56 protein-coding genes (2 of these 56 running past the window's edge) are annotated in these 55,072 nt (G+C 70.2%); 37 read left to right on the top strand and 19 right to left on the bottom strand.

Annotated features, from left to right (window positions below; all coding sequences use genetic code 11):
- A protein-coding gene (locus ABD927_RS08015) for a thiolase family protein (RefSeq protein WP_345248100.1) crosses the window boundary here: on the top strand, positions 1-927 show its 3' portion. Its footprint begins 204 nt before the window's first position; 927 of the gene's 1,131 nt are visible here — the last part of the coding sequence; the start codon falls outside the window, past its left edge; it ends in the stop codon at positions 925-927.
- A gap of 3 nt (positions 928-930) precedes the next feature.
- A complete protein-coding gene (locus tag ABD927_RS08020; RefSeq protein WP_345248102.1) occupies positions 931-1,338 on the top strand; it encodes a Zn-ribbon domain-containing OB-fold protein in 408 nt (135 codons plus the stop codon).
- Positions 1,339-1,365: 27 nt separating this feature from the next.
- Here the strand turns inward: ABD927_RS08020 and ABD927_RS08025 are convergent, their stop codons facing one another.
- Positions 1,366-2,550 carry a multidrug effflux MFS transporter gene (locus ABD927_RS08025; RefSeq protein ID WP_345248104.1) on the bottom strand — a complete coding sequence of 395 codons (1,185 nt, stop codon included), beginning with the start codon at positions 2,548-2,550 and terminating at the stop codon, positions 1,366-1,368.
- Positions 2,551-2,947: 397 nt separating this feature from the next.
- On the opposite strand from ABD927_RS08025, the gene groES reads away from it, so the two are divergent.
- The 9 genes from groES to ABD927_RS08070 all read left to right on the top strand — a co-directional run bounded on the left by groES (position 2,948) and on the right by ABD927_RS08070 (position 12,707).
- On the top strand, positions 2,948-3,235 hold the full coding sequence (gene groES / locus ABD927_RS08030) for a co-chaperone GroES (RefSeq protein WP_345248106.1): 288 nt from the start codon (positions 2,948-2,950) through the stop codon (positions 3,233-3,235).
- 67 nt (positions 3,236-3,302) lie between these two features.
- The gene (gene groL, locus ABD927_RS08035) at positions 3,303-4,949 is read left to right on the top strand and encodes a chaperonin GroEL (RefSeq protein ID WP_345248108.1); all 1,647 of its coding nucleotides are present in this window, start codon (positions 3,303-3,305) and stop codon (positions 4,947-4,949) included.
- 181 nt (positions 4,950-5,130) lie between these two features.
- Positions 5,131-6,693, top strand: coding sequence for a Fic family protein (locus ABD927_RS08040; protein ID WP_345248110.1), 1,563 nt, complete (start codon positions 5,131-5,133; stop codon positions 6,691-6,693).
- A 188-nt stretch (positions 6,694-6,881) separates the two neighbouring features.
- A complete protein-coding gene (locus ABD927_RS08045) occupies positions 6,882-7,868 on the top strand; it encodes a Bug family tripartite tricarboxylate transporter substrate binding protein (RefSeq protein WP_345248112.1) in 987 nt (328 codons plus the stop codon).
- A 103-nt stretch (positions 7,869-7,971) separates the two neighbouring features.
- Positions 7,972-8,961 (top strand): LysR substrate-binding domain-containing protein, encoded by a 990-nt coding sequence (locus ABD927_RS08050; protein ID WP_345248114.1) that lies wholly within the window; start codon positions 7,972-7,974, stop codon positions 8,959-8,961.
- A gap of 245 nt (positions 8,962-9,206) precedes the next feature.
- Complete coding sequence (locus tag ABD927_RS08055) at positions 9,207-9,929, top strand: maleate cis-trans isomerase family protein (protein ID WP_345248116.1); 723 nt, start codon at positions 9,207-9,209, stop codon at positions 9,927-9,929.
- Between the two features lie 128 nt (positions 9,930-10,057).
- Positions 10,058-11,014 (top strand): Bug family tripartite tricarboxylate transporter substrate binding protein, encoded by a 957-nt coding sequence (locus tag ABD927_RS08060; RefSeq protein WP_345248118.1) that lies wholly within the window; start codon positions 10,058-10,060, stop codon positions 11,012-11,014.
- A gap of 16 nt (positions 11,015-11,030) precedes the next feature.
- On the top strand, positions 11,031-11,885 hold the full coding sequence (locus tag ABD927_RS08065; RefSeq protein ID WP_345248120.1) for an amidohydrolase family protein: 855 nt from the start codon (positions 11,031-11,033) through the stop codon (positions 11,883-11,885).
- Between the two features lie 12 nt (positions 11,886-11,897).
- Positions 11,898-12,707 (top strand): HpcH/HpaI aldolase family protein, encoded by an 810-nt coding sequence (locus ABD927_RS08070; protein ID WP_345248122.1) that lies wholly within the window; start codon positions 11,898-11,900, stop codon positions 12,705-12,707.
- A gap of 24 nt (positions 12,708-12,731) precedes the next feature.
- Here ABD927_RS08070 and ABD927_RS08075 read toward each other — a convergent pair whose 3' ends face one another.
- Complete coding sequence (locus ABD927_RS08075; RefSeq protein ID WP_345248124.1) at positions 12,732-13,190, bottom strand: SEL1-like repeat protein; 459 nt, start codon at positions 13,188-13,190, stop codon at positions 12,732-12,734.
- A gap of 134 nt (positions 13,191-13,324) precedes the next feature.
- Between ABD927_RS08075 and ABD927_RS08080 the strand changes: the two genes are divergently transcribed.
- The 8 genes from ABD927_RS08080 to pyrF all read left to right on the top strand — a co-directional run bounded on the left by ABD927_RS08080 (position 13,325) and on the right by pyrF (position 20,883).
- Complete coding sequence (locus ABD927_RS08080; protein ID WP_345248126.1) at positions 13,325-14,212, top strand: LysR substrate-binding domain-containing protein; 888 nt, start codon at positions 13,325-13,327, stop codon at positions 14,210-14,212.
- Between the two features lie 82 nt (positions 14,213-14,294).
- Entirely contained in the window at positions 14,295-14,945 is a 651-nt protein-coding gene (locus tag ABD927_RS08085; protein WP_345248128.1) for a DUF2239 family protein, read from the top strand.
- 448 nt (positions 14,946-15,393) lie between these two features.
- The gene (locus ABD927_RS08090) at positions 15,394-16,050 is read left to right on the top strand and encodes an SGNH/GDSL hydrolase family protein (RefSeq protein WP_345248130.1); all 657 of its coding nucleotides are present in this window, start codon (positions 15,394-15,396) and stop codon (positions 16,048-16,050) included.
- An 8-nt stretch (positions 16,051-16,058) separates the two neighbouring features.
- The gene (locus ABD927_RS08095; RefSeq protein WP_345248132.1) at positions 16,059-16,727 is read left to right on the top strand and encodes a cell division protein FtsQ; all 669 of its coding nucleotides are present in this window, start codon (positions 16,059-16,061) and stop codon (positions 16,725-16,727) included.
- 39 nt (positions 16,728-16,766) lie between these two features.
- Positions 16,767-18,212, top strand: a complete 1,446-nt coding sequence (locus tag ABD927_RS08100; RefSeq protein ID WP_345248134.1) for an MBOAT family O-acyltransferase — start codon at positions 16,767-16,769, stop codon at positions 18,210-18,212.
- A 53-nt stretch (positions 18,213-18,265) separates the two neighbouring features.
- Positions 18,266-19,381 (top strand): alginate O-acetyltransferase AlgX-related protein, encoded by a 1,116-nt coding sequence (locus ABD927_RS08105; protein WP_345248136.1) that lies wholly within the window; start codon positions 18,266-18,268, stop codon positions 19,379-19,381.
- 196 nt (positions 19,382-19,577) lie between these two features.
- Positions 19,578-19,973: a diacylglycerol kinase gene (locus ABD927_RS08110; RefSeq protein WP_345248138.1), complete on the top strand. Its 396-nt coding sequence runs from the start codon at positions 19,578-19,580 to the stop codon at positions 19,971-19,973.
- 64 nt (positions 19,974-20,037) lie between these two features.
- Entirely contained in the window at positions 20,038-20,883 is an 846-nt protein-coding gene (pyrF, locus tag ABD927_RS08115; RefSeq protein WP_345248140.1) for an orotidine-5'-phosphate decarboxylase, read from the top strand.
- Here pyrF and ABD927_RS08120 read toward each other — a convergent pair.
- Entirely contained in the window at positions 20,852-21,778 is a 927-nt protein-coding gene (locus tag ABD927_RS08120; RefSeq protein ID WP_345248142.1) for a LysR family transcriptional regulator, read from the bottom strand. The two genes, pyrF and ABD927_RS08120, sit on opposite strands and share 32 nt — an antisense overlap.
- A 91-nt stretch (positions 21,779-21,869) precedes the next feature.
- Here ABD927_RS08120 and ABD927_RS08125 point away from each other — a divergent pair, with 91 nt between their 5' ends.
- The 7 genes from ABD927_RS08125 to ABD927_RS08155 all read left to right on the top strand — a co-directional run bounded on the left by ABD927_RS08125 (position 21,870) and on the right by ABD927_RS08155 (position 28,957).
- A complete protein-coding gene (locus ABD927_RS08125; RefSeq protein WP_345248144.1) occupies positions 21,870-22,673 on the top strand; it encodes an enoyl-CoA hydratase-related protein in 804 nt (267 codons plus the stop codon).
- Positions 22,674-22,728: 55 nt separating this feature from the next.
- Complete coding sequence (locus ABD927_RS08130; protein ID WP_345248146.1) at positions 22,729-23,880, top strand: acyl-CoA dehydrogenase family protein; 1,152 nt, start codon at positions 22,729-22,731, stop codon at positions 23,878-23,880.
- A gap of 2 nt (positions 23,881-23,882) precedes the next feature.
- Positions 23,883-24,578 (top strand): substrate-binding domain-containing protein, encoded by a 696-nt coding sequence (locus tag ABD927_RS08135; protein ID WP_345248148.1) that lies wholly within the window; start codon positions 23,883-23,885, stop codon positions 24,576-24,578.
- An 8-nt stretch (positions 24,579-24,586) separates the two neighbouring features.
- Positions 24,587-26,173: an AMP-binding protein gene (locus ABD927_RS08140; protein ID WP_345248149.1), complete on the top strand. Its 1,587-nt coding sequence runs from the start codon at positions 24,587-24,589 to the stop codon at positions 26,171-26,173.
- Positions 26,170-27,030, top strand: coding sequence for an enoyl-CoA hydratase/isomerase family protein (locus ABD927_RS08145; RefSeq protein WP_345248151.1), 861 nt, complete (start codon positions 26,170-26,172; stop codon positions 27,028-27,030). Before ABD927_RS08140 ends, ABD927_RS08145 begins: the two co-directional genes overlap by 4 nt.
- Positions 27,031-27,121: 91 nt before the next feature.
- Entirely contained in the window at positions 27,122-28,102 is a 981-nt protein-coding gene (locus ABD927_RS08150; RefSeq protein WP_345248153.1) for a tripartite tricarboxylate transporter substrate binding protein, read from the top strand.
- Positions 28,103-28,252: 150 nt separating this feature from the next.
- Positions 28,253-28,957 (top strand): alpha/beta fold hydrolase, encoded by a 705-nt coding sequence (locus tag ABD927_RS08155; RefSeq protein WP_345248155.1) that lies wholly within the window; start codon positions 28,253-28,255, stop codon positions 28,955-28,957.
- 43 nt (positions 28,958-29,000) lie between these two features.
- Here ABD927_RS08155 and ABD927_RS08160 read toward each other — a convergent pair whose 3' ends face one another.
- Positions 29,001-30,521 carry a CoA-acylating methylmalonate-semialdehyde dehydrogenase gene (locus ABD927_RS08160; protein WP_345248157.1) on the bottom strand — a complete coding sequence of 507 codons (1,521 nt, stop codon included), beginning with the start codon at positions 30,519-30,521 and terminating at the stop codon, positions 29,001-29,003.
- Positions 30,522-30,630: 109 nt separating this feature from the next.
- On the opposite strand from ABD927_RS08160, the gene ABD927_RS08165 reads away from it, so the two are divergent.
- Complete coding sequence (locus tag ABD927_RS08165) at positions 30,631-31,569, top strand: LysR family transcriptional regulator (RefSeq protein ID WP_345248159.1); 939 nt, start codon at positions 30,631-30,633, stop codon at positions 31,567-31,569.
- Positions 31,570-31,638: 69 nt separating this feature from the next.
- Here ABD927_RS08165 and ABD927_RS08170 read toward each other — a convergent pair whose 3' ends face one another.
- The 5 genes from ABD927_RS08170 to ABD927_RS08190 form a co-directional block, all read right to left on the bottom strand.
- Entirely contained in the window at positions 31,639-32,817 is a 1,179-nt protein-coding gene (locus ABD927_RS08170; RefSeq protein ID WP_345248161.1) for a CaiB/BaiF CoA transferase family protein, read from the bottom strand.
- A 12-nt stretch (positions 32,818-32,829) separates the two neighbouring features.
- Positions 32,830-33,804, bottom strand: coding sequence for a Bug family tripartite tricarboxylate transporter substrate binding protein (locus ABD927_RS08175; protein WP_345248163.1), 975 nt, complete (start codon positions 33,802-33,804; stop codon positions 32,830-32,832).
- 66 nt (positions 33,805-33,870) lie between these two features.
- On the bottom strand, positions 33,871-34,290 hold the full coding sequence (locus tag ABD927_RS08180; protein ID WP_345248165.1) for an acyl-CoA dehydrogenase family protein: 420 nt from the start codon (positions 34,288-34,290) through the stop codon (positions 33,871-33,873).
- Complete coding sequence (locus ABD927_RS08185) at positions 34,287-35,021, bottom strand: acyl-CoA dehydrogenase family protein (RefSeq protein WP_345248167.1); 735 nt, start codon at positions 35,019-35,021, stop codon at positions 34,287-34,289. Before ABD927_RS08185 ends, ABD927_RS08180 begins: the two co-directional genes overlap by 4 nt.
- A gap of 35 nt (positions 35,022-35,056) precedes the next feature.
- Positions 35,057-35,881: a p-hydroxycinnamoyl CoA hydratase/lyase gene (locus ABD927_RS08190; RefSeq protein WP_345248169.1), complete on the bottom strand. Its 825-nt coding sequence runs from the start codon at positions 35,879-35,881 to the stop codon at positions 35,057-35,059.
- Positions 35,882-36,002: 121 nt separating this feature from the next.
- Here ABD927_RS08190 and ABD927_RS08195 point away from each other — a divergent pair, with 121 nt between their 5' ends.
- Complete coding sequence (locus tag ABD927_RS08195; RefSeq protein ID WP_345248171.1) at positions 36,003-37,016, top strand: LysR family transcriptional regulator; 1,014 nt, start codon at positions 36,003-36,005, stop codon at positions 37,014-37,016.
- Between the two features lie 18 nt (positions 37,017-37,034).
- Here ABD927_RS08195 and ABD927_RS08200 read toward each other — a convergent pair whose 3' ends face one another.
- Positions 37,035-38,021, bottom strand: coding sequence for a tripartite tricarboxylate transporter substrate binding protein (locus tag ABD927_RS08200; RefSeq protein ID WP_345248173.1), 987 nt, complete (start codon positions 38,019-38,021; stop codon positions 37,035-37,037).
- Positions 38,022-38,156: 135 nt separating this feature from the next.
- Here ABD927_RS08200 and gcvA point away from each other — a divergent pair, with 135 nt between their 5' ends.
- Positions 38,157-39,146: a transcriptional regulator GcvA gene (gene gcvA, locus ABD927_RS08205; RefSeq protein ID WP_345248175.1), complete on the top strand. Its 990-nt coding sequence runs from the start codon at positions 38,157-38,159 to the stop codon at positions 39,144-39,146.
- A 109-nt stretch (positions 39,147-39,255) separates the two neighbouring features.
- On the opposite strand, the gene ABD927_RS08210 is transcribed toward gcvA, so the two are convergent.
- From ABD927_RS08210 to ABD927_RS08245, 8 genes are all read right to left on the bottom strand, one after another.
- Complete coding sequence (locus ABD927_RS08210) at positions 39,256-39,783, bottom strand: CinA family protein (RefSeq protein WP_345248177.1); 528 nt, start codon at positions 39,781-39,783, stop codon at positions 39,256-39,258.
- Between the two features lie 22 nt (positions 39,784-39,805).
- The gene (locus tag ABD927_RS08215) at positions 39,806-40,309 is read right to left on the bottom strand and encodes a phosphatidylglycerophosphatase A family protein (protein WP_345248179.1); all 504 of its coding nucleotides are present in this window, start codon (positions 40,307-40,309) and stop codon (positions 39,806-39,808) included.
- 43 nt (positions 40,310-40,352) lie between these two features.
- Entirely contained in the window at positions 40,353-41,336 is a 984-nt protein-coding gene (thiL, locus tag ABD927_RS08220) for a thiamine-phosphate kinase (RefSeq protein ID WP_345248181.1), read from the bottom strand.
- A 19-nt stretch (positions 41,337-41,355) separates the two neighbouring features.
- Complete coding sequence (gene nusB, locus ABD927_RS08225) at positions 41,356-41,814, bottom strand: transcription antitermination factor NusB (RefSeq protein ID WP_345248183.1); 459 nt, start codon at positions 41,812-41,814, stop codon at positions 41,356-41,358.
- Positions 41,807-42,316: a 6,7-dimethyl-8-ribityllumazine synthase gene (gene ribH, locus ABD927_RS08230; protein ID WP_345248185.1), complete on the bottom strand. Its 510-nt coding sequence runs from the start codon at positions 42,314-42,316 to the stop codon at positions 41,807-41,809. Before ribH ends, nusB begins: the two co-directional genes overlap by 8 nt.
- Positions 42,316-43,506, bottom strand: coding sequence for a bifunctional 3,4-dihydroxy-2-butanone-4-phosphate synthase/GTP cyclohydrolase II (gene ribBA, locus ABD927_RS08235; RefSeq protein ID WP_345248187.1), 1,191 nt, complete (start codon positions 43,504-43,506; stop codon positions 42,316-42,318). The genes ribH and ribBA overlap by 1 nt, the downstream gene beginning before the upstream one ends.
- A gap of 96 nt (positions 43,507-43,602) precedes the next feature.
- Positions 43,603-44,352, bottom strand: coding sequence for a sulfurtransferase (locus tag ABD927_RS08240; RefSeq protein WP_345248189.1), 750 nt, complete (start codon positions 44,350-44,352; stop codon positions 43,603-43,605).
- A complete protein-coding gene (locus tag ABD927_RS08245) occupies positions 44,349-45,326 on the bottom strand; it encodes an XdhC family protein (RefSeq protein ID WP_345248191.1) in 978 nt (325 codons plus the stop codon). Before ABD927_RS08245 ends, ABD927_RS08240 begins: the two co-directional genes overlap by 4 nt.
- A gap of 186 nt (positions 45,327-45,512) precedes the next feature.
- Here ABD927_RS08245 and ABD927_RS08250 point away from each other — a divergent pair, with 186 nt between their 5' ends.
- From ABD927_RS08250 to ABD927_RS08285, 8 genes are all read left to right on the top strand, one after another.
- Positions 45,513-46,427 carry a LysR substrate-binding domain-containing protein gene (locus ABD927_RS08250; protein WP_345248193.1) on the top strand — a complete coding sequence of 305 codons (915 nt, stop codon included), beginning with the start codon at positions 45,513-45,515 and terminating at the stop codon, positions 46,425-46,427.
- A 115-nt stretch (positions 46,428-46,542) separates the two neighbouring features.
- A complete protein-coding gene (locus ABD927_RS08255) occupies positions 46,543-47,988 on the top strand; it encodes an NAD-dependent succinate-semialdehyde dehydrogenase (protein WP_345248195.1) in 1,446 nt (481 codons plus the stop codon).
- Positions 47,989-48,067: 79 nt separating this feature from the next.
- Positions 48,068-48,394, top strand: coding sequence for an NIPSNAP family protein (locus ABD927_RS08260; protein WP_345248197.1), 327 nt, complete (start codon positions 48,068-48,070; stop codon positions 48,392-48,394).
- Between the two features lie 32 nt (positions 48,395-48,426).
- On the top strand, positions 48,427-50,004 hold the full coding sequence (locus ABD927_RS08265; RefSeq protein WP_345248198.1) for a class I adenylate-forming enzyme family protein: 1,578 nt from the start codon (positions 48,427-48,429) through the stop codon (positions 50,002-50,004).
- Entirely contained in the window at positions 49,989-50,420 is a 432-nt protein-coding gene (locus ABD927_RS08270) for a thioesterase family protein (RefSeq protein ID WP_345248199.1), read from the top strand. The genes ABD927_RS08265 and ABD927_RS08270 overlap by 16 nt, the downstream gene beginning before the upstream one ends.
- A gap of 56 nt (positions 50,421-50,476) precedes the next feature.
- Entirely contained in the window at positions 50,477-52,165 is a 1,689-nt protein-coding gene (locus ABD927_RS08275; RefSeq protein WP_345248200.1) for a thiamine pyrophosphate-binding protein, read from the top strand.
- A 61-nt stretch (positions 52,166-52,226) separates the two neighbouring features.
- Positions 52,227-53,681: an enoyl-CoA hydratase/isomerase family protein gene (locus ABD927_RS08280; RefSeq protein ID WP_345248201.1), complete on the top strand. Its 1,455-nt coding sequence runs from the start codon at positions 52,227-52,229 to the stop codon at positions 53,679-53,681.
- A gap of 197 nt (positions 53,682-53,878) precedes the next feature.
- Positions 53,879-54,304, top strand: a complete 426-nt coding sequence (locus tag ABD927_RS08285; protein WP_345248203.1) for an organic hydroperoxide resistance protein — start codon at positions 53,879-53,881, stop codon at positions 54,302-54,304.
- A 46-nt stretch (positions 54,305-54,350) separates the two neighbouring features.
- Here the strand turns inward: ABD927_RS08285 and ABD927_RS08290 are convergent, their stop codons facing one another.
- A protein-coding gene (locus tag ABD927_RS08290; protein ID WP_345248206.1) for an amidohydrolase family protein crosses the window boundary here: on the bottom strand, positions 54,351-55,072 show its 3' portion. 271 nt of this gene lie beyond the right edge of the window; the window shows 722 of its 993 coding nt (coding positions 272-993); its start codon lies off the right edge, out of view; it ends in the stop codon at positions 54,351-54,353.

The following is a 55,072-nucleotide window of genomic DNA, read 5'->3' on the forward strand; positions in this document are numbered from 1 at the left end:
GGGCTGAATCCCCGTACCAGCGGATCGCTCCGGTACGGCACCGCGATATTCTCGCTGGCGTACGCGGCCGCCCAGATCGCGGCCGGGCAGGCGCGGCTGGTGGCCTGCGTATATGCGACCAACCAGCGCTCCGGCGGCTACCGGTTCGGCGAGCCGCCCGATCCCTACGGCGCGCCCTATGGATTCCTGAATCCGGCCGGCTTTGCCGCGCTCGGCTTCCAGCGCTATCTGTACAAGTACGGGCGCCTGGCCGACCGCGACAAGCTGGGCGCCTTCGCGCTGGCTTCGCGCAGGCACGCCCGGCTGAATCCGATCGCCTTCCGGCGCGAGCCGATGGCATGGGAGGACTATCTGCAGGACCGATGGATCGTCTGGCCGCTGCGGCGCTCGGACATCTGCCTGATCACCGACGGCGCCGTCTGCATCCTCGTGGCCGAGGCCGGCCTGGCCGAGACCCTGGTCGAGCGCCCGGTCTATGTGCGAGGCATGGCCCGGCAGGATGCCTTGCGCCTGCTGGAAAACGACGACCACCTGCTGATTCCCCACATGAAGGACACCGCGCGCCGGTTGCGCGCGGCCACGGGGTTCGGCTGCCGGGACATCGACGCCCTGTACATCCAGGACGCGCACGCGGCGGTGGTGCCGGCCACGCTGGAGAACTACGGATTCTGCGCGCCCGGCGAAGCGCTGGATTTCATCCAGGACGGCCGCATCGAGATCGGCGGCGAGCTGCCGGTCAACAGCAATGGCGGGCAGCTATCCGAAGGCTACATGGTCGGCTGGCTGCATCACCACGAACTGTTCCACCAGCTGCGCGGCGAATGCGGCGAACGCCAGATCGAGAACTGCAACGTGGCGCAATTCTGCGCGACAGGCGGCTTTCGCGAGCTGACGGCCGCCGCGATCTATTCGAACTCCAGGCACTAGACGATGGCGACTTCCCAACCCCGTACCGACACATTCAACCAGCCCTACTGGGCTGCCTTGCGCGAAGGCAGGCTGTGCATGCCGCGCTGCCGCCAATGCCACCGGCTCCAGTATCCGATGGGGCCGTGCTGCTCGAACTGCCTGTCGGCGGACTTCGACTGGGTCGCGCTGAGCGGCCGCGGCAGGGTCCACGCCTATGCCGTCTACCACCACGCCTTCCATCCTTCGTTCCGCGACCGGCTGCCGTACAACGTGGCCGAGGTCCTGCTCGAGGAAGGCGTCAAGGTCATTTCCAACATCGTGGGCATCGCGCACGACGCGATCCGCAACGACATGCCCGTGCGCGCCCGTTTCGACCCGGTCGACGAAGATCTGACCCTGTTGCGTTTCGAACCCGCGGCGGACGGCTAGCCGCGCCGTGCCCCGGCGCGGCCGCCTTCAGCGGTGGCGCGGCCTGAGCGACTCGCCCGCCGACCACGCCGCGATGCCGATCGCCAGGCCGGCGGCGTGGCCGAGCGCGATGTGCAGCGCGCTGTCGAACAGCTGCGGCGCCAGCAGCCCGGAGATCAGCGCGAACACCATCATCTGCGTGAAGCCCTGCATCGCCGCGGCCAGGCCGCGCATGTCGCTGAACACGCTGAGCGACAGCACCGTCATGCCCGGCGCCGCCAGCGACATGCCGAAGGTGAACACGAACATGGGCATCACCGCGTAGGGCAGCCGCACGTCGGCCAGCGCGGAGTAGGCCACGTTGATGGCCACCGCGCAGACCATGATCGCGAAGCCGGCGCGGATCAGCCGGTCGGGGCCGACGCGGCCCGACAGCCTTCCCGCCACCGCCGAGCCCGACATGATTCCCGACACCAGCGGGATGAACAGCCACGCGAAGGCGGTGGGCGGCTGGTGCAGGATGTTCATCATGAAGGCCGGCGCCGACCCCACGTACAGCCCCACCCCGCTGAAGACGAAGGCGTAGCCGATCACCCGCAGCATGAAGCGCGGCTCCGACAGCAGGCGGCGGTAGCTGGCCGCGATCGGCCCGGGCCGGAACGGCATGCGCTGCTCGGGCGGCAGGGTCTCGGCCAGCACCGCGCGGCTGGTGAACCACATGGCCGCCGCGAACAGGGCCAGAAAGGCGAACACCCAGCGCCAGCCCAGGGTGGCCTCCAGCCAGCCGCCGATGATAGGCGCCAGCGCCGGCGCCACGCCGAACACCATCGTGATCATCGCCATCATCCGCTGCGCCTCGTGGCCGCGGAAGCGGTCCTGCACCATGGCGCGGGCGATGATCGTGCCGGCGCCGCCGCACAGGCCCTGCAGCGCGCGCACCACGATCAGCGGCACCACCCCCGGCGCCAGCGCCGCCGCCACCGAGGCGATGCAGTACAGCGCCAGCGACACCAGCACCACCGGCCGGCGGCCGTAGGAATCGGACAGCGTGCCGTAGAACAGCATCATCACGCTCATGCCGCCCACGTAGAAGCTCAGCGTCTGCTGCACCAGCAGGTCGGTGGCGCCGAATTCGCGCGCGATGGCGGGGATGGAAGGCAGGTAGGCGTCGATGCCGAGGGGACCGACCATCGTCAGCAGCGCCAGGACGACGGTCAACGCGAAATGAGGCATGAGGGGGCTCAAGGATCAATCGGACATTCTACCGGCGGCGGGGTGACGCATAAGCGACGGCGCGGCGCTGCCCCCGTCCCGACGGCGCCCGGTTGCCTCCGGTCACAAGATGACGGCCACGCCGGTGGAAGGGCCTTCCGCCGCGGCGTACACTGCGTGCTTCGTCGAGGCCATGCGCATTGCCATGGCCTTTTTCGCATCCGCCTTGGGGTTTTCCACCAGCCCAGGCGCCGGGCGCTTGAAAGCCTAATATGCGACCCCTATAATTAGCACTCGATTGCCGAGAGTGCTAACAACGGCCCCCAGGGCCGACCGTTCCAGCGCTCCGCAAACCGGCATGCGGCGTCCGCGCCCTGCCCCCACTTGTCGACCTCCATCTGAATATCAGGAGTTTGTAATGGCCCTCCGTCCTCTGAACGATCGCGTGATCGTCAAACGCCTGGACAACGAGCGCAAGACCGCTTCAGGCATCGTCATCCCCGACAGCGCTGCCGAAAAGCCCGATCAAGGTGAAATCCTGGCCGTCGGCCCCGGCAAGAAGACCGAAGACGGCAAAGTCGTGCCGGTCGACGTCAAGGTCGGCGACAAGGTCCTGTTCGGCAAGTATGCCGGCCAGGCGGTGAAGGTCGACGGCGAAGAGCTGCTGGTCATTCGCGAAGAAGAGATCCTGGCGGTGATCCAGTAAGGCCGGCGCGCCGGACCGCACTGTTCCCGATCCCCCGCATCTCGCAAACACAATCCAAGGATATCTCATGGCTGCCAAACAAGTTGTCTTCGGCGACGACGCCCGCGCCCGCATCGTTCGCGGCGTCAACGTTCTCGCCAACGCCGTCAAGGTCACGCTCGGTCCCAAGGGCCGCAACGTCGTGCTCGAGCGCTCCTTCGGCGCCCCCACCGTCACCAAGGACGGCGTGTCGGTCGCGAAGGAAATCGAACTGAAGGACAAGTTCGAGAACCTGGGCGCCCAGCTCGTCAAGGAAGTCGCCTCCAAGACCAGCGACAACGCCGGCGACGGCACCACCACCGCCACCGTGCTGGCCCAGGCCATCGTGCTGGAAGGCCTGAAGTACGTCACCGCCGGCCTGAACCCGATGGACCTCAAGCGCGGCATCGACAAGGCCGTTGCCGCCGCCATCGAAGAGCTGAAGAAGATCAGCAAGCCCTGCACCACCAGCAAGGAAATCGCCCAGGTCGGCTCGATCTCGGCCAATAGCGACGCCTCGATCGGCCAGATCATCGCCGACGCGATGGACAAGGTCGGCAAGGAAGGCGTCATCACCGTCGAAGACGGCAAGTCGCTCGAAAACGAACTCGACGTGGTCGAGGGCATGCAGTTCGACCGCGGCTACCTGTCGCCCTACTTCATCAACAACCCCGACAAGCAGGTCGCCGCGCTGGACGACCCGTACGTCCTGATCCACGACAAGAAGATCAGCAACATCCGCGAACTGCTGCCGGTGCTGGAACAGGTCGCCAAGTCGAGCCGTCCGCTGCTGATCATCGCCGAAGACGTCGAAGGCGAAGCGCTGGCCACCCTGGTGGTCAACAACATCCGCGGCATCCTGAAGACCACCGCCGTCAAGGCCCCGGGCTTCGGCGATCGCCGCAAGGCCCTGCTGGAAGACATCGCCATCCTGACCGGCGGCACCGTGATCTCGGAAGAGACCGGCCTGTCGCTGGAAAAGGCCACGCTGCAGGAGCTGGGCCAGGCCAAGCGCATCGAAGTGGCCAAGGAAAACACCACGATCATCGACGGCGCCGGCGACAGCAAGGCGATCGAAGCTCGCGTCAAGCAGATCCGCGTGCAGATCGAGGAAGCCACCTCCGACTACGACCGTGAAAAGCTGCAGGAACGCGTGGCCAAGCTGGCCGGCGGCGTGGCGGTGATCAAGGTCGGCGCGGCCACCGAAGTCGAAATGAAGGAAAAGAAGGCCCGCGTCGAAGACGCCCTGCACGCCACGCGCGCTGCGGTGGAAGAAGGCGTGGTGCCCGGCGGCGGCGTGGCGCTGATCCGCGCCAAGCAGGCCATCGCCGGCCTGAAGGGCGACAACGCCGACCAGGACGCCGGCATCAAGATCGTGCTGCGCGCGATCGAAGAGCCGCTGCGCACCATCGTCGGCAACGCCGGCGACGAGCCCAGCGTGATCGTCAACGCCGTCGTGGCCGGCAAGGGCAACTACGGCTACAACGCCGCCACCGGCGAATACGGCGACATGGTCGAATCCGGCGTGCTGGATCCCACCAAGGTCACCCGCACCGCGCTGCAGAACGCCGCGTCGGTCGCCGCGCTGCTGCTGACCACCGAATCGACCGTGGTCGAAGTGGTGGAAGACAAGCCGGCTGCCGCGCCTGGCGGCGGCATGGGTGGCATGGGCGGCATGGGCGGCATGGATTTCTGATCCCGCCTCTCCCGCGTCCCGGCCCCGGCCGGGACATGTTTTGCGAAACCCGCGTGGCGCTTGCGCCCGCGGGTTTTTTCATGGCAGCCTCAACCCACCCGGTAATCCGCTAGAGGCTACGCCGAAAACCTGATATAGCAGGCTCATCAATAATTTAATTTAGGCGAGCTTGGCACAGGCAATGACGATTTCGAATACCAAACTCCCGATCAACCTCGACGACCTGCTGCGCCAGCGTACGGTCGAGGGCGAACGCATCGAATACAAGGCTGGGTGGAATCCGGACGCGATTACCCGCACGCTGTGCGCATTCGCCAATGACTTCGAGAATCTTGGCGGTGGCTACGTGGTGATCGGGCAGGACTGCGATGACTACGGCCGGCCCATGTTCCCTCCGATCGGCCTGCCCGGCAACCAGCTCGACAAGATCCAGCGCGAACTGCTGGCGCACTGCCAGTTGATCCAACCACCGTACTTTCCCGTGCTGAGCCTTGAAGTCATCGATGGCCGCAACCTGATCGTGCTGTGGGCGCCCGGTGGACAGACCCGCCCCTACAAGGCACCGGAAGCAGTCACGGCGAAGAACAAGGTTTGGAAGTATTTCATTCGCCGATACAGCAGCACGGTCGAGGCCAAAGGCGATACCGAACAGGAACTGCTGAGCTTGGCTGCCAAGGTACCGTTCGATGACCGCTTCAACCAGTCGGCGCGGGTCGATGACCTAACCAAGCCCTTGATGCAGGAATTCCTGGAGGAAGTAGGCAGCGCGCTGGCGACGGATGCACCACACCTCTCCACCGAGACGCTGGGGCGACAGATGAACGTGGCGGGCGGCCCCGTCGAATCGCCATGGCCTAAGAACGTAGGGCTACTGTTCTTCACCGAAACACCGGAACGATTTTTCCCCGGCGTGCAGATCGACGTGGTCTGGTTGCCCGAAGGCGCAGGCGGCAACCGCTTTGACGAAAAAATCTTCAAGGGGCCATTGGCGCGAATGACGCGCGAGGCCTTGAGGTACATCCAGCGCAACTACCTGCACGAAACGGTAATCAAGCATCCTGACCGGGCCGAGGCCACGCGGGTCTGGAACTTCCCTTACGCCGCAATTGAGGAGGCCGTAGTCAATGCGGTCTATCATCGTTCCTACGAGGAACGCGAGCCCATCGAGGTCCGCATCAGCCACGATGAGCTGGCTGTCCTCAGTTTCCCCGGCCCGGATCGGTCGATCCGGATGGAGGATCTGAAAGCGGGCCGGGCTGTGAGCCGTCGTTATCGCAACCGGCGCATCGGCGAATTCCTGAAGGAACTGGAAATGACCGAGGGTCGATCCACGGGCATTCCGAAAATCCTGAAGGAAATGGCGGCCAACGGCTCACCTCCCCCATTGTTCGAGACGGACGACGACCGGCTTTCGTTCGTCATCCGACTGCCGCGCCATCCGCTAGTGCTCGTTCCGAAGACAGACGTCGAGGAAGTCACCCCGGAAGTCACCCCGGAAGTCACCCCGGAAGTCGCAAGAGTGGTTCGCGCACTACGAACAGCATTGTCCAGGCAGGAACTACAGGGTGCACTGGGTCTGAGGGATGGCGAGCATTTCCGCAAAGCATACCTATTGCCAGCCCTTGCGTCGGGACTGGTGGAAATGACTCAGCCCGAAAAACCACGCAGTAGCAAGCAGCGTTACCGACTGACGAATGTCGGTCGACGCTGGCTGAAACTGCAACCCGGTGACAACTCGGTCTGAATCCCTGGATCCACAACAGACATTTTAACGGTCCAGCCAAAATATGTCGGAGGGTTTGCGCCTATCATACGGCGCGACAGTGTATTACCTATATTAATAATACCTGCCGGTGCTATCAGCAGGTGTTATAGCAGGCCTCGCACGCGTCGCAACGAAGCACGTCACCTTTCGGAAACCAGGAGGAGATGATGAAGAGAAGGACTCTGTTGCGCGCCGGCCTGTACGGATGCGCCTCTGCCGCGCTGTCGCGCGGCGCCGCGGCCGCCTCGGCCGGCCGCTACCCCGAGCATGCGGTGCGCATGATCCTGCCGTTCCCGCCCGGCGGCGCCATCGACCAGATGGCGCGGGTGGCTTCGCAGATGCTGGGCACGCAGCTGCGCCAACCGTTCGCGGTCGAGAGCATGCCCGGCGCGGGCGGCATCATCGGCACCTCGTTCGTGGTGCATGCCCCCGCCGACGGCTACACGCTGCTGGCGGCATCGGCGTCGGCGATCACCATCGCGCCGTTCATGCGGGCCTCGCTGCCCTACGACCCGAGCACCGACCTGCAGCCCATCGTCATGCTGGGCGACAGCCCGATCGCGGTGGTGGTGCGCCAGGAGTCGCCGTTCAAGACGCTGCAGCAGCTGATCGACGCCGCCAAGGCCAGCCCCGGCAAGCTGACGTTCGGCTCGGCCGGCCACGGCACTGCCGCCCACCTCGGCGGCGAACTGTTCAAGTGGCGGGCCGGCGTGGACCTGCTGCACGTGCCCTACCAGGGCGTCTCCCCCGCGCAGGTGGACCTGCTCGGCGGCCGGGTCGACATGATGTTCGTCAACTACACCGTGGTGCACCCGCAGGTGCAGGCCGGCAAGCTGCGCGTGCTGGCGATCGCGGCCACCGAGCGCATGGCCGGCCAGCCGGACTTCCCGACCGCGGCCGAGCTGGGCGTCTCCGGCTACGTGGCCGGCAACTGGAACGGCCTGATGGCGCCGGCCAGGACGCCGCGGCCCATCGTCGACCGGCTCAACGGCATCGTGGTGGAGGGCTTCAAGGATCCGCAGCTGCTGGCGCGGATGACCGACATGGGCATGGTGCCGGTGACCGGCACGCCCGACGACTTCGCCGCCCGCATCCGGCAGGAAGTGGCGCAGATGAAGACGCTCATCCCGGCCGCCGGCATCAAGCCGGAATAGCGGCCGGCCGGCGCCGCTAGGGAAATCTCCAATACTGGAGGCGGTTTTCGCCCCCCTACGATGGTAGCCCCCACGCCGGGGGCGGGCCACACCACAGCAGACGATGATAGACATCAGGCAACTCCGTTACTTCGCCCAGATCGTCGAAAGCGGCAGTCTCGCCCGCGCTTCGCGCCAGCTGTCCGTGGTGCAGCCCGCGCTCAGCCAGCAGATCGCCAAGCTCGAGGAAGACATCGGCCGGCCGCTGCTGGTGCGCTCGTCGCGCGGCGTCACGCCCACCCAGAACGGCACCGCGCTCTACCATCACGCCAAGTTCGTGCTGCGGCAGCTCGACCAGGCCGTCGCGGTGGCCCGGCAGGACCGGGCGGCCCTGACGGGCTGCGTGAGCGTGGGGCTGGCCCCGACCACCAACTGCCAGCTCGGCCTGCCGCTGCTGCAGCACATGCGGCAGCGGCTGCCGGGGGTGATGGTCAACGTGATCGAGGGCATGAGCATCCACCTGGAGCAGATGGCCCACGCCGGCGAACTCGACCTCGCCATCCTGTTCCGCCGCAAGGCGGCCGGCGAGCTGGATTTCGAGCCGCTGCTGGAAGAGGAATTGTTCGTCATCCTGCCGGCCGACAGCCCGCTGGTGCCGCCCGGGGCGGCTTCGCTCACGCTGGCGCAGGCCGCGCGCCTGCCGCTGATCATGCCGAGCACCGACCACGGCCTGCGGCGCCGCATCATGGCCGAGTTCGACCATGCGAACGTGCCGTTCGACGCCGCCGCCGAGGTGGACTCGCTGCCCCTGCTGATGCGCTGCCTGGCCGACGGCATGGGCGCCACGATCAAGCCGATGGCCGCCATCCACTCGTGGCGCGAGCCCGAATACTGGCGCGTGCTGCCGATCGCCGACGCGCGCATGCACCGGCTCAACCTGCTGTATTCGCTGCCCGACGAGAAGCTCTCGCCGTGCGCGGCGGCCGTGCGCGACGAACTGCGGCTGCTGGTGCGCGAGCTGGTCGCGTCGGGACGCTGGGACGGCGTGCGGGTGCCCGGGCACGAGCCCTGCCCCGGCGAGCCGGCCCAGGCCGAGGCGGCCGACGCCGGCTGAGCGTTCCGCCCCCGCACGCTATCAGTTCCCGCTATAGCCGCCGTCGGAATTGATTAATTTCGCACCGTGCGCGCGATACCTAGAATGGGGTGAGGCCCACCCCTACGCGCTTGCGCGCGCCCCTCGAGGGGCGGCACGGGCGGACCGGCGGAGCCGGATCCGCCGTGCCCTGAATGGGTTGCGGCAGTTCCATGAGGCCCGGAAAGTGGGCGGCGCCATGGATAACCACACGGAGAGAGGCTGACATGCCCCACGGCGAACCACGGGTCATTCTGGTCGTGCCGAGCAACAACACGACGATGGAACCCGAGATCCGGGCCTATTGCCCCGCCATCGCCGAGCTGGCCGTGGCCCGGGTGCCGCGGCCGCCGCGCCCGCTGCAGGTCGACGACCTGCCGCAATACCGCGAAAGCACGATCGGCGCGGTCAGGCCGCTGATCGGCGACGGCGCCGCGCTGGTCATCTACGGCTGCACCTCGGCCGGCTTCCTGGCCGGACCTGCGGGCGACGCGGCCTTCGTCGAAACGCTTTCCGACCTGGTGGGGGCGCCCACGGTGAGCACCTCCACCGCCATCCTGGCGGCGCTGGCCGAGGCCGGCATCGATCGCGTCGACGTCGTGTCGCCCTACCTGGACTGGAAGAACGACATGCTGCGCGCCTTTCTTTCCGGATCGGGCATCCGGGTCGACCGGCTGCAATCGTTCGGCGCGCAGAATCCGACCGAACTGGGCCGGATCACTTCGGAGCAGGTGCTGCAGAAATGCCTGGACACCGCGTCGCCGGACGGCCGCGCGCTGTTCATCGCCTGCTCGCAGCTGCCGACGCGCGACATCATCCCGGTCCTCGCGCAGCGGCTGGACCGCCCGGTGTGGTCCTCGGTCAAGGCCGCCGGCTGGCAGGCCATGCAATGGCTGCTGGCCGGCGCAGGGTCCGCGGCGCGCGGCACGCAGGCCGCCAGCCCGCACTAGGACACCGGAAAACAAGAGCCGTCCATCGGCGCAAGGAGACAATCATCGACGCTTCGCCACCTCGACCGGGGGCGGGAAACCGCCGCCCCGCCAGCCTCGGCACATTCGTCAGCAAGGCCGCCCGCCCCTTGCTTGCCATTGCGATGGCGGCCACGGGCGCCGCGGCACTGGCGCAATCCGCGGCCCGCTACCCCAGCCAGCCCGTCACCATCGTGGTCCCGTTCGCCGCCGGCTCCGCGGCCGACGGCATGACCCGGCTGTGCGCGCAGGAACTGACCCGCAAGCTGGGCCAGTCCTTCGTGGTCGAGAACATCGGCGGCGCCAGCGGCACCATCGGCACCGACAAGGTCGCGCGCTCGGCGCCGGACGGCTACAACCTGGTCATCGCCTCCGGCGCGACCGTGACCGTGGCGCCGTACCTGTTCCCCAACCTGCCCTACGACCCCAAACGGCTGGTGCCGGTCAGCACGATGGGCGACAGCCCGATCGTGGTCGCCGTGCCGGCCAAGTCGCCGATCCGCTCGCTGGCCGAGCTGGTGGCCGCGGCCAGGGCCGCGCCCGGCAAGCTGAGCTTCGGCTCCGGCGGCAGCGGATCGGCCGCGCACATCGCCGCCGAGGTGTTCCAGTGGAAGACCGGCACCCGCTTCACCCATGTGCCCTACCGCGGCGTCGCGGCCTCGGTGCCCGACCTCGCCGCCGGCCGGCTCGACGCGCTGTTCGTCAGCTATCCAGCGGTGCGGCCGATGACCCAGGCCGGCTCGATCCGCGTGCTCGCGGTGGCGTCGGAGAAGCGTTCCGACATGGTCGGCATGCAGGTTCCCACCGCCGCCGAGGCCGGCGTGAAAGACTATGTGCAGAGCGCCTGGAACGGCCTGATGGGCCCGGCCGGACTGCCCGACGAAATCGTCTCCAAACTCAATGCCGCGCTGAACGAGATCCTGCGCGACCCGGCCATCGTCAAGCGCCTGGCCGGCATGGGCATGACGCCGATCCCCGGCACGCCGGCCGAATTCGCCAAACGGATCGACGACGAGACGGGCGAAATGCAGGCCCTGACCAAGATCACCAACATCTCCGCCAACTGACGCCCGAGGAATGGCCGTGACCGAGCCCACCGATAACCGAGCGAAGCTGGGTGCCATCTGCGACACCCACATCCACATCTTCGAATCGCGCGAACGCTATCCGCTCAAGGCCGGCGAGCTGCGCTCGCAGCCGCCCGACGCGCCGCTGTCGCGCTTCCTGCAGGCAAGCGAACCCGAGGGCGTGCGGCGCGTGGCGTTCGACCAGCCCAGCCACTACGGCTACGACAACAGCTGCATCCTCGACGCGGTGGCCACGCTCGGCCAGGACCGCGCGCGCGCCATCGTGGCGATCGACGAGAACACGGTCACCGATGCCGAGCTCGACGCGCTGCACGCGCGCGGGGCGCGGGCCATCCGGGTCAACTACGGCTACCGCTCGACCGATCCCGACATCACGCGGCGCGCCGCCGAGCACGCCCGCAAGCTGGCCGCGCGCGCGGCCGAGCGCGGCTGGCACCTGGAATTCCTGGTGCCGAACCGGACCCTGCGCGACCTGCTGCCGACGCTGGCCGAACTGCCCTGCGATTTCTCGGTCGGCCACATGGGCGTGTTCCCGGCCGCCCAGGGCGTGGAGCAGGACGGCTTCGCCGATTTCCTGCGCCTGCACGCCCAGGGCCGCTGCTGGGTCAAGTTCACCGGCGTCTACCGCATCTCCAAGGCGCCCGGCTTCGCCGACATCGCGCCGCTGGCGCGCGCCTTCGTGCAGAACAATCCCGAGCGCATCGTCTGGGGCAGCGACTGGCCCTTCCTCTCGCACCTGGACCTGGTCAGCTATCCGCAACTGCTGTCCCTGTTCGAAAGCTGGGTGCCCGACGCCGCCACCCGGCGCAAGATCCTGGTCGACAACCCGAGCCGACTGTTCGGCTTCTAGGAAACGCACATCATGAAAGAGAATCGCATCCGCCGCATCCTGCGCGAAGGCGGCAGCCCGCTCGGCATGCAGATCATGGAGGTGGGCACGCGCGGCGTGGCCAAGATCCTCGAATACGGCGACGTCGACTACGTCATCATCGACATGGAGCACAGCGGCTTCGGCATCGAGCGCGTGGCCGACCTGATCGCGTGGTTCAAGGCCACCGACATCGCGCCCATCGTGCGCGTGCCCGAGAACCTGTACCACTACCTGGCCGGCGTGCTGGACGCCGGCGCCGCCGGCGTGCAGGTGGCCAACATCGACACCGCCGAACAGGCGCGCCAGATCGTCCAGGCCGTCAAGTACGCGCCGCTGGGCAGCCGCGGGCTGGGGCTGACCGCCGCGCACAGCGACTTCCGCACGCCCAAGGCCGACGACTACCTGCCGTTCATGAACCGGCAGACCGTCATCATCACGCAGATCGAGACCCGCGAGGGCCTGAAGAACTGCGACGAGATCGCCGCGGTCGAGGGCATCGACGTGCTGGCCGTCGGCGCCAACGACATGACCTTCTCGCTGGGCATCCAGGGCCAGTACGACCATCCGCTGCTGCGCGACGCGATGGAGCAGGTCATCGCCGCCTGCGAACGGCACGGCAAATTCGGCAAGTGCCATCCGCACAGCCAGGCGCAGATCGCCGAGTTCGCGCGCCTGGGCTACCGGCTGTTCATGGGCAACAGCGACGTTTCGCTGCTGCGCCAGGGGATCAAGAAAAGCATGGACAACCTGCGCGCCGAACTGGCGCCGTTCGCCAAGAGCGCCGCGGCGGCCGGCGGCTAGACGGCACCGGCGCCGCTCCGCGCGTCAATGGTTTGACGCGCAGGCGGCGCGACCCTGCGGCAGGTCCCGCATGCCGTTCAGCACGAGCGCATAGTGCCGTCCGACGGGGCTGCCCTGTTCGGCGGCGCGCTCGGCCCAATGCGCGGCCTCGCAAGGATCGGCCCGCAACCCGCGTCCATACAGCGCGGGGCCCGCCAGCAGGACGCCGGCAAGCAATTCCTGCGCCTCCGGCTCGCCGGCGCCGGCGGCCCGGCGCAGGAAGGAAAGCATCGCGGGATAGTCGCGCACCGTCCGGGCTTCCAGCGCCAGTTGGTAAAGCTGCTCTGGCGTCGCCCCGCCGCCCTGCTCGGCTCGTGCCGATGCCGATGCCGATGCCGTGCCCTGCGCGGCCTGCGCCGGCGCCGCGCCAGGCAGGAACAGGGCCGCGGCCAGCAGCCACGCCGGGCGACAGGCCGTCTTTCGGTTGCGGAAAACGGTGCTCATGAAACCCTCCTTGGCGGGCAATGGACGGCAACGCGTCATGTCGGCATTGGAGCGTCGCGGGCGCTTTGGCACAATGTGGATTTCTGCGCTCAAGCCTTCGGATTCGCCGAAGGCTTGCGGCGCGCGGTGGCGCCATGCGGCTCGATCTTGCAGACCTTCGCCTGTTTCTTTGCATCGTCGATGCGGGCAGCATCACGCAGGGCGCCGCACGCGCCAACCTGGCGCTGGCCTCGGCCAGCGAACGCCTGCGCAGCATCGAGGCCGACGCCGGCGTGCGGTTGCTCGAACGCCACGCGCGGGGCGTGGCCGCCACCGAGGCCGGCGAGGCCCTGGCCCACCACGCGCGCCTGATGCTGCGCCAGCAGGCCGTGCTCAAGGGCGAGCTGCGCGAGTTCGCCGCCGGCGGGCGCGGCACCGTCCACCTGTACGCCAACACCGCGGCGCTGACCGGATTCCTTCCGGGCAGGCTGGCTCCCTGGCTGGCCAGCCGCCCGCGCGTACAGGTCGAACTCAAGGAACGCACCAGCGAGGAAATCGTGCGGCTGATCGCCGCCGGGCTGGCCGAGGCCGGGATCGTGGCCGACGCGGTCGACGCCCATGGGCTGCATCTGCAGCCGGTGGCCAAGGACCACCTGGTGCTGATCGTGCCCGCCGGCCACCGGTTCGCGCAGGCTGGCGCCATCCGCTTCGCCGCCGTCCTGGACCAGCCGTTCGTCGGGCTCGAGCCCGGCAGCGCGCTGCAAGACTACATCGGCGGCCATGCCCGCGCGGCCGGCCGCGAACTGGCGCTGCGCATCCGCATGAAGACCTTCGAGGGGCTGTGCAACATGGTGTCGCACGGCATCGGCATCGCCGTCGTCCCACAGGCCATCGCCGGCCGCCATCGGCGGCGCGGCGCCTACCAGACCGTGGCGCTGGAGGAAAGCTGGGCCCGGCGGCGCCTGTGCCTGTGCTTCCGGGACTGGGCCGGGCTGTCGGCGCCCGTCCGGAGCCTGTTCACGCACCTGGGCGCCCAGGTATAGACCAAATAAATAATACCCGGATGATATTGACTGGCCGCATTTTATCCGGGTATTATTTAGCGTCTTGCTTCTGGATCTCGTCATGAACACCGCCAACCCCGCTTCCTACACCAGCTTCGATGGCCACCGGCGCATCGCCGCCGGATCCATCCAGGCCAACGCGCTGGCCGTGAAACAGGCTCGCGCGCGCGGCGCAGCCGGCCCGGTGCTCGTGTTCGACGACGCCACCGGGCGGTCGGTCGACATCGATACGCGCGGCTCCGACGAAGATGTCCTGGCGCGACTGGCCGAGGCCGGCGCCGGCTCCGCACCGGCCGAAACGCCGGAACCTGCCGAGGCGCGCGGCCGGGGCCGCCCGAAACTTGGCGTGGTACCGCGCGAAGTGACCCTGCTGCCCAGGCACTGGGAATGGCTCGCCGGCCAGCCGGGAGGCGCATCGGTCACCTTGAGAAAGCTGGTGGAAGAGGCCCGGCGCGCCGGCGGCGAGAAAGACCGGCTGCGCCAGGCGCAGGAACGGGCCTACCACTTCATGCTTGCCATCGCCGGCGACCTGCCCGGCTTCGAGGAGGCGACACGCGCGCTGTTCGCCAACGACGAACCCCGCTTTCGCGCGCAGGTGGCCGGGTGGCCGGCCGATGTCCGCGACCACGCCGCCAGGCTGGCATTCGGCGGCGCTGCCCACGCCGAGGCCGGCCGCGGGAGCCGCGCGCCGGAAAGCGGCGTCGCCGCCTAGCGACAGGCGCGGCGGGGCTTTTGCGTTCCTCCCGCGGATGGGCTAAATTTTGCACGACCGCTCCGGGCGCAAGCCGGGGGCGGCTACTTCAGACGCAAGGTTATGCTTCAAGAATACGTGCCGGAACCACGTAGCTCCGCCTTGCCAGAATGGGCGCCGATCCCATGAGCCTTTCCTCTGCCGGCTGCTAGGCCCATCGCCGCCCAGGCTGCGGCCGCGCCGGCCGCCGACGCCACCGCCCGTTCCGGGCGGTCTTCCTGACGACGACGGTTCCTGCATCGCCCTCGCCCGCCGCCACGCCCGCCGAAGGGTTAGCATCCGTACCCGGCGACGTGCGCCGGCCCGGCAGACAAGACATCCGTTCCTTCCCTGGTTCCCTCCCGCGCCGGCACCGCCGCGCGGGCGCGCGCTTTTTCCGCGCGCGTTTCCGCTTCACCGGAGTATCGACATGGTTTCATTGATCGCGGGCCTGACGATTCTGATCGTCGGCGACAGCCACCTCGCCACCGCCAGCTACCTGATCGGCTCGCTGCACGACGACCTGCTGCGGCAGGGCGCCAAGGCGGTCCACACCATCGGCGTCTGCGGCACCACGCCCGGCCAATGGCTGGCGGCCACGCCCGGCCCCTGCGGCGGCGCCGAGCGCATCGGCAAGGCCAAGGCCGTGGTCAAGACGGAGGGGGCCGCCACCGTGCCCATTTCCGACCTGATCGCCGCCGACCGGCCCGACCTGGTCGTGCTGGTGTTCGGCGACACCATGGCCGCCTATGGCCAGCCCGACTTCCCCAAGACCTGGGCCTGGCAGCAGACCACCTCGCTGGTGGGCGCGGTGGCCGCCGCCGGCGCCAAGTGCGCGTGGGTCGGCCCGGCCTGGGGCACGGAAGGCGGCCAGTACGGCAAGAGCTACGCCCGCGTGCAGCTGATGTCGAAGTTCCTGGCCGTCAACGTCTCGCCCTGCCGCTACATCGATTCGCTGCAATTCTCCAAGCCTGGCCAGTGGGCCACGGTGGACGGCCAGCATTTCCGGCCGGCCGGCTACAAGGCCTGGGGCGACGCCATCGCCAAGGCGCTGGCCACGGCGCCGGCCGCGGGCGCGCATCGGTGAGCGGCAGGATGAACGCCTTCATCCAGTTCGCCGGCCTGCTCGCTGCGCTGGCTCTGCCGGCGGCGGCGCCTGGCGCCGACATTCCGCTCTATCCCTCCGGCCCGGCCCAGGATTCCGCCTTCGTCCGCTTCGTCAACGCCGGGAGCGGCCCGCTGCAGGTCCAGGCCGCCGGCGGCGCGGCGCTGACGCTGCCGGCGGACGCGCCCGCCTCGCGCTTCCTGCCGGTTGCCGCCGGCCGGCCGATAAGCGGCACGCTGGCGCTGGGCGGGCGGCACACGCCGGTCTCCGTCACGGTGCGGCCGGGCGAATTCGCCACCGTGCTCGCGCTGCCGGCCGCGGGCGCGAACGCCACCGCCGTGATCAAGGAATCGCCGGACGACTTCAACGCCATGCGCGCGTCGCTGGCGCTCTACAACGCCGATCCCGGCTGCGCGCCGGCCGGCCTGCGCAGCGCCGGCCGCAGCGTGGAAATATTCGCCGGCGTGGCCGCGGGACAGGCCCGGCGCCGCCCGATCAATCCGGTCGCGCTGACGGTAGAGATCACCTGCGGCGGCAAGGCGCAGGGCACGCAGCTGGAGCTGGGCGCGCTGGCCGCGGGCCAGCGCTACAGCGTGTTCGCGGTGCCCGGCCCCGGCGGCACGCGCGCGCTGTTCGCCGTCGATGCGCTGGCGCGCTGAGCCGGCCGCGGCCGGGCGGCAGGGATAGCGGGCACCGCCATGGTCTTCGCGTCGCCGGAATTCCTCACGCTGTTCCTGCCGGCCTTCCTGGCCGTGTATGCGCTGTCGCCGGCGGCGTGGCGCAACGCGGTGCTGCTGTGCGGCAGCTGGGTCTTCTACGGCTGGTGGAGCCCGCGGCTGCTGTTGCTGTTCATCGCGCTGATCCTGGCCGGCTGGATCGGCGGTATGGCGATCGACGCCATCCGCAGCCGGCGCGGCCGCCTGGCCGTGCTGGCGGTTTTCGTCGGCGCCGAACTGGCGGTACTCGGCTGGTACAAGTACGCCAACATCGTGGCCGAAACGCTGGGCCGGCTGCTGTCGTGGCACGGCGCGCCGCCCTTCGCGTGGGAGCGGGTCGCGCTGCCGATCGGGCTGTCCTTCATCGTGCTGCAATCGATCTCCTACCTGGTCGACGTGCAGCGCCGCGTGGTGCCGGCCTGCCGCAGCTTCGTCGATTTCGGCGCCTACCAGGCCATGTTCGTGCACCTGATCGCGGGCCCCATCATCCGCTACGACTGGGTGGCGCGCGAACTGCGCGAACGCGCTGCCGGCTGGCCGCAGTTCGCCCGCGGCGCGCGCCGCTTCATGGCCGGCTTCGGCATGAAGGTACTGATCGCCGACACGCTGGCGCCGCTGGTGCAGACCGCGTTCGCGCTGCCGGCGCCGAGCCTGGCCGACGCCTGGCTCGGCTGCCTGGCGTACAGCCTGCAGCTGTTCTTCGACTTCGCTGGCTATAGCGCGATGGCCATCGGCCTGGGCCTGATGCTGGGCTTCCACTTCCCGGAGAACTTCGACCAGCCCTACCTGGCCGCGAGCATCCGCGACTTCTGGCGGCGCTGGCACATCTCGCTGTCGACCTGGCTGCGCGACTACCTGTACATCCCGCTCGGCGGCAGCCGCGGCGGCACGCTGCGCACCTGCGCCAACCTGCTGCTGACCATGGCCATCGGCGGCCTCTGGCACGGCGGCGACAGCTGGAACTACCTGCTGTGGGGCATCGCCCACGGGCTGGCGCTGGCCCTGGCCCATCTGTGGCGCGCCGCCGCGCTGCCGGCCCTGTCGGCATGGCTGTCGCGGGTGCTGACGCTGCTGTTCGTGATGCTCGCGTGGACGCTGTTCCGCGCGCCGGGCTTCGAGGCGGCGCTGCATATGTACGCCGGCCAGTTCGGGCTCAACGGCTTCGCGCTGGGCGATGCCTTGCGGGTGCAGTGGCGGCCGGTGCATCTGGTGACGATGGCGCTGGGGATTGCGTGCGTGACGTATCCGGCGCTGGCGGCGCGGTTGGGCGGCATGGCGCCCGGTTGGCGCGGCGGCGCGTCCGGCCGCGGATTATTCGCGCGCCTGGGGCAGGCCTGGGGCGGCGTATGGCCCGCGGCCGGCTTTCTGCTCGGCTTCGGCGTCCTGGCCGCACGCGGCACGGCGCCCTTTCTGTATTTCCAGTTCTGATGGATCGGACCGCACCGCGCCACGGGCCCCGGCATGCGCTTGCCGGCGTAGTCATGGCCGCCATGCTGGCGGCCGGCCTGCTGTCCAACGGCTACGGCCTGCTGGCCGGGGCAGCGTCGGCCCCGCGCACGCACAGGCAAGCACAACCTGATTGGTCGCACTGGCTCGACGGCCGCGCCACGGCGGACATCGCCGACGCCATCGCCCGCACGCCGCTGCCGGCTGCGGCCGCGAAGCTGGAGCGCGGCGCCGCCTGGCTCGCGATCGGCGACCTGGGTCCGCGCGTCCGCCAGGGCTGCCCGGGCTGGCTGTTCCTGGCCGACGAACTGATCCCATACCCGCAGGCCAGCGCAAACATGCAGGCGCGGACGCGCGAAGTCGCCGCCGTCGCCGCCCGGCTCCGGTCGCAAGACATCGCGCTGCTGGTTGCCACCGTCCCCGACAAGACCCGCATCGCGGCCGCCCGCTTGTGCGGCCTGCGCCGGCCGTCCGCATTAGAGGACCGGCTGCGCGCCTGGACGGCCTCGCTGCGGCAGGCCGGCATCGCGGCGCCGGACCTGGAGCCGGCGCTGCGCGCGCTGGGCAGCCAGGCCTTCCGGCGCACCGACAGCCACTGGAACCAAGCCGGCGCCGAAGCCGCGGCCGGCGCCATCGCCGCGGCCATCAGGCAATTGCCCACGCCAGCGGCCGCGCTGGAACCGCGACAGCCGCTGGCCATCGTGCGCGGTGCCCCCCAACCGGTGCATGGCGACCTGGTCCGGCTGGCCGGCATCGACTGGCTGCCGGCACGGCTCCTGCCCCCGCCGGACCTGGAGCCGCGCCTGCGCTTCGACGCCGCGGCCGCTCCGTCCACGCCCGCGCAGGACGCCGACGACCTGTTCGGCGACGCCGGCCTGCCGCGCGTGGCGCTGATCGGCACTTCGTACTCGCGCAACGCGGAATTCGTCCCCTTCCTGGAAGCCGCGCTGCAGGCACGGGTGGCGAGCTTCGCGCTGGACGGCGGCGAATTCGCCGGCGCCGCGCGGGCCTATTTCAATGGCGACGCCTTCCGCCGCACGCCGCCGCGGCTGGTCGTATGGGAAATCCCGGAACGCGCGCTGCAACGGCCGCTGGATGGCGAAACGGGAATCCTGGCGTCCCGACAGCCAAGCTCGGAGCCGATCCAATGATCGTAACAACGGTCATTAACGGAATAATGTTCGATTTAACGATCTTGCCCGCTTTACGCTGTCCCAGGCGACGGCCTGCCGGCTGATCGCCGACATCTGGCGGATCGTGCGCGAAGCGTCTTCCATGACGGCCGCGCATGCGAGCGTTCATCGATTCGCTGTATCCTGCCGGCAACCTCAACCCTCCGGCGCGGCCATGTCCTCCGAACCCAGACTCTCTCCGTTCAAGAGCACAGGCGGTTTCCAGCGCGTGTTGCGCGCCTGGCGCTATTCGATGCAGGGCCTGTGGGCGGCGCTCAAGTACGAGGCGGCGTTCCGCCAGGAAGTGGCGCTGGTGGCGGTGCTGACGCCGGCCGCCTTCTGGCTCGGCCGCGACACGCTGGAAGTGTTCATGCTGCTGGTCAGCATGCTGATGGTGCTGGTGACCGAACTGCTCAACTCGGCCGTGGAAGCGCTGGCCGATGCGCTGTCGACCGAGCTGCACCCGCTCCTGGGCCGCGCCAAGGACCTGGGCAGCGCGGCCGTGATGCTTACGCTGCTGTTCTCGGCCGGACTGTGGATCGTCATCCTGGCGGACAGGTTCGTGCTGTAGCGACGCACGGGCCGCCGCCGCGCATGATGCAATAATTGCGGGATTCCCTCTTCCCGCCATCCCGATGTCATTCATCCAGAAACTGGAACAGGCCTGGGCATCGTCCGACTCGCTGCTGACCGTCGGCCTCGACCCCGACCCCGCCCGCTTCCCCGCCGGCCTGCGCGGCCGCCGCGACGCCATTTTCGAATTCTGCGCCGGCATCGCCGATGCCTGCGCGCCCTATGCATCGTCGTTCAAGCCGCAGATCGCCTATTTCGCCGCACAGCGCGCCGAAGATCAGCTCGAGGCCCTGTGCGCGCACCTGCGCACGCGCCATCCCGACATTCCCATCGTGCTCGACGCCAAGCGCGGCGACATCGGATCCACCGCGCAGCAATACGCGATCGAGGCCTTCGAGCGCTACGGCGCCGACGCCGTCACCGTCAGCCCCTACATGGGCTCCGATTCGATCGAGCCTTACCTGGAATGGCCCGACCGCGGCATCCTGGTGCTGTGCCGGACCTCCAATCCCGGCGGCTCCGACCTGCAGTTCCTGGAGGTGGAAGGCGAGCCGCTGTACCTGCGGGTGGCGGGCCTGGTGGCCGACCGCTGGAACCGGCACGGGCAGTGCGGGCTGGTGGTCGGAGCCACCTTCCCGGCCGAACTGGCGGCGGTGCGCGGCCGGGTCGGCAGCATGCCGCTACTGGTGCCCGGCATCGGCGCCCAGGGGGGCGACATCCCGGCCACGGTCGAGGCCGGCTGCACGGCCGGCGGCACCGGCATGATGATCAACTCGGCGCGCGCCATCCTGTACGCCAGCGGCGGCGACGACTGGCGCGAAGCCGCCGCCGCCGCCGCGCGCGCCACGCGCGACGCGATCAACGCGGCGCGGCCGGTCAGCGCCCCGCCGTCCGGAACGTCTCGGTAATTATCGCGCGCAGCCACTTGTGGACGGCGCTGTTGTGCGTCCGGTCGTGCCAGTACAGGCCGACCTGCATGTCGGGCAGCGAGAACGGCAGCGGCCGCACGTCGAAGCCATCGGCGTGCCCGTCCATCTGCAGCAGCGTGCGCGGCACCGTCGCCCCCACCGGCGCCCCGCGCACGATGTCGGCCAGCGCCAGGAAATCGGGCACCGTCAGCACCACCTGCCGCTTGCGCCCGAGCTTGGCCAATCGCCGCGTCACCGCGTCGTCGAAATAGCTTTCGCGGGCCGGGACCACCCGCACGTGGGCCAGGCCGCAATACGCGTCGAGCGTGAGCGGCATGTCGGCCGCCAGCGTGCCCGGCCCCAGGATGCATAGCGCATTGTCGCGATACAGCCGGCGAAAATGCAGTCTGCCGCTCGGCACCGTCATCGGGCCGATGCCCAGATCCACCAGCCCCTGCTCCATCCATTCGCGTACTTGCGTGCGGTCGGCCCGCCGGAACTCCAGGCGCACGCCCGGCGCCTTCTCGCGCATCGGCGCGAGGATGCGGTTGAGCAGGATGCGCTGCGCGTAGTCGGTCGCCGTGATCTTGACCGTCAGCTGGTAGTCGGACGGCGCCAGCCCTTCTGCGGGCGAAGCCGCCAGCAGCTCGATGCGCCGCAGCACCTCCCGCACCGGACCGATCAGGTCCGACGCCCGTTCCGTGGGCCGCGAGCCGCCCGCCGTGCGAGTCAGGATCGGGTCGCGGAACACCTCGCGCAGCTTCTTGAGCTGCGCGCTCATCGCCGGCTGGCTCATGCCCAGCAGATGCGCGGCGCGCGTGACGCTGCTCTCGTCTACCAGCGCGCGGAAGGCTCGCAGCAGCGGCACGTCGATCGATTCGACATTTCGATTCATGATGTCGGACATCAGCCTGGGTTTATGGCAAAGACATTATGGCCCTTTCTACACTCCGCCCTACACCTATCGACTGCGCGGAGACGGCAACTTGGCTACATCAACCGAAACAGTGTTCGTGGAATGGGACGGCCCGGTGGCGATCGTCACCCTCAACCGCCCGGAAAAGCGCAACGCCATGAACTCGGCCCTGACCCGGGCCATCACCGAAACGCTGGAACGCCTGCGCGACGACGATGCCTGCCGGGTCGTGGTGCTGACCGGCGCCGGCACGGCCTTCTGCGCCGGCATGGACCTCACCGAATTCTTCAGCGAAGGCGAAGGCATCGCCGCCGCCCGCGACCGCGCCATGCGCGACGCGGCGGCCTGGCGCATCCATCTGCTGCGGCACTTCCCGAAACCCACGATCGCGATGGTCAACGGCGCCTGCCTGGGCGGCGGCTTCTCGGTGGTGGAATGCTGCGACCTGGCGCTGGCCAGCAGCGAGGCGAAATTCGCGCTGACGGAAATCAACTTCCGCCATATTCCCGCGGGCCCGGTCAGCAAATCCATGGCCTCCATCCTGCGGCCGCGCGATGCGCTGTTCCTGGCCATGACGGGCCGCTCCTTCGACAGCGCGACGGCCGAACGCATCGGCCTGATCAACCGGATGGTTCAGCACGACGCGCTGCGCGCCGAAACGCTGGCGCTGGCGCATGAACTGGCGGGCAAGGACGCGGCGGCGCTGCGGCTGACCAAGGAAAGCTATCGCTACGCGCTGGAAATGGGCTGGGAGGCGTCGATCAATTTCGTCACGGCCAAGACCTTCGAACTGCTCGCGCGCCAGTCGGCCGACGCCTCGCGCACCACCGAGGTCCAGGCCTTCCGCGAAGGCCGGCTCAAGCCCGGCGCCTGAGACCACGGGCGCCCATGCCGCGCGTCCGCTCCTTCCCTTCATTCCCCGATTCCCCATGACCATCGCTTTCACCACCGAACAGAACCTGATGCGCGACAGCGTGCGCAAGATGACGCAGGCCATCGCCACCCGCGACTACCTGGCGGCCATGGACCGCGAAGGGCGCTACCCGCACGAAGTCTACGATGCCTGGGTCGAGGCCGGCATGTTCGCCATGCCCTTTCCCGAGGCCTATGGCGGCCTGGGCGGCGGCATCGTCGAGATGGCCCTGATCGTCGACGAGCTGGCCTATGTGAACTACGACATCGCCGCCGCCTACGCCGTCGTGCTCTATACCTCCACCACGCTGCTCAAATGCGGCAGCGAGGAACAGAAGCGCCACTACCTGCCCCGCATCTTCGACGGTTCGGTGCGGATGTCGGTATCCATCAGCGAGCCGCAGGCCGGCTCCGATGTCGGCGCCATCCGCACGTCGGCGCGGCGCGACGGCGACGGCTGGGTGCTCAACGGCCGCAAGGTGTGGGCGACGGCCGCGGGCGCGCGCGACAACATCATCCAGGTCTATGCGCGCACCTCGTCCGACCGGGGCCCGCACGGCGGGCTGACGGTGTTCCTGGTGCCCAACGACACGCCAGGCGTGGAGTGCCGCAAGCTCGACATGCTCGGCCGGCGCGGCACGGGCACCTACGAGATCTTCCTCGACGACGTGCGCGTGCCGGCCGACGCCGTCCTGGGCCAGGTCGACCACGGCTGGGACATCCTGATGGCCTGCCTGCAGACCGAACGCCTGAGCACGGCCGCGGGCTACGTCGGCTCCGGCCGCAAGGTGTTCGACCTGGCGCTCTCGTATGCCAGGGAACGGACGCAGTTCGGCAAGCCGATCGGCGCGTTCCAGGCCATCGGCCACATGCTGGCCGACATGCAGACGGAGCAGGAAGCCGGCAGCCTGCTGATGTGGAACGCGGTGGAGAAAATGGCGCGCGGCGAAAACGCGCTGCGCGAAGTCACGATGGCCAAGCTGTTCTGCTCCGAAGCCTACGTGCGCGCCGCCAACGCGGGCATACAGGTCATGGGCGCGGCCGGCTACAGCATGGAATACGAAATGCAGCAGCACTACCGCGACGCCCGCAGCACCACCATCGGCGCCGGCAGCTCGCAGATGCAGCGCAATCTGCTCGCCAATCTGATGGGCCTGAAGGCCAGGTAGCCATGCGCGAGCTCATCGTTCTCAGCGCCGGCGCGGCGCGCGGGCTGATCGAGGCGCGCCGCGCCGGCATCGGCCGCCGCTTCGGCGCCGCGCTCGCCTGCCGCTACGCGCCCGTGGACGCGGTGTGGCAGGCGCTCGAAGGCGGCGCGGCCGCCGACCTCGTCGTGCTCAGCCGCGCCGCGTTCGGCGCGCTGCGGCCGGACGTGGCGCAGCGCTTCGGCGCGCCGCAGACGCTGGGCTGGGCCCAGACCCGCTGCGTGCGGCGCGCCGACGACCCGCTGCCGCCGCTGGCCACGGCCGACGCGCTGCGCCGCGCCCTGCTCGACAGTCCCTTGCTGCTGGTGCCCGACCTGGAACGGTCGACCGGCGGCCGCCACCTGGCCGCGGTCTTCCGCGCGCTGGGCGTGGCCGAAACGCTGGCGCCGCGCATGCGCCACTACGCCGGCGGCTTCGAGGCCGCCAGCGCCCTGGCCGCGCAACACGCTTCGGGCGCCCTGGCTTGCGCGCAGTCGACCGAGGCGGCCCAGGTGCCCGGCGTGGCCGACGCCGGCATGCCGGCCGAATTTTCGCTGGCCACCGAATACTGCATCGGCATGCGTTCGGCCGCGGAGGCCCCGTGCGCAGACGTGGTCCGCGAGCTGCTGCATGCCGCCCGGGCCGACGGCGGTTTCTCGCCCGGCCCGTCCATCCATTCCTGACCCACACCATGCACAACGATCCGCAGTCCATCATTCTGGGCGATGCCTTCCTGCGCAACGCCCGCTACTTCCGCGACAAGACCGCCTTCATCGATTCCGACGGCGCCTGCACGCACGGCCAGTTCGCCGATCGCGTCATCCGCCTGATCAATGCGCTGAGCCGGCTCGGCATTGCGCGCCAGGGACGGCTGGCGGTGCTGTCGGCCAACAGCCGCACGATGATCGAGATCGCCGGCGCGGCCGAACTCGGCGGCTTCATCGTATTGCCGCTCAACCATCGGCTGGCCGCGGCCGAGCTGTCGGCGATCTGCCTCGACGCGCAGCCGGGCGTGCTGTTCTACCAATCGGCGTTCGCCGAAACCGCCGCCCGCATCGCGGAAGAAACCGGCACGCCGGCCATCCGCATCGACGGCGAGGCCGGGGAAGCGATCGCCGGCGCCCCCGGCTACGAAGCGCTGCTGCGCGCCGAAACGTCGGCGCAGCTGGCGCGGCAGGCCAGCGCCGACGACGGCGTGCACCTGGTCTACACCAGCGGCACCACGGGCCGGCCCAAGGGCGTGCTGCTGGGGCAGCGCGGCCAGGTGGAAATGACGCGGACGATGGCCGCGTCGGGCGGCATCCGCGCCGGCACCCGTCTGCTGCTGGTCATGCCCCTGTTCCACGTCGGCGGCAAGAGCCAGCAGCTTTGCTGCACCTGGCACGGCGGCACGGTCATCGTGCGGCCGCGTTTTTCGGCGGCGCAGTGGTTCGATCTGATCCAGGCCCACCGCGTGACGGTCGCCCACCTGGCGCCGGTCATGATCCGCAGCGTGCTCGACGAACCGGAACGCGGGCACGACCTGTCGTCGCTGGAAACCATCAGCTACGGCTCGTCGCCCATCCCGCAGCGCGACCTGGCACGCGCCGTCGAACGCTTCGGGCCGATCTTCATCCAGTACTACGGCATGACGGAAACCGGCCCGCTGAACACGATGCTCGACAAGGAATTCCACCAGCTCAGCGGCCGGCCCGAAGGGGATGCCCGGCTGGGGTCGGCCGGCTATCCCCACATCGGCGGCCGCATCGAGATCCGCGATGCCGAGGGCCGCGCCTGCCCCGACGGCACGGCGGGCGAAGTCTACATCGACACGCCGACGCTGATGATCGGCTACTGGAACCGTGAACTCGGCCGCGCCGACCCGGTGCCGCGCGGCTGGTTCGCCACCGGCGACGTCGGCTACGTGGGCAGGGACGACGCGCTGCTCTACCTGATCGACCGCAAGAAGGACATGATCGTATCGGGCGGCGAAAACATCTACAGCCGCGAGGTGGAGGAAGCGCTGCACGCCCATCCGGCCGTGCGCGAGGCGGCGGTGGTGGGCGTTCCCGACGAACACTGGGGCGAAACCGTGGCGGCCTACGTGGTGTTCAGGGAGGGCGCCGCCGCCACCGCGGAGGAACTGGTGGCGCACTGCCGCCTGCGGCTCGCCGGCTACAAGAAACCGCGCCACATCTACGTGGTCGACAGCCTGCCGCGGCTGGCGGCCACCGGCAAGATCGACAAGAAGCGCCTGCGCGCGCGCCATTGGGGTCCGGAAGGGAGGTTCGTGGCATGACCGCGCCGGAACCGGCAAGCCGGCCCTGGCCGCCCGCGGCCGCTTTCACGCAGATCGACGGCCGGCTCGACGACGACGGCGTGCTGTCGCTGGCGCTGGCGCGCCCGGCCAAGCAGAATGCGATCGGCATCGAGATGACCGGCGAGCTCGAACAGGCGCTGGAGGCCATCGCCGCCGACGGCGCCGTGCGCGTCGTCGTGCTGCGCGCGCAGGGCCCGCACTTCTGCGCCGGGATGGACCTGCGCGATTTCTTCGCCGAGGGCCAGCGTCCTCCCGAACAGGTGGCGGGCGCCCGCCGCGCCGTCGAACGCCTGCGCCGCGGCCAGTTGCGCGAATTGCCCCAGCCCGTGGTGGCCGCCGTCCGCGGCCACTGCCTGGGTGCCGCCATCACGCTGGTCGAATCGGCCGACATCGCGATCGCGGCCGACGACGCGGTGTTCGGCTTCCCCGAGATCAACTTCGGCTTCTTCTTCGGCGGCCCCATCGCCAAGGCCGCGCTGGCGCTGATGCCGCGGCGGGCGGCCGCCTATTACGGGCTGACCGGCGAAACCTTCGGCGCCGCCGAAGCGCTGCGCCTGGGCGTGATCACGCGCAGCGTCGCCGCCGCCGCGCTCGACGACGAGACGATGCGCGTGGCGCGCCGCCTGGCCGGCAAGCAGCCGGACGCGCTGCGCCTGTCGAAAGAAAGCCTGCGCGCCGTCGGTGGCCTGGACTGGGAGGCGGCGATCCGCCACGGCGCCCATGCCGCGGCCCGCCTGGCCGACGCGCAGGCCGGCCCGCAGGCACGAACGGCGCGCGTCAGGCAATTCATGGAAGGCCGGTTCAAGCCCGGCCGCGACGCTCCGCCCCCCGAATGAGCACGTCTTCCTGTCGCCGGACACCCCGCGGCGGCAGGCGGATGCGCCAATGAGCCGTACCGCATTTCAACAACCAAGCAAGGAGACTACGATGCAACATTGGAAGACCTGGCTCGCCGCCTGCGCCGCGGCGATGCAATGGGCCGCCGCGCCGGCGGCGGCCGCCGCCGCCGACTACCCGACCAAGCCGGTGAGGATGATCGTGCCCTTCGTGGCCGGCGGCGCGGCCGACATGCTCGCCCGGCCGCTCGCCCAGGAACTGGGCGAAAAGCTCGGGCAGCCGGTGGTCGTCGAAAACCGGGCCGGCGCCAACAGCACCATCGGCGTGCAATACGTCGCCCGCTCGCCGAACGACGGCTACACCATCCTGTTCGGCAGCGACGCCGGCCTGTCGCTCGCGCCCAATACCCAGCCCGACCTCGGCTATTCCGTGAAAGACTTCGTCCCGCTGGCCATCCTGGCCTACATGACCCAGGTCATGGTGGTCAACGGCTCGTCGCCGATCAACTCCGTGCAGGACCTGGCGCGCGAGGTACGCGCCCGGCCTGGCCAGCTGCCGTATGCGTCGATCGGCGTCGGCAGCCTGTCGCACGTATCGATGGAGGCGCTGGCCGGCCGCTTCGGCGCGCCGATGATCCACGTCCCCTACCAGGGCGTGGCGCCGGCCCTGGCCGACCTGCTCGGCGGGCGCGTGCAGATCATGCTGTCGGCGGTGGCCGCGCCGCTGCCGCACATCAAGGCGGGCCGGCTCAAGGCCATCGCCTTCGCCGGCACGGAACGGTCGGCCTCGCTGCCGGAGGTACCCACCCTGGCCGAGCAGGGCATTCCGGATTTCGTGTCGCGCGGCTGGTTCGGCGTAATGGTGCCGGCCGGCACGCCCGCCCCTATCGTCGCGAAGCTGCAGGCCGCCATCGCCGACATCGCGGGCCGGAAGTCGTTCCAGGACGGCGTGGTGCGCGCCAACGGCTATGATGTACCGCGGCTCGCCCCCGCCGAGCTGGCCGGCTTCCTGGCCACCGAAAACGCCAAGAGCAAGGCGCTGGTCGACCCCATCCGCGATCAGTTGAAATGACCCCCCTACAGTGCCCCCCCTACGCGCTTCGCGCGCCCCCCAAGGGGGCGGCACTGGCGGACCGGCGGAGCCGGATCCGCTGTGCCCTGGGTGGGCCGGGGATGCGCGCCACACTCGAACAAATTCGCTGGTTCTTCAGGAGACGTTGCCATGACTACCCGCCAATCCCTCGTGCTGATTCCCGGACTGCTGTGCGATCCGCTGCTGTGGGCGCCGCAGGTGGAAGGGCTGGCCGACACCGCCGACATCTGGGTCGCCGGCGCCGGCGGGCACGATTCGATCGCCGGCATCGCCGCCGACGTCCTGCGGCATTGCCCGTTCGAGAGATTCTCGCTGGCCGGGCTGTCGATGGGCGGCTATGTGGCGCTCGAAATGTGGCGGCAGGCGGCGCGGCGGGTGGAACGGCTGGCGCTGCTCGACACCACCGCCCGGCCCGACGCGCCCGAGGCCGCCGCGGCGCGGCGCGCCCTGATGGAAACCGCCCGTGCGCAGGGGCTGACGCCGGTGGCGCAGGCGCTGCTGCCGCGCCTGGTGTGGCCGCGCGCCCCGCGCAGCGAGGCGCTGGCGGCGACGGTCCGCACCATGGCATGGAACGTCGGGGTCGACGCCTTCCTGCGGCAGGAGGCGGCCATCATCGGCCGCGCCGATTCGCGCGACACCTTGCCCCGCATCGACTGCCCGGCGCTGGTCGCCTGCGGCAATGACGACATCCTGACGCCACCCGCCGTGCACGAAGAGATGGCGGCCGGCATTCCCGGCGCAACGCTGGTCCGCTTCGAAGACTGCGGCCATCTGTCGACGCTGGAGCGCCCCGACGACGTGAACCACGCCCTGCGCGCCTGGCTGGACCGCTGAAACACCGCCCGGCCAGGCGCGGCCGGGACCGCGCCCGGCCGGCCTACTTCGCCGTCGGCATCGCGAATTCGGCGCCCTTGGCGGTGCTTTCGGGCCAGCGCTGCATGATGGACTTCTGGCGCGTGTAGAAACGCACGCCTTCCTTGCCGTAGGCATGCATGTCGCCGAACAGGCTGCCGCGCCAGCCGCCGAAGCCGTGCCAGGCCATCGGCACCGGGATCGGCACGTTGATCCCCACCATGCCGCACTGGATGCGGCGGCCGAATTCGCGCGCCACGTTGCCGTCGCGCGTGTAGCAGGCCACGCCGTTGCCGAATTCGTGGCGATTGATGAGATCGAGCGCGGCGGCGAAGTCGGGCACGCGCACGCAGGACAGCACCGGGCCGAAGATTTCCTCGCGGTAAATGCGCATGTCGGGCGTGACGTGATCGAACAGCGTGCCGCCGGTGAAGAAGCCTTCTTCGCGGCCCGGCACCTTCAGCCCGCGGCCGTCGACCACCAGCTTCGCGCCCTGCTCCACGCCGCTGGCGATCAGGCCTTCGATGCGCTCCAGCGCCTGGCGCGACACGATGGGGCCCATCTCGGCGTCGGCCCGCATGCCGTCGGCCACCACCAGCGAACGCGCGCGTTCGGCCACCTTGGCCACCACCTGGTCGGCGATGTCGCCCACCAGCACCGCCACCGAGATCGCCATGCAGCGCTCGCCGGCCGAGCCGTAGGCGGCGCCGATCAGCGCGTCGACCGCCTGGTCGACATCGGCGTCGGGCATCACCACCAGATGGTTCTTGGCGCCGCCCAGCGCCTGCACGCGCTTGCCGAAGTGCGCGCCGCGCTCGTAGATGTAGCGCGCGATCGGCGTGGAGCCGACGAAGCTGACCGCCTGCACGTCGGGATGCTCGAGCAGCGCGTCGACCGCCGCCTTGTCGCCCTGCACGACGCTGAACACGCCGGGCGGCAGCCCGGCCTGCGCCAGCAGCTCGGCCATGAACAGCGAGGCCGAGGGGTCGCGCTCGCTCGGCTTGAGCACGAAGCAATTGCCGGCGGCCAGCGCCACCGGGAACATCCAGCACGGCACCATGCAGGGGAAGTTGAACGGCGTGATGCCGGCCACCACGCCCAGCGGCTGGCGTACCGTCCAGTTGTCGATGCCGGTCGAGACCTGTTCGGTATAGTCGCCCTTGAGCAGCTCTGGAATGCCGCAGGCGAATTCGATCACTTCGATGCCGCGCGTGACTTCGCCCTGCGCATCGCTGAACACCTTGCCGTGCTCGGCGGTGATGATGGCGGCCAGTTCGTCGCGATGGCGGTTCATCAGCTCCAGGAACTTGAACATCACGCGCGCGCGGCGCACCGGCGGCGTCTGCGCCCAGCCGGCGAAGGCGGCGCGGGCCGCGGCCACCGCGCGCTCGACGTCGCCGCCGTCGGCCAGCACGACCTGGCGCGCCACCGCGCCGGTGGCCGGGTTGTACACGGCCTGGCGCCGGGCCTGGGAGCCGGCGGTGCGCTGGCCGCCGATGAAGTGGACGACGTCGCCGGCGTCGGCGAACGGGGCAGGAATGGACATGGCGTCTCCGGTATGGTGAGGGCAATTGCTGCCAGTTTAGAAAGCCCGGCCGCGCCACACCAGACCGCCGGACTGGAATGATTGTTTGAAATAATGAACAATCCAAGGCATGGAAGATCACAAAGTCAGCGCCCTGTGGACGCATCTGCACTGGCTGACGGTGCTGGCCCAGCACGGCAGCTTCACCGCCGCGGCCGCCCACCTGTCGGTCAGCAAGGCCGCCATGAGCCAGCGCATCGCCGAGCTCGAACGCGCGGCCGGCGTCGCGCTGGTGCGCCGGACCACGCGCAGCGTGCGGCTGACCGAAGCCGGCCGGCAACTGGTGGACGATACCCGCGGCGCGTTCGACCGCATCGCCAGCAGCTTCGAAGGCGTGCGCGACCTGGCCGAGGCGCCGCGCGGCCTGCTGCGCGTGACCGCGCCGGTGGCCTTCGCGCGCCAGCAGCTGGTGCCGCGGCTGCCCGGCTTCCTGCGCCAGCACCCGCAGGTGCGCATCGAACTGGACCTGTCGGACCGGCTGCGTTCGCTGGCGGTGGACGGTTTCGACCTGGCGCTGCGCCACACCCATGCGCCGCCCGACACCCATGTGGCGTGGGCGCTGTGCGCCAGCCGGTCGGTACTGGTGGCCAGCCGCGCCTACCTGCGCCGGCGCGGCCAACCCGCCGCGCCGCAGGAACTGGCCGGCCACGATCATCTGCACTATCCACGGCCGCAGCACACCCCGGTCTGGACCTTCGAGGCGCGCGGCCGCGGCGCGGCGCCGCAGCGGATCACGGTACCCGTCAGGGGGCCATTGGCGGCCAACAACAGCGAGGCCTTGCGCGACGCGGCGCTGGCCGGGCTCGGCATCGCGCTACTGCCCGACTTCAGCGCCGAGTCGGCCCTGAAGTCGGGCAAGCTGCTGCGGCTGCTGCCGGACTGGGACGCGGTCGATACCTTCGCCGAGCAGATCTACGCGATCCGGCCGTATTCCACCCACGTGCCGCGCGCGGTGCAGGCGCTGGTCGCGTATCTGCGCGACGCGTTCCGCGCCGGGTTCGAGGTATAGCGCAACGCCCGGCCCGCGACGGATCGCCTCACGCCGCGCGATAGAAGCCATCGAAGCCGGCGGCCGGGTTCAGTGGTTCGTGTCCACCACGCCCTGCTGGCGCAGGGCCTCGATATCGGCGGCGCCATACCCCAGGCCGGCCAGGATTTCCTCGCCGTGCTGGCCGAGCGTCGGCGTGCCGTGGAAGCCCGAGCGGTTGTCGCCGTCGAAATGCAGCGGCCGGTTCATGCCGCGCACCGACCCCAGCCCGTCGTGGACGGTTTCGTTCAATATCCCGAGGTGGCGCACCTGCGGATCGGCGGCCACCTCGGCCATCGACAGCGCCGGCGCGAACGGTACGTCATGGCGCTCGAGCCGCTGCATCCAGTCGGCCCGGTCGCGCCGCGCGAATATCTCGGCCAGGACGCGCGCCAGCGTTTCGTAATTGCCGCTGCGCGTTTCGCGGTCGGGATAGGCGGCCAGAAGGTCGGGCCGTTCGATGGCGGCGGTCAACGCGCGCCAGAACTTGTCGGGCGTCGACATGTGCAGGCAGAGCCGCTGCCCGTCCCGGCAGCGCAGCACGTAGGCCTGCGACGCCGACCCGCGCTGGAAGAACGGCTGTTCGTGCCCCTGCACCAGATAGTAGATCATCGGGTCGACGGCGAACGACAGCGTCGCCTCCAGCATGCTGGTCTCGACCAGGCGCCCACGGCCGGAACGTTCGCGCTCCAGCAGCGCCGCCAGCGCGCCCATGCACATCGTCAGGCCGGTAACAGTGTCGGACAGCGACGGGCCGGCGATGCGCGCCTCGTCGGCATCGTGCAGGCGCGACAGCAGGCCCGACATCGCCAGGCCCACGGTATCGTAGGCGGGCCGCCCGGCATAAGGCCCGCCGGAGCCGAAGCCGGTGATCGAGCAATAGACCAGGCGGGGATTCAGGCGCATCAGCCGGCCGGCGTCCAGCTGCAGTTTTTCGGCCACGCCGGGCCGCACGTTGATGACCACCACGTCGGCCGTGGCCACCAGCCTGTCCAGCACCGCCAGCCCCGCCGGCTGGCGCACGTCCAGCGCCAGGCTGCGCTTGTTGCGGTTGTGGGCCTGGAAGACGGGGCTGGAGAGGCCTTCGTTGTACCAGCGGAACGGATCCCCGCCGCCGGGACGCTCGATCTTGATGACGTCGGCGCCCAGTTCGCCCAGCAGCATGGCGGCGTGCGGCGCGGTGATGAAGGTGCCCAGGTCCAGCACCCGGAAGCCGGCAAGCAGTTTCATCGCGCCGGTCCTTCAGTCGACCTTGACGCCGGTCTGCTCCACCAGCGTACGGTAGTACGCCTGGTCGGCCAGCATGAGCTTGCGGAACTCTTGCGGCGAATCGGCCACCACGGTCACGCCCATGCCGGGCATCTTGGCCATTACGTCGGGCGCTTTCAGCGCGCGGCCAATTTCCTCGTTGAGCCGGCCGACCACGGCGGCGGGCGTGCCGGCCGGGGCGAGGAAGCCCACGGTGGTCACGGCGTTGAAGCCGGGAAAACCGGACGCGGCCACGGCAGGCGCGCCCGGGGCCAGCGGCGTCGGCTCGGGCGAGCCCACGCCCAGCACCTTGAGCCGGCCCGATTTCACGAACTCGTTCACCGACGGCGGGCTGACGAACATGACCTGCACGTCGTTGGCCACCAGCGCCGGGATCGCCTGGGCGGTGCTGCGGTAAGGGATGTGGACCATTTTCACATTGGCCTGCAGGCTCAGGCGCGCCATCGCCAGCTGGTGCACGCTGCCGTTGCCGGGCGAGCCATAATTCACCTTGCCGGGATGCGCCCGGGCCAGTGCGATCAGCTCCGGCACCGAATTGGCCTCCAGCCCGGAATTCGCCACCAGCAACAGCGGCCCGTGCACGGCGGTCGTAACCGGAGTGAAATCGCGGTTCGGATCGTAGGAAAGATTGTGGTAGAGCGCGGGGTTGATCGCAAAATGGCCGATGTCGGCCACGAACAGCGTGTAGCCGTCGGGCGCGGACTTGGCCACGTATTCGGCCGCCAGGATGCCGCTGGCCCCGGACCTGTTGTCCACCACCACCGGCTGGCCGGTCGACGCCTCCACTTTCTGCGCCACCAGGCGCGCCATCACGTCGGGCAGGCCGCCGGTCTGGTACGGGACCACGAAGCGGATTGGCCGGTTCGGAAAGTCCTGCGCCATGGCGCACGGCGCCACGGCAGACATGGCCAGACAGACCGGGGCGAGATATCGGGCAATACCTAGCATGACCGCACTCCTGGATAGAGTCGATGGGAAAGGAATGGCGCCGGCGCGCCGCGATGCGAAGCGGTTCTACATCCGGTCCGTCTTCATCAGATGGGCGATCAGGTTGCGCTGAATCTGCGAGGTGCCGGCGCCGATGGTGACGCTGCGGGCGTCGCGGTAGTGGCGTTGCATGTCGTATTCCATGCTGTAGCCGAAGGCGCCCAGCACCTGCATGCCCTGGTTTGCCACGTTCACGTAGGCCTCGGAGCCGAACAGCTTGGCCATCGAAATCGCCGGCAGCGCGTTACCGCCCGTCGCCAGCAGCCAGGCGGCATGCCACAGCATCAGCCGCGCCGCCTCGACCTGGGTCTGCATATCGGCCAGCATGTGGCCCACGGCCTGGTGGTCGATCAGCGCCTTGCCGAACTGCTTGCGCTCCCTGGCGTACTCGACGGCCATGTCGACTACCGACTGGGCCGCGCCGCAATAGCCCGCGGTCGAGGTCACCCGTTCAAACTGCAGCCCGGACCGCAGGCAGTCCCAGCCGTGGTCGACCTGGCCGACCAGCCGCTCATCGGGCACGCGCACGCCGTCGAACAGGATCTCGTAGGTGCCCACGGCCCGCCGGCCCAGCATGTCGAGCTTGCGCAGTTCCACTCCGGGCGCGTCGTTCGGCACCAGGAACAGCGACAACCCCGAGCGGTAGTCGCCTGCGGATCGGTGCGCGCATATACATTGATGACGTTGTTGCGCGCGCCCGCCCCCGTGGCCCAGACCTTGCGGCCATTCAGAATCCAGTCGCCGCCCTGCCTGACCGCCGTGGTTCGCATGGCGCCGAGGTCGGAGCCGGCGTCGGGCTCCGACATGGCGACCGACATGCGCAAGCTACCGTCCAGCAGCGGCGGCAGCCATTCACTGCGCTGCGCGGGCGTACCGTTGCGCAGCAGCGTGAGGCCGCAGAAGATGCTGCACGAATAGGCGGTGAACAGATCGAAGCTCTTGCGCGACAGTTCCTCGGCGATGATCGCCATGTCGACCACGCTGCCGTCCAGGCCGCCCACCTCGGCCGGGAAAGGCATGCGCAACAAGCCCTGTTCGACCCAGGCGCCGTACAACTCGTACGGATAGGCCTGGTCGCGGTCGAGCCGGCGCACGACCTCTGGCGTCGCGCATGCGTCCATCAGCCTGCGCACCGCATCGCGCAGCATGGCCTGCTCCTGGCTGAACGTGAAATCCATCGCGCGCTCCGCTGCGTCGTCGGCGTCCGGCGCGGTCAGCGCGAATAGGGGCCGTGTGCCGGCCGGTAGCTCTTGTCGTCGATGAACTGGGCGATGCCTTTGGCGTAGCCGCCCTCGGCGTCGCGATACTTCTGTTCGGCGAACTTGGCGGCCAGATAATCGATCGACTGGTCATAGCTCATGCCACGGGTAATCTTCAGCGCCTGCTTGGTGCCGCGCAGCGCCTCCGGATTGATCTTGAGCAGGCGGCGGGCGAGCTGTTCGGTTTCGGCGCGCAGCCGGTCGCCGGGCACCGCGCGGGTGATCAGGCGCATGCGCTCGGCCTCAGTGCCGTCGATGGGACGGCCTGTCATGCACAGGTCCAGCGCGTCGCGGTACGGCACGCAGTCCATCAAGGCCTTGGCGACGATGCCCGCCGGAATGATGCCCCAGTTCACTTCCGACAGCCCGAACACGGTGTCTTCCGCGGCGATCGCGAAATCGCAGGCGATCAGCTGCGTGAAGCCGCCGCCGTAGCAGAAGCCATGTACCATCGCGATGGTCGGCTTGGGAAAAGTGTAGAGATGGTTCCAGCGCCACTGCTGGCTTTCGCGGTGCGCCACCGCGCGTTCGGCCGGCTTGTCGTCCAGGTCGCGGAAGAATAGTTCCAGGTCCATGCCGGCAGTCCAGCCCTGGCCTTCGCCGCCTAGCACCACCACGCCCACGCCGGTGTCGGTCTCGAGCCGGCTCAGCACGTCCACCATGTCGTGGTTCAGCCTCGGGCTCATGGCATTGCGCTTTTCGGGACGGTTCAGCCTGACCCAGGCGACGCCGTCGTCAACATCGACCTTCACGTTTTCGTAGGAATATCCGCTGTTCATCGCCCTGCCGCTCCTCGTCGGAATCGTGTGGAAACTGGTGGGGTCAGTCTGCGGCGCGCACCGGGCGATGGCAATTGATGGGATATTGATCCGTCCTTAACCGTGGGTTAATCTGCCCGTCATGAAACTCGCCAGCAAGCTTCGCGCGCTTGAATACCTGATCGCCGCGATCGACGAAGGCGGGTTCACCGGCGCGGCGCGCAAGCTGGGCGTTTCGCCGCCGGCCGTGCACAAAATGATCGGCGCGCTGGAAGCCACCGTCGCCGTCACGCTGCTGCATCGCGACGGCGGCCGGCTCAAGCTCACCAGCGAGGGCGAGATCTACGTGGCCGGCGCGCGGGCCGCGCTGCGCGAGCTCACCCAGGCCGAGAGCCAGATCGCCTTCGGCCGCTCGCGTCCCGCCGGACAGGTGCGGCTGGCGCTCAGCCACGTGCTGGGATCGCACTGCATCGGCCACCGGCTCCACGAATTCCACCAGCGGCACCAGGACGTCAGCCTGGATCTGGTCGCCGTCACCGACGACACCGATCTCGATACCCTGGCGGCCGACGTGCTGGTCTATCTCGGCTGGACTTCGCAGCAGGACTGCATCACGCGCCGTCTGGCGCAGACCCGGCTGCTGGTGGTCGCCGCCCCGTCGTACTGGGAACGGCATGGAATGCCGGCACGGCCACGCGACCTGCTCGGCCATCAGTGCATCACGCTGCGCTTGCTCAAGCGGGCCATCATGGATCACTGGGCGTTCGAGCGCGACGGCGTGCGCGAATCGGTGCCCGTCTCGGGCTGGATCGTCTCCGACGACCGCGACTGGACTTTCGAGGCGGTGCGCGCCGGCAGCGGCTTGACGCGCGTGCCCGACATCGTCGCGCACCGCTATCTGGCCAGCGGCGAACTGGTGCCCGCCCTGCTCGACTGGCAGGTGGCCGAGGCGCCGCCCGTGGTGGTGTCCTATCGCCGTGACATGAAAGACGTGCCGCGCGTGCGGGTGCTGGTGCAGTTCCTGATGGAAATCTTCCGCGAACTGGATGCCCAGCGGCTGCCCGCGCCGGCGGCGCCTCTGCGCGCCGAACCCATGCCGCCGTGGGTGGCGCGCCGCCACCTCGGCCGGACGTCGGCACGCCGGCCGGCGCGGTGAGAACCCGCCGCCGGTAGCCTACTGCTCGACGGTGATGTGCGCCTTCTTGACGACCTCGGCCCAGCGCCGGATGTCGGCGGAGATGAACTTCGCGTATTCCGCCGGCGACGCGCTGGGCAGCACTTCCGCGCCCTGTTCTTCGATCGCCTTGCGCAGTTCGGGATCCTTCAGCACCTCGACGATCTCGCGGTGCAGCCGGTCGATGATCGGCGCCGGCGTGCCGGCGCGGCCGACGATGCCGAACCAGGTGCCGGTTTCGAAATCCATGCCGGCCTCGTGGAAGGTCGGCACGTCGGGCAGGCTGGCCAGGCGATTGTGCGAGGCCACTGCCAGCGCGCGCAGCTTGCCGCTCTTCAGATGGGTCATGACGGGCACCGCGCTGGGGAAGATGACCTTGGTCTCGCCCGACAGCGTGGCCAGCACGGCCGGCCCGCCACCCTTGTACGGCACGTGGAACAGGCGGGTGCCGCTGCTCTGCTGGAACAGTTCGGCCGTCAGGTGCGGCGCGGTGCCGACCCCGTACGACGCGTAATTCAGCTCATGGCCGCCCTGGCGCGCATAGCTGACGAACTCCGCCAGCGTCTTGGCCGGGACCTGCGGATTGACCACCAGCACGGCCGGCGCATTGGCCAGCATCGAGATCGGGGCGAAATCCTTCTCCATGTCGTACGGCACGTTCTTGTACAGGCTGCCGTTGGACGCCACCGAGGTGGTGGCCATCAGCAGCGTGTAGCCGTCGGGCGCGGAGCGCGCCTCGGCCTCGGCGCCGATCATGGCGCTGGCGCCCGGCCGGTTGTCGACCACCACCGCCTGGCCGAGCCGGTCGCCCAGCTTGCGGCCCACCAGCCGCGCGATCAGGTCGGTGCCGCCGCCCGGCGCGAAGGGCACGATCAGGTGCAGGGCGTGGTCGGGGTAGGTGGATTGCGCCCACGCGGCGGGGCCGGCCGCCGCTGCCAGCGCCGCGGCCGCGACCGCGCCGCACAAGGCCCTGCGGGAAGATTTCATCGTTGGTCTCCGGATCCGGTTTGCCGGCGCCTGGCGCCGGCTATTTTTCAAGTGAGAAATTCTCATTCTTTATGGCTGGACGGAAAATCGATTTATAGTCGCGATCGTTGAGTTCTGCTCACACATGGAGCTTTGGTGAAGCCCCGCCTGCCCCCGCTCAATCCGCTGCGCACTTTCGAGGCCGCGGCGCGCCATCGCAGCTTCACGCAGGCCGCGCGCGAGCTGCACGTCACGCCGGGCGCGGTCAGCCGGCAGATCGTGGTGCTGGAGCGCCACCTGGGCGTGCGCCTGTTCGAGCGCGCCGGCCGCGAAGTGCGGCTCACGGCGCTGGGGCAGCGCTACCTGGAAGACCTGGGCGACGCCTTCGACCGCATCGGCAGCGCCACGCGCAAGCTGGCCGAGGCCGGCGGCGACCGGCCGCTGCACATCTGGTGCCCGATGACCTTCGCGATGCGCTGGCTGGTGCCGCATCTGCCCGCCTTCCACAGCGCGCATCCGGGGCGCGACGCGGTGTTCACCACCTCGCTCAAGCCGGTGGATTTCAACGTCCACGACGCCGACGTCGCGATCCGGATGGGCCGCGGCGACTGGCCCGGCGTGGCCTGCGAATACCTGGTCGGCATCGAGCTGACGCCGGTCTGCAGCCCTCGGCTGCTGGCCGCGCGCCCGCTGGCCCGGCCGGCCGACCTGGCGCGCCACACGCTGCTGCATTCCGAGGCGCGGCCCAGCCATTGGGAGCTGTGGCTGGCCGGCGCCGGCGCCGGTGCCGACGACATCGACCCGCAGCACGGGATGACCTTCGAGAGCGTGAGCCTGGCCTACCAGGCGGCGATCGAAGGCATGGGGGTGGCGATGGGCCAGTACGCGCTGGTCGAGGCCGACCTGGCGCACGGCCGGCTGGTGGCGCCGCTGGCGCACTGCCAGCCGATCGAAGACGCGTTTTACCTGATCTACCCGGAGCGCCTGGAGCACGATGCCCATCTGTGCGCGTTCCGCGACTGGATCCTGGACGTGGCGCGCGCCGAGGAACGGCAGCGACGCGCGGCGATCGCGGCCCGGGCGCGCGCCATGGCGGCGGCCGAGGCCCCCGGCCGCCAACGAGCAGGAAGGCTCCCTGCCGCTTAACGCGGCAGGCCCCCGCAACGCGGCAGGCCCCCGCAACGCGGCAGCCCCCCGCAACGCGGCAGCCCCTGGCGGGGGCGTCGGCCGGCTTGGGAGCGGACCGGCGCCGGCCTCAGCCTGCCGCCCGCGCGACCAGCGGCAGCTCCAGCAGTCCTTGCAGCGCGGCGTCGACCGCGGCGGCGCGCACGGCGGCGCGGTCGCCGGCGAACAATTGGGTGGCGGTGCGGACTTCGATGCCGGCCGGCGTCTGCCAGGCCCAGCCGAAGCACACGGTGCCCACCGGCTTGCCGGGCGTGGCGCCGCCGGGGCCGGCGATGCCGGTGGTGGAGACCGCCACGCCGGCGCCGCTGGCCTTCATCGCGCCGATCGCCATCGCGCGCGCGGTAGGTTCGCTGACCGCGCCGTGCGCCTCGAGGATGGCCGGGTCGACGCCGAGTTCGGCCGCCTTGGCTTCGTTGCTGTAGGTGACGAAGCCGCGGTCGAACCAGCCGCTGGAGCCGGCCACCGCGGTAACCGCGCCGGCCACCAGGCCGCCGGTGCACGACTCGGCGCTGGCCAGCATGCGGCGGCCGGCGGACAGCGCGCGGCCGACCTTGTCGGCCAGCGTGAGCGTATGGGCGGTCAACAGCGAATTCGGCATGGCATGCTCCAGCAGATCCGGTTCAGCCGCCCAGCCGCAGGGCCAGCGCGAACACCAGCACGGCATAGAAGGCGGCGACGATATCGTCCCACATGACGCCGAAGCCGTTCTTGTAGCGCCGGTCGAAATAGCCGATCGGCGGCGGCTTCAGGATGTCGAACAGGCGGAACAGCAGAAATCCCACGGCCTGGCTGGCGGTGCCGCCGGGGATCAGCCATAGTACCAGCCAGAAGGCGACCATTTCGTCCCACACCATGCCGCCGTGGTCGGCCACCCCCAGTTCGCGGCCTACGCGGCCGCAGGCCCAGGCGCCCAGCGCGAAGGCGGCCGCCAGCCCCACGCCCACCGCCGCCGGCGGCACGGCGGCCGACAGCGGCTGCCACAGCAGCCAGGCCAGCAATGTGCCCCAGGTGCCCGGCGCCGGGCGGATCAGGCCGCTGCCGAAGCCGAACGCGACCAGCCGGCTCAGGCGGCGCACCATCCAGTTGAAGGTCAACGGCACGGGCGCGAGCCGCGGCGTGTTCATCGCGGCCTCCGGCGAGGGATGGGAAACGGCCCGGTGGGCGTGATCATGGCCGCTCCGCGAAATGATCGAAGCCGCCCGGCAGGTCGGACACGGGCGCGCCGGCATCGTCCACCGCGCGCAGCCCGGGCGCGGCCTCGATCACGCCCACGCGGGCCACCGGCACGCCGGTGCCGGCCGCGGCGGCCAGCACCAGGTCGCGGCGGGCCGGCGGCGCGGTAAAGCACAGTTCGTAGACGTCGCCGCCGCCCAGCGCGGCGCGGCGGCGCAGCGCGGGTGGCACGTCGGCCAGCGCCGGCGCCACCGGCAGTTCGTCCACGCGCAGGCGCGCGCCGCAGCCGCTGGCGGCCAGGATGTGGCCGAGGTCCTGCAGCAGGCCGTCGGAAATGTCGATCGCGGCATGGGCCACGCCGCGCAGCGCCAGGCCCAGCGCCACGCGCGGCTGGGGCCGTTCGAGCGCGTCGCGGGTGGCGGCCAGCAGCGCATCGCGCTGGGCCGGCGCCGCCACGCCCGGCTCCCCGCGCAACAGGCGCAGCGCGACGTCGGCCGCGCCCAGCTGGCCCGACAGCCAGATGTCGTCGCCCACGCGCGCGCCGGCGCGCTTCAAGGCCTGTTCCGGCGGCAGTTCGCCGAACACGGTGATGGAGATCGCGACGCCGCCGGCCGAGCGGGTGGTATCGCCGCCCACCAGCGCGCAGCCGTGCGCGTCGGCCAGCGCGAACAGCCCGCGCGAAAAGCCCTCCAGCCAGGCGTCGTCGGCCGCCGGCAGGGCCAGCCCCAGCACGAAGGCGGTGGGCGCGGCGCCCATCGCGGCCAGGTCGGACAGGTTCACCGCCAGCGCCTTGTGGCCCAGCGCCTCCGGGTCGACGTCGGCGAAGAAATGCCGGCCTTCCAGCAGCAGGTCGGTGCTGACGGCCAGCGCGCCGCGCGCCGGCGGCAGCAGCGCGCAGTCGTCGCCCACGCCCAGCACGCCGGCCGGCGCCGGCCGCGCGAACCAGCGCCGGATCAGGTCGAACTCGCCGCCCGCCATGCCGTGTCCGGGCCCGCGTTCAGCGCCGCGCCGCCTGCACCTCGGCCGCGCGGGCCTCGGCGGCAAGGCGGTCCAGCACGCCGTTGACGAATTTGAAGCCGTCGGTGCCGCCGAACGATTTGGCCAGTTCGACCGCCTCGTTGATGACGACCTTGTACGGGATCTCGACGTGATGCAGCAGTTCGTACGAACCGAGCAGCAGGATGCCGTGCTCGACCGGCGACAGCTCGGCCACCGGCCGGTCGAGGTAGGGCGCGAAGCGTTCGCGCAGCGGCGCCGCCTCGCGCATCGCGCCGTGCAGCAGATCCTGGTAGTGCTCGAAATCGGCCTCGTCGAAGCCTTCGGCATCGCGCTGGTGCGCGTCGATGTCGCCCGACTCGGCCGGATCGGCGCCCTTGACCAGCCACTCGTAGATGCCCTGCAGCGCGACCTCGCGCGCCCGGCGGCGGGCGCTGCGGGCATTCCGGCCTTCAATCATCCCGGTCGTCCTCGTCGAAATCCTCGTCCTCGTCGTCTTCCTCGGGCTCCAGGCCGGCCAGCAGGTTGGCCATCTCGACCGCCGTGCGGGCGCAGTCGCGGCCCTTGTCGGCGGCGCGCGCCAGGGCCTGTTCTTCGGTGTCGGTGGTGAGCACGCCGTTGGCGATGGCGATGCCGGTTTCCAGCGCGACGCGGCTGATGGCGGCGGCGCTTTCGTTGGCGACCACCTCGAAATGGTAGGTCTCGCCGCGCACCACGGCGCCGAGCGCGATCAGCGCGTCGAACTCGCCGGTGTGGGCCAGCTGCGCCAGCGTGACGCCCAGCTCGAGCGCGCCGGGCACCGTCACGGTCATGACGTCGCGCTCGTCGACGCCGAGCTGGCCGAGTTCTTCCAGGCAGGCTTCGAGCTCCTGCTCGCCGATGTTTTCGTTGAAGCGGGCGCGGACGATGCAGATATGCAGTCCTTCGCCGTTCAGATCCGGGGTAAGGGTGTAGGGGTTCATCAGGCGGCACCGTCCTTGGCAGAGTGGGTTTCGCTTCCGGCCTCGTAGCCGGTCACGGTCAGGGAAAAGCCCGTCATGCTGGGCAGGCGGATGGGCCGGGCCAACAGCTTCATGCGGCCTACGCCTAGGTCTTTCAGGATCTGCGCGCCCACGCCGTAGGTGCGCAGATCCATGCGGGCGCGGCCCGGCGCGCAGGCGTCGCCGCTGCGGTCGAGCTCGGCCAGTTGGCGGAATTCGGTGTCGAGGTCGGCGCCGGCGCCGTCGCAATTGAGCAGGATGACCACGCCGGCCGGCGCCGCCGCGATGGCTTCGAGCGCGGCCGGCACGCTCCAGCTGTGCGTGCTCTTGACGACTTCGAGCACGTCCAGCAGCGAGGTCGGCTCGTGCACGCGCACCAGTGTTTCGGCGTCGGGCGAGATCGTGCCGTGGACCAGCGCCAGGTGCGGCGAGCCGCTGGGCGTGTCGCGGTAAAGCACGGCGCGGAAAGTGCCGTAGGCGGTGGCCAGCGGCCGTTCGGCCACCCGCTCCACCAGCGATTCGTGTTCGCTGCGGTACTGGATCAGGCTGGCGATGGTGCCGATCTTGACGCCGTGCCGGCGCGAGAATTCGGCCAGGTCGGGCAGGCGGGCCATGGTGCCGTCGTCGTTCAGCACTTCGCAGATGACGGCGGCCGGCGTGAGGCCGGCCATGGCGGCCAGGTCGCAACCGGCCTCGGTGTGGCCGGCGCGCGCCAGCACGCCGCCGCGCGCGGCTTTCAGCGGGAAAACGTGGCCGGGCTGGACCAGGTCGGACGGCTTGGCGTCGCGCGCCACCGCCGCCAGCACGGTGCGGGCGCGGTCGGCGGCGGAGATGCCGGTGGTGACGCCCTCGGCGGCCTCGATCGAGACGGTGAAATTGGTGCCGTGCTTGGTGCCGTTGGCGCTGACCATCAAGGGCAGGCCGAGCTGGCGGCAGCGTTCTTCGGTCAGCGTCAGGCAGATCAGGCCGCGGCCGTAGCGCGCCATGAAATTGATGGCTTCGGGCGTGACGTATTCGGCGGCCATGATCAGGTCGCCTTCGTTCTCGCGGTCTTCCTCGTCGACCAGGATCACCATGCGGCCGGCGCGCAGCTCGGCGATGATCTCGGGCACGGAAGAGATCGGGGAGGCATCGGGCCCGGCGGCGGGCGATGGAACGGAGGCTACGGGCATGGCGGTGGTCCGGGGGCAATGGGGGCCGGAAGCGGGCGGCGCAAGGCGCCGGTGAGCCCGTTATTCTACCGCCCCCGGGCTGCCGGTCGTCGCGCTTCAGGCCGCCGGCTCTTGCGGCCGCAGCGCCGGGTCGAGCGCGACGCGCTCGTCGAACACGAAGCAGCCGCCGCGGAAACCTTCGGCGCCCATCTCTTCGAAATATTTGAGGATGCCGCCCTCGAGCTGGTAGACGCGCACGCCGGCCTCGGCCAGGTAGAGCGCCGCCTTTTCGCAGCGGATGCCGCCGGTGCAGAAGCTGACCACGGTCTTGCCTTCCATCTGCGCCTGGTGGGCGCGGGCCGCGGCCGGGAATTCGGTGAACTTGCGCAGCCGCCAGTCGACGGCGCCCTCGAAGGTGCCGTGGTCCACCTCGAACGCATTGCGGGTATCGAGCATCAGCAGCTCGCGGCCATCGTCGTCGCGGCCCTGGCGCAGCCAGCGCGCCGCGGTGCGGGGGTCGACCGCCGGCGCGCGGCCGTCTTCGGGCCGGATCGCGGGATGGTCCATGCGGATGATCTCGCGCTTGATCTTGACCAGCAGGCGGCGGAACGGCACCGCGTCCGACAGGCTTTCCTTGACTTCGATGCCGGCCAGCCGCCCGCCGAACTCCGGGCCGCCGCGCAGCCAGGCCAGCCAGCGGTCGATCGCCGCGCGCGGTCCGGCCAGGAACAGGTTGATGCCTTCGGGCGCCAGCAGCACCGTGCCCTTGAGCCCGCAGTCGAGCGCCTGCCGGCGCACGGCCTCGCGCAGGGCGGGCAGATCGGCCAGCGCGACGAAACGATAGGCGGCGATGTTGACGACGGTCACGAACTGAGCGCGCTGCCGAAGGCCGGCACGTGGAAACCGTAGCGTTCGGCCGTCATGTGCGCCAGGATCGCCAGCGCGATCTCGGGCGGCGTGCGGGCGCCGATGCGCAGTCCCACCGGCCCGTGCAGGCGCGCGATCTGTTCCTCGGTCAGATCGAATTCCAGCAGGCGCTCGCGGCGCTTCTTCTGGTTGCCGTGCGAGCCGATCGCGCCCACGTAGAAGGCCTCGGACTTCAGCGCTTCCATCAGCGCCAGGTCGTCCAGCTTGGGGTCGTGGGTCAGGGCCACCACCGCGGTATGGCGGTCGGGGCGCATCTCCGTCACGGTGTCGTCCGGCATGGTGCGCACCAGCCGCGCGCCGTCCACCTGCCACGCATCGGTGTATTCCTCGCGCGGATCGCACACGATGACCTCGTAGCCCAGCGCCAGCGCCATGCCGGCCAGGTACTGCGACATCTGCCCGGCGCCGATGATCAGCAGCCGCCAGCCCGGCCCGTGGGTGGACAGCAGCTCGGCCTCGGACAGCGCCACGCGTTCGGCGGCGTCGCCGGCCGGCGCCAGTTCCACCCGGCCGCTGGCCATGTCGAGCCGGCGCGCGACGCGATGGCCCTGCTCCAGTTCGGCCAGCAGCTCGTCCACCCGCGAGTGCGGCTCGATCGGCTCCAGCACCAGTTCCAGCGTGCCGCCGCACGGCAGGCCGAAGCGGCTGGCTTCGTCGGCCGTCACGCCGTAGCGCACCACGGCCGGCCGTCCGGGCGCGGCGCCGCCGGCGCGGACACGGTCCGACAAGTCGTCTTCGATGCAGCCGCCCGACACCGAGCCGGCCACCGCGCCATCGTCGCGCACCGCCACCATCGCGCCGACCGGCCGTGGCGCCGACCCCCAGGTCCGAGTGACGGTGCCGAGCACCGCGCGGTGCCCTTCCCGCCGCCATTGCGCCAGCCTGCGCAAGACATCCAGATCGACGTTATCCATGCTGATTGTTGCGTTCCATTATTGGCACACTGCCCGGCCGCCATGATAGTACAGCGCGTCCGGGCCGACGCCGGCCGGCGCACGAACGGCGCCCGGGCCGCACATACCGCGTAATGGACCGCATGGCGCCCCCTGGAGCGCTGCGGTATCTTACGAGGCCCTTCGCCCCATCCCGACACCCCATTCATGCGCAGGCTGCCTCCCCTGAACGCCGTCAAAGCATTCGAAGCCGCCGCCCGGCTGGGCAGCTTCACGCGCGCCGGCGCCGAGCTGCAGGTCACCCACGGGGCGGTCAGCCGGCAGGTGGCGCTGCTCGAAGGCTGGCTGGGCGCGCCGCTGTTCCAGCGCAACCGCTCGCAGCTCACGCTGACCCCGGCCGGGCACCGCTTCGCGCAGGCGCTGGGCGGCGCGCTCGATCGCATCGAAGCGGCCGCCGCCGAGGCCGGCGGCGCGGCCGACGAATCCGTGCTCAGCGTCAACGCCCCGCCCACCTTCGCGCTGCGCTGGCTGATCCCGCGCCTGGCCACGTTCCGCCGCCGCCACCGCGGCGTCGACGTGCGGCTGACCACCTCGCTGGCGCCGATCGACATGGCCGACTCGCCCTACGACATCGTGATCCGCGGTTCGGAAGCGCCGCCGCCGAACTGCGCCGCGCAGCGCTTCCTGCCGCAGACGGTGGTGGCCGTGTGTCATCCCGACCTGCGCGAGGCGGGCCCGCTGGAACGGCCGGCCGACCTGTCGCACCACGTGCTGCTGAGCTACGCCACCGCCATCATCGACTGGGACGACTGGATCGCCGCGGTGGGCGAAAAGCCGGTGCAGCCGGCCGGCACGCTGGCCTTCGAGCAGCTGTATTTTTCGATCCAGGCGGCGCAGGAAGGGCTGGGGGTGGCGCTGGCGCCCTACTTCCTGGTGGTCGACGACATCGCCGCCGGCCGCCTGTGCATCCCGTTCAAGCGGCTGGGCGTCACGCGCCGCCACTACTACGCCAACCGCGCCGCCGGCACCCCGCACGGCGAAACCGGCGACGCCTTCTGCGACTGGCTGCGCACCGAAGGGGCGGAAACCATGCGGCTCTATCAGCAGTTGCTGGAAGAGTAAGGGCCGCCGGCCGCGAAATTCCGACTCCCGGGTAGATCGCCAGACTGCGCGGTAGGGCCGCGCGCGAGGCCGGCTCCTATCATCTGCGGCACATTACTCCTTCCGCAGAGATCCCATGTCTTCCGAGAGTCCCGACCTCAAGCTTTTCATCGACGGCGAATGGCTTGGCGTGCAAGGCCGCGCCACGCACAGCGTGATCGATCCCGCCACCGGCCGCTCGCTGGGCGAACTGCCGCTGGCCAGCGCGCAGGACCTGGACCGCGCGCTCGAATCGGCGGCCGCCGCCTGGCCCGGCTGGCGCGCCACGCCGGCGGTCGAGCGCGGCCGCCTGATGCGCCGCGCCGCCGGACTGATCCGCGAACGGCGCGAACGCATCGCGCGCCTGCTCACGCAGGAAGAAGGCAAGCCGCTGGCCGAGGCGCTGGTCGAGGTCGACGGCGCCGCCGGCCATATCGAATGGATGGCCGAGGAAGGCCGGCGCGCGTACGGCCGGGTGGTGCCGGGCGCCTCTTCACAGCTGCGCCAGACCATCCTGAAGCAGCCGATCGGCGTGGCCGCCGGCTTCGCGCCGTGGAACTTCCCGGCCACCACGCCGGCGCGCAAGCTGAGCGCGTCGCTGGCGGCCGGCTGCTGCTGCATCCTGAAGGCGCCGGAAGAAGCCCCCGCCACCGCGGTCGAGATCGTGCGCGCGTTCGCCGAGGCGGGCGTGCCGCGCGGCGTGGTGCAGCTGGTATTCGGCGACCCGCCGGCGGTATCGCGCCACCTGATCGGTTCGCCGGTGGTGCGCAAGGTGTCGTTCACCGGCTCCACCGCCGTCGGCCGCCAGCTGGCCACGCTGGCCGCGCAGGAAGTCAAGCCGATCACGATGGAACTGGGCGGGCACGCGCCGGTGCTGGTGTTCGACGATGTCGACCCCGGCCAGGTGGTGGCGCTGTGCGCGGCCGCCAAGTACCGCAACGCCGGCCAGGTCTGCGTCTCGCCCACCCGCTTCTTCGTGCACGAACGCATCTACGACGATTTCGCCGCGCGCTTCGCCGCCGCCGCCAACGCGGTCCAGCTGGGCCACGGACTGGAAAACGGCACCGCGATGGGCCCGCTGGCCAACACCCGCCGGCTGGCGGCCGTGGCCGATACCGTGGCCGACCTGCAGCGCAGCGGCGCCCGGCTGCTGGCCGGCGGCGAACGGCTCGAAGGCATCGGCAACTTCTTCCGCCCCACCGTGTTCCGCGACGTGCCGCCCGAGGCGCGCGCGATGCGCGAAGAACCCTTCGGGCCGATCGCGCTGCTGATCCCGTTCCGCGACGAAGACGAGGTGATAGCCCGCGCCAACGCGCTGCCCTACGGCCTGGCCGCCTACGCCTTCACGCGCGACGCCGGCCGCCACATCCGCCTGTCGGAAGCGCTGGAAACCGGCATGCTCGGCATCAACACCTTCACCATCAACGGCCCGGAGACCACCTGGGGCGGCGTCAAGGAAAGCGGCTACGGCAGCGAGGGCGCCAGCGAAGGGCTGGAGGCCTACCAGGTCACCAAGCTGGTGGTGCAATCGTCGGCCTTCTGACGCATCGGCCTGCGCGGCAGGGCCCGCCGGCCGGGCCCTGCGTCATCTTCCCCAACGCAACGTTTCTTCGGACCCCGCCATGATCTACGAACTCCGGACCTACACCGCCCGCCCCGGCAAGCACGAGGCGCTGGTGCGCCGCTTCGGGCAGCACACCATGCCGATCTTCGCCCGCCTGGGCATCGAGGTCGTCCACTGCTGGACCCGCCCCGACGCGCCGGACGATTTCTGCTACCTGACCCGCTTCGAGTCCGAGGCGCAGAAACAGCAGGCGCTGCAGGCCTTCGCCGCCGACGAGGAATGGAAGCGCGTCAAGGCCGCCAGCGAAACCGACGGCCCGCTGCTGGCCTCGCAGACCGTGCTGGCGCTCAATCCCGTGGACTTCTCGCCGGCCGACCGCGCCTAGGCCGCATCGCATCGACTCATCTGGACACCCTCGTGCTGACGCTTCCCCACCTGCTGCAAAGCACCTTCCGCACCCACGGCAAGCGCGTGGCGATCCACGACGCGGCCGGCCGCCTCACCTGGACGCAATACGCCGAGCGCATCGTCCGCACGGCCGGCATGCTGCGCGCGCTCGGGCTGGCCCCGGGCGACCGCTTCGCCACCCTGTGCCGCAACTCCGTGGCCCACGCCGAACTGCTGCTGGGCGGCTACTGGGCCGGCGCGGTGCCGGTGCCGCTGAACTTCCGGCTGGCCGGCGCCGAGCTGGCCATGATGCTCGACGACGCCGGCTGCAAGCTGCTGCTGGTGGACGAATCGCTGAGCTACTTCGTCGACCAGGCGCAACTGGCGCCGTGGCGCGACCGCGCCGTCTGCATCGGCCCGGCGGGCTGCGGCGGCGGCCTGCCGTCCACCGCCGAGCTGTTCGAAGCGGCGCGGCCGGTCGATCCGCACGAAGCGCAGGAGCATGACGACGCGCTGCTGCTGTACACCGGCGGCACCACCGGCCGCGGCAAGGGCGTGCGGCTGACCCATGCCAACATCGTGGCCAACGCGCTGCAGCTGTCGCGCGTGATGGCGCCCACCGAACACGACATCTACCTGCACGTGTCGCCGATGTTCCATTCGACCGACCTGAAGGCAACCGTGGTCAGCATGTTCGGCGGCGGCCACGTCTACCTGAAGGAATTTTCGCCGCAGGGCGTGCTGGAGACCATCGAGCGCTACGGCGTCACCATCGCCAGCCTGGTGCCCGCGATGATCGTACGCATCCTGAAGGAAGCCGAGATCGAACGCTACGACCTGAGCCGGCTGCGTCTGATCAGCTACGGCACCTCGCCGATCGACGAACAATGGCTGCGCATGGCGATGGAACGTTTCGCCGGCGTCGGCTTTCACCAGTGCTACGGACTGACGGAGACGTCGCCCTACGTGGCGATCCTCGACGAAACCGCGCACCACCTCGCGCTGCAGGGCCGGCCCGAACTGCTGCGCGCCGCCGGCCGCGTGCTGCCCGCCACCCGCGTGCGCCTGGTCGACGACCAGGGCCAGGACGTGCCGCCCGGCCAGCCGGGCGAGCTGCTGGTGTCGGGCCCGCAGGTGTCGCGCGGCTACCTGGGCCTGCCGGAGGAAAACGCCGCCGCCTTCCGCGGCGAATGGTTCCACACCGGCGACGTCGGCCGCCTGGACGACGACGGCTATCTGTACATCCTCGACCGCAAGAAAGAGATGGTCATCACCGGCGGCGAGAACGTCTACACGCGCGAAGTCGAAAGCGTGCTGCAGCGCTATCCCGGCGTGGCCGAGGCCGCCGTGCTGGGCGTGCCCGACGTGAAATACGGCGAGGCGCTGCTGGCCGTGCTGTCGATGGCCGGCGCGGCGCCGCCCGAGCCGGCCGACGTCATCGCCTACTGCCGCGACCACCTTGGCGGCTACAAGATCCCGCGCCGCTTCATGTTCGTCGACGCCCTGCCGCGCTCGCCGATGGGCAAGGTCAAGAAGACCGAACTGCGCGAGGCCTGGCTGGCGCGCGAAACCCTGACCCAGGACGGCCCGTCATGCGCGCGCAACTGAGCCCGGGCCTGGCGCATACCGCGCGGATGGAGATCGACGCCGGCCGCACCATTTCCTTCATGGGCGATGCCTTCCGCATCTACGCCACGCCGTCGATGGCGCGCGACGTCGAATCCACCTGCCGCGAACTGCTGCAGCAGTATCTGGACGAGGGCGAGAACTCGGTCGGCGCGCGCATCGAGCTCGACCACCTGGGCCCCACCCTGCTCGGCATGTGGGTCGACGTCGAAGTCCGCGTGACCGAGGTCGACGGCCGCCGCGTGGCGTTCGAGGCCGAGGTGCGCGACGCGCTCGACACCGTGGGCCGGGCCCGCCATGTGCGCTTCGTGGTGTCGCTGGACAAGCAGCGCGAACGGCTGGCGGCCAAGGCGCAGCGGGTGGCCGCGGCGGCCGGCGGCGAGGGCGGCGGCCCCTGACCGTGGCGTCCCCTGCCGCCCACGCTTCAAGAATTCCATTCCCGAGAGACGACCGCATGTCCGCACCCTCCACCCCCACGCCCCGCTCCGGCGGCCGCATCCTGGTCGACGCGCTCAAGGTCCACGGCGTCGACCACGCCTTCTGCGTGCCCGGCGAAAGCTTCCTGCCGGCGCTGGACGCCCTGTACGAGGCGCGCGATGCCATTCGCACCGTCATCTGCCGCCAGGAAGGCGCCGCCGCCCACATGGCCGAGGCCTACGGCAAGCTGACCGGCCGGCCCGGCGTCTGCCTGGTCACGCGCGGCCCGGGCGCCACCAACGCCAGCATCGGCGTGCACACCGCGTCGCAGGACTCGACCCCGCTGGTGCTGCTGGTGGGCCAGGTCGGCACCGGCCAGCTCGGCCGCGAAGCGTGGCAGGAAATCGACGTGCGCACGATGTTCGGCGCGATGGCCAAGTGGGCCACCCAGGTCGACCATATCGAGCGCATGCCCGAGATCATCGGCCGCGCCTTCCACGTCGCGGTATCGGGCCGGCCCGGCCCGGTGGTGGTGGCGCTGCCCGAAGACGTGCTGTACCGCGAGGCCGAGGTGGCCGACACCGCTCCCTATCGCCGCGTGCAGCCGAACCCGGCGCCGGCCGACCTGGCGCGCCTGCAGGCCCTGCTGGCGCAGGCGCGGCGGCCGCTGGCGATCCTGGGCGGCGGCGGCTGGAACGCCGAGGGCTGCGCCGGCATCCGCGCCTTCGCCGAGGCCTTCCGATTGCCGGTGTGCACCGCCTTTCGCCGCCAGGACCTGTTCGACAACACCCACCCGCTGTACGCCGGCGACCTCGGCGTGGGCGTGAGCCCGGCGCTGGCGCGGCGCGTGCGCGAGGCCGACCTGCTGATCGCGATCGGCGCGCGGCTGGGCGAGACCACCACCTCGGGCTACACGCTGCTGGGCGTGCCGCGGCCGGCCGCCACGCTGGTCCACGTGCACCAGGACCCGGCCGAACTGGGCAAGGTCTACGAGGCCGACCTGGCGATCAACGCCGGCCTGCCCGAGTTCGCGCAAGCCGCGGCGGCGCTGGCGCCGGCCAGCGCGCCGGCATGGCGCGACTGGAGCGACGCCCTGCAGGCCGAATACGCCGACACGCTCGCGCCCGGCCCCATGCCCGGCCCGGTCGACCTCGGCCAGGTATTCACGCAGATGCGCCGCGCGCTGCCGGCCGACGCCATCGTCACCAACGGCGCCGGCAACTACACCGGCTGGCTGCACCGCTTCCACCAGTACCGGGGCTTGCGCACCCAGCTGGCGCCGGCCAGCGGCGTGATGGGCTACGGCATGCCGGCCGCCTGCGCCGCCGCGCTGCTCCACCCCGGCCGCAAGGTGGTGTGCGTGGCGGGCGACGGCTGCTTCCTGATGAACGGCCAGGAACTGGCCACCGTGAAGCAATACCGGCTGCCCATCGTGTTCGTGGTGGTCAACAACGGCATGTACGGCAGCATCCGCATGCACCAGGAACTGCACTATCCGGGCCGGGTGTTCGGCACCGACCTGGAGAACCCCGATTTCGCCGCGCTGGCGGCCGCCTACGGCGTCGACGGCCAGGTGGTGGAACGCACCGAAGATTTCGCGCCGGCCTTCGAGCGCGCGCTGGCCGCCGGCCGCGCCGCGCTGATCGAACTGCGCACCGATCCCGAGGCCATCACCACGCGCGCCACGCTGACGGCGCTGCGCGACAAGGCCATGCGCGGCCGCTGACGCCGCGCGCCCGCTCCCGCGCCGCCCCGGCGGCCGGGCCCTTTACCGAGGAGCATTCGAAATGATCGAGCACATTCCCGCGGACCAGAGACGTCCGCGATTGACCGCGGCCGGCCTGCCGGACGGCGAAGTGGACCGCTTCCTGGCGGACCTGCAGGCCTGGGAGGCGCAATTCGCCGCGCCCGGCGCAGCGCGCGGCCGGCGCCTGGACGCCGACCTGCCCGCCATGCAGGCCATCGGCCGCCAGGGCCGCCAGCTGCTGGCCCGGCTGCCTCTGAAATCGGCCCGCGACGAAGCCGCCAAGGCCGCCGGCCACGCGGTGTTCCACCTGCTGGCGGCCGCCGGCCGGCACTTCTTCCGCGCCCACGCGCACGCCGTCTACCGCGAGCTGACGCGCGAAGGCACCGCCCCGCTGCGGGTGGAAGAACTGGCGCGGCGCGCGGCCGAGCGCCTGCCCGGCGTGATGCCGTCCGACGCCGAACTGCTGGAAGAAAGCCAGCGGATGCAGAAGGACAAGGACGGCCTGGAGCTGAACCAGGGCCTGTTCTTCAGCCAGCTGTTCGCCGATCGCGCCATCGGCGCGCACCTGATCCGCGCCATGCTGCGGCCGCTGCCGCAATCGCTGGCGCTGCTGGACGAGTTCCGCGCCAAGGGCAGCGTGCAGCTGGAGCGGGCGCTGGTCGAGGCAGAGGGCCACGTGGGCCGGCTGACCTTCCAGAACCCGCGCTACCTGAACGCGGAAGACACCACCACCATGATCCCGTTCGAGATCGGCACCGACCTGATCCTGCTGCATCCGGACCTGCGCATCGGCGTGATGCGCGGCGGCGTGGTCGACCATCCGAAGTACGCGGGGCGCCGCGTGTTCTCGGCCGGCATCAACCTGTCGCACATATATCACGGCCAGCAGACCTACATGTCCTTCCTGATCAAGAACATGGGGTTCTTCAACAAGGCCCACCGCGGCCTGGTGCTCGATCCGGCCGACAGCCTGGAAGCGCCGCTGGACGAGCCGGAAGACACGCTGGAGAAGCCCTGGGTGGCGGCGGTGGATACCTTCGCCATCGGCGGCGGCTGCCAGATCCTGCTGCTGATGGACTACGTGATCGCCGAGGCCGGCTCCTACTTCAACCTGCCGGCCCGCAAGGAAGGCATCATCCCCGGCCTGGCCAATCTGCGCATGCCGCGCTTCACCGGCGAAAGCCTGGCGCGCGAGGCCATCATGTTCGACAAGGCCTTCCCGGTGGAATCGCCCGAGGCCCGCACCGTGGTCAACCAGGTAGTGCCGGCCGACGACATGGACGCCGCCATCGAAGCCTGCGTGGCCAAGGCCTCCGGCTCCGGCATGACCAGCATCGGCGGCAACCGCAAGGCCCTGCGCATCGCGCTGGAGCCGATGGACGACCTGCGCCGCTACCTCGCCACCTATGCGTACGAACAGCTGTTCTGCCACCTGAGCGAAGACCTGATCCGCAATCTCGAAAAGAACTGGAACGCGCAGAACAAGAAGCGCTGAGGACCACCCACGCGTCAGCCACCGGCGGGTTGCATCGCCGGCGGCGTCTTGTCACGCGCCGCCGCTGGCGTGGCGAGACGAAGCCGGCGAATGGCGCGCCGCTGGGCTATCGTAGGCGGATGAAGGGCGCCGGGCTCGCGCACCGGCGGCCACGCCCCTTTTCCAGCGCGCCTACCCGTCCAGCAAGGAGCATCACCATGTCGATCGCCAAAGTTCTCTACCGCGCCGGCGCCACCGCCACCGGCGGCCGCGACGGCCGTTCCGTTTCCGACGACGGCAAGCTCGAATTGAGCCTGAGCACGCCGCGCGAACTGGGCGGCGCCGGCGGCGAGGGGACCAACCCCGAACAGCTGTTCGCCAGCGGCTACAGCGCCTGCTTCCTCAGCGCCCTGAAGTTCGTTGCCGGCCGCGAGAAAGTCGCCCTGCCGGCCGACGCCAGCGTGCACGGCAAGGTGGGCATCGGCGCCATCCCCACCGGCTTCGGCATCGAGGTCGATCTCGAAATCAGCCTGCCCGGCGTCGACCGCGCCACGGCCGAATCGCTGGTGGAAAAGGCCCACGTCGTGTGCCCGTACTCGAACGCCACCCGCAACAACATCGACGTGCGCCTGACCGTGGTCTGACGGACCGGCGGCCGGCGCGGCAAGGCGGCGGCGCGCCGGCCGGCCGCTAGCAGTCGCAGCCCTTCACGCGGAAGATGTTGCGCGCGGTACGGCTCAGCATCGCGCCGCGCTCTTCTTCGGTGAAGTCGCCATTGCGGATGATGTCCAGCGGCGCCGGGTCGCCGATCGGGAACGGCATGTCGGAGCCCAGCATCACGCGGTCGGCGCCGGCGGTGCGGGCCAGGAACTCCAGCGCCTCCGGGTCGAACACCACGCTGTCGAAATACAGCGTGCCGTAGCCCTTGCGCGGATCGGCGTACTTGCCGCCGCCGATCGCGAAATTGCGCGCCAGCCGGCCCAGCGCGTACGGCAGCGCGGCGCCGCCGTGCGACAGCACCAGCTTGAGCCCGGTGTACTTGAGCAGGTGGCCCGAGAACAGCAGCCGCGACACGGCGATCGAGGTATCGGCCAGCCGGCCGATGGCGTTGACCAGGTCGTAGTCGGCCAGCCGCGGCTCGCCGCACAGGAACATGGGGTGCAGCACCACCGCCGCGCCCAGGCGCGAGGCGGCCGCCCAGAACGGGTCGAGGTCGGGGCCGTCGAGCACGCCGCCCAGGCCCTGCGGCAGCGTGCCGATCATCAGCCCGCCGAAGCCGGCGGCCATCGCCTCTTCCAGCACCTCGGCGGCGTCCTCGCCGTTCTGCAGCGGCACGGTGGCCAGCGGCGTGAAGCGCGGCTCGTCCTTCAGCGCGTCGAGCATGCATTCGTTGATGAAGCGGCTCCACGCCT

The organism is Pigmentiphaga soli (assembly GCF_039541095.1).
Lineage (GTDB): Bacteria > Pseudomonadota > Gammaproteobacteria > Burkholderiales > Burkholderiaceae_B > Pigmentiphaga > Pigmentiphaga soli.

Bases quoted from the DNA above. Each gene is read 5' to 3' on its own strand.
- ABD927_RS08245 (WP_345248191.1), bottom strand. From the start codon at position 45,326: ATGGATAACGTCGATCTGGATGTCTTGCGCAGGCTGGCGCAATGGCGG.
- ABD927_RS08045 (WP_345248112.1), top strand. From the start codon at position 6,882: ATGAAGAGAAGGACTCTGTTGCGCGCCGGCCTGTACGGATGCGCCTCT.
- pyrF (WP_345248140.1), top strand. From the start codon at position 20,038: ATGTCATTCATCCAGAAACTGGAACAGGCCTGGGCATCGTCCGACTCG.
- ABD927_RS08110 (WP_345248138.1), top strand. From the start codon at position 19,578: ATGTCCTCCGAACCCAGACTCTCTCCGTTCAAGAGCACAGGCGGTTTC.
- ABD927_RS08165 (WP_345248159.1), top strand. From the start codon at position 30,631: ATGGAAGATCACAAAGTCAGCGCCCTGTGGACGCATCTGCACTGGCTG.
- ABD927_RS08155 (WP_345248155.1), top strand. From the start codon at position 28,253: ATGACTACCCGCCAATCCCTCGTGCTGATTCCCGGACTGCTGTGCGAT.
- thiL (WP_345248181.1), bottom strand. From the start codon at position 41,336: ATGGCGGGCGGCGAGTTCGACCTGATCCGGCGCTGGTTCGCGCGGCCG.
- ABD927_RS08185 (WP_345248167.1), bottom strand. From the start codon at position 35,021: ATGGATTTCACGTTCAGCCAGGAGCAGGCCATGCTGCGCGATGCGGTG.
- ABD927_RS08055 (WP_345248116.1), top strand. From the start codon at position 9,207: ATGCCCCACGGCGAACCACGGGTCATTCTGGTCGTGCCGAGCAACAAC.
- ABD927_RS08070 (WP_345248122.1), top strand. From the start codon at position 11,898: ATGAAAGAGAATCGCATCCGCCGCATCCTGCGCGAAGGCGGCAGCCCG.
- ABD927_RS08215 (WP_345248179.1), bottom strand. From the start codon at position 40,309: ATGAACACGCCGCGGCTCGCGCCCGTGCCGTTGACCTTCAACTGGATG.
- ABD927_RS08105 (WP_345248136.1), top strand. From the start codon at position 18,266: ATGGCCGCCATGCTGGCGGCCGGCCTGCTGTCCAACGGCTACGGCCTG.
- nusB (WP_345248183.1), bottom strand. From the start codon at position 41,814: ATGATTGAAGGCCGGAATGCCCGCAGCGCCCGCCGCCGGGCGCGCGAG.
- ABD927_RS08195 (WP_345248171.1), top strand. From the start codon at position 36,003: ATGAAACTCGCCAGCAAGCTTCGCGCGCTTGAATACCTGATCGCCGCG.
- groES (WP_345248106.1), top strand. From the start codon at position 2,948: ATGGCCCTCCGTCCTCTGAACGATCGCGTGATCGTCAAACGCCTGGAC.
- ABD927_RS08020 (WP_345248102.1), top strand. From the start codon at position 931: ATGGCGACTTCCCAACCCCGTACCGACACATTCAACCAGCCCTACTGG.
- ABD927_RS08140 (WP_345248149.1), top strand. From the start codon at position 24,587: ATGCACAACGATCCGCAGTCCATCATTCTGGGCGATGCCTTCCTGCGC.
- ABD927_RS08050 (WP_345248114.1), top strand. From the start codon at position 7,972: ATGATAGACATCAGGCAACTCCGTTACTTCGCCCAGATCGTCGAAAGC.
- ABD927_RS08120 (WP_345248142.1), bottom strand. From the start codon at position 21,778: ATGAATCGAAATGTCGAATCGATCGACGTGCCGCTGCTGCGAGCCTTC.
- ABD927_RS08210 (WP_345248177.1), bottom strand. From the start codon at position 39,783: ATGCCGAATTCGCTGTTGACCGCCCATACGCTCACGCTGGCCGACAAG.
- ABD927_RS08170 (WP_345248161.1), bottom strand. From the start codon at position 32,817: ATGAAACTGCTTGCCGGCTTCCGGGTGCTGGACCTGGGCACCTTCATC.
- ABD927_RS08080 (WP_345248126.1), top strand. From the start codon at position 13,325: ATGCGGCTCGATCTTGCAGACCTTCGCCTGTTTCTTTGCATCGTCGAT.
- ABD927_RS08040 (WP_345248110.1), top strand. From the start codon at position 5,131: ATGACGATTTCGAATACCAAACTCCCGATCAACCTCGACGACCTGCTG.
- ribBA (WP_345248187.1), bottom strand. From the start codon at position 43,506: ATGCCCGTAGCCTCCGTTCCATCGCCCGCCGCCGGGCCCGATGCCTCC.
- ABD927_RS08285 (WP_345248203.1), top strand. From the start codon at position 53,879: ATGTCGATCGCCAAAGTTCTCTACCGCGCCGGCGCCACCGCCACCGGC.
- ABD927_RS08090 (WP_345248130.1), top strand. From the start codon at position 15,394: ATGGTTTCATTGATCGCGGGCCTGACGATTCTGATCGTCGGCGACAGC.
- ABD927_RS08100 (WP_345248134.1), top strand. From the start codon at position 16,767: ATGGTCTTCGCGTCGCCGGAATTCCTCACGCTGTTCCTGCCGGCCTTC.
- ABD927_RS08025 (WP_345248104.1), bottom strand. From the start codon at position 2,550: ATGCCTCATTTCGCGTTGACCGTCGTCCTGGCGCTGCTGACGATGGTC.
- ribH (WP_345248185.1), bottom strand. From the start codon at position 42,316: ATGAACCCCTACACCCTTACCCCGGATCTGAACGGCGAAGGACTGCAT.
- ABD927_RS08160 (WP_345248157.1), bottom strand. From the start codon at position 30,521: ATGTCCATTCCTGCCCCGTTCGCCGACGCCGGCGACGTCGTCCACTTC.
- ABD927_RS08255 (WP_345248195.1), top strand. From the start codon at position 46,543: ATGTCTTCCGAGAGTCCCGACCTCAAGCTTTTCATCGACGGCGAATGG.
- ABD927_RS08275 (WP_345248200.1), top strand. From the start codon at position 50,477: ATGTCCGCACCCTCCACCCCCACGCCCCGCTCCGGCGGCCGCATCCTG.
- ABD927_RS08095 (WP_345248132.1), top strand. From the start codon at position 16,059: ATGAACGCCTTCATCCAGTTCGCCGGCCTGCTCGCTGCGCTGGCTCTG.
- ABD927_RS08130 (WP_345248146.1), top strand. From the start codon at position 22,729: ATGACCATCGCTTTCACCACCGAACAGAACCTGATGCGCGACAGCGTG.
- ABD927_RS08200 (WP_345248173.1), bottom strand. From the start codon at position 38,021: ATGAAATCTTCCCGCAGGGCCTTGTGCGGCGCGGTCGCGGCCGCGGCG.
- ABD927_RS08260 (WP_345248197.1), top strand. From the start codon at position 48,068: ATGATCTACGAACTCCGGACCTACACCGCCCGCCCCGGCAAGCACGAG.
- ABD927_RS08175 (WP_345248163.1), bottom strand. From the start codon at position 33,804: ATGCTAGGTATTGCCCGATATCTCGCCCCGGTCTGTCTGGCCATGTCT.
- ABD927_RS08085 (WP_345248128.1), top strand. From the start codon at position 14,295: ATGAACACCGCCAACCCCGCTTCCTACACCAGCTTCGATGGCCACCGG.
- ABD927_RS08145 (WP_345248151.1), top strand. From the start codon at position 26,170: ATGACCGCGCCGGAACCGGCAAGCCGGCCCTGGCCGCCCGCGGCCGCT.
- ABD927_RS08250 (WP_345248193.1), top strand. From the start codon at position 45,513: ATGCGCAGGCTGCCTCCCCTGAACGCCGTCAAAGCATTCGAAGCCGCC.
- ABD927_RS08150 (WP_345248153.1), top strand. From the start codon at position 27,122: ATGCAACATTGGAAGACCTGGCTCGCCGCCTGCGCCGCGGCGATGCAA.
- ABD927_RS08280 (WP_345248201.1), top strand. From the start codon at position 52,227: ATGATCGAGCACATTCCCGCGGACCAGAGACGTCCGCGATTGACCGCG.
- ABD927_RS08135 (WP_345248148.1), top strand. From the start codon at position 23,883: ATGCGCGAGCTCATCGTTCTCAGCGCCGGCGCGGCGCGCGGGCTGATC.
- ABD927_RS08190 (WP_345248169.1), bottom strand. From the start codon at position 35,881: ATGAACAGCGGATATTCCTACGAAAACGTGAAGGTCGATGTTGACGAC.
- ABD927_RS08075 (WP_345248124.1), bottom strand. From the start codon at position 13,190: ATGAGCACCGTTTTCCGCAACCGAAAGACGGCCTGTCGCCCGGCGTGG.
- ABD927_RS08270 (WP_345248199.1), top strand. From the start codon at position 49,989: ATGCGCGCGCAACTGAGCCCGGGCCTGGCGCATACCGCGCGGATGGAG.
- groL (WP_345248108.1), top strand. From the start codon at position 3,303: ATGGCTGCCAAACAAGTTGTCTTCGGCGACGACGCCCGCGCCCGCATC.